47 protein-coding genes and 1 tRNA gene (2 of these 48 cut by a window edge) are annotated in these 57671 nt (G+C 71.8%); 9 read left to right on the forward strand and 39 right to left on the reverse strand.

Annotation, left to right across the window (positions count from 1 at the left end; translation table 11 throughout):
- Window positions 1-296: the 5' portion of a MarR family winged helix-turn-helix transcriptional regulator gene (locus P3T37_RS27725; RefSeq protein WP_280726634.1), read on the reverse strand. 541 nt of this gene lie to the left of the window's left edge; only the first 296 of its 837 coding nucleotides appear in the window; its start codon is at window positions 294-296; its stop codon lies off the left edge, out of view.
- 524 nt (window positions 297-820) lie between these two features.
- Here P3T37_RS27725 and fabG point away from each other — a divergent pair.
- Window positions 821-1594, forward strand: a complete 774-nt coding sequence (gene fabG, locus P3T37_RS27730; RefSeq protein WP_280726635.1) for a 3-oxoacyl-ACP reductase FabG — start codon at window positions 821-823, stop codon at window positions 1592-1594.
- A 228-nt stretch (window positions 1595-1822) separates the two neighbouring features.
- Here fabG and P3T37_RS27735 read toward each other — a convergent pair whose 3' ends face one another.
- Complete coding sequence (locus P3T37_RS27735) at window positions 1823-2026, reverse strand: hypothetical protein (RefSeq protein WP_035804446.1); 204 nt, start codon at window positions 2024-2026, stop codon at window positions 1823-1825.
- A 104-nt stretch (window positions 2027-2130) separates the two neighbouring features.
- Window positions 2131-2376, reverse strand: a complete 246-nt coding sequence (locus tag P3T37_RS27740; RefSeq protein ID WP_280726636.1) for a hypothetical protein — start codon at window positions 2374-2376, stop codon at window positions 2131-2133.
- Window positions 2377-2502: 126 nt separating this feature from the next.
- On the opposite strand from P3T37_RS27740, the gene P3T37_RS27745 reads away from it, so the two are divergent.
- Window positions 2503-2775, forward strand: a complete 273-nt coding sequence (locus P3T37_RS27745; RefSeq protein WP_280726637.1) for a DUF6343 family protein — start codon at window positions 2503-2505, stop codon at window positions 2773-2775.
- Window positions 2776-2778: 3 nt separating this feature from the next.
- On the opposite strand, the gene P3T37_RS27750 is transcribed toward P3T37_RS27745, so the two are convergent.
- The 16 genes from P3T37_RS27750 to P3T37_RS27825 all read right to left on the reverse strand — a co-directional run bounded on the left by P3T37_RS27750 (window position 2779) and on the right by P3T37_RS27825 (window position 21419).
- On the reverse strand, window positions 2779-4191 hold the full coding sequence (locus P3T37_RS27750) for an aspartate aminotransferase family protein (protein WP_280726638.1): 1413 nt from the start codon (window positions 4189-4191) through the stop codon (window positions 2779-2781).
- The gene (gene dxs / locus P3T37_RS27755; protein ID WP_280726639.1) at window positions 4181-6103 is read right to left on the reverse strand and encodes a 1-deoxy-D-xylulose-5-phosphate synthase; all 1923 of its coding nucleotides are present in this window, start codon (window positions 6101-6103) and stop codon (window positions 4181-4183) included. The genes P3T37_RS27750 and dxs overlap by 11 nt, the downstream gene beginning before the upstream one ends.
- A gap of 76 nt (window positions 6104-6179) precedes the next feature.
- Complete coding sequence (gene ispG / locus P3T37_RS27760; RefSeq protein ID WP_280726640.1) at window positions 6180-7340, reverse strand: flavodoxin-dependent (E)-4-hydroxy-3-methylbut-2-enyl-diphosphate synthase; 1161 nt, start codon at window positions 7338-7340, stop codon at window positions 6180-6182.
- Between the two features lie 99 nt (window positions 7341-7439).
- Window positions 7440-8468 (reverse strand): adenosyl-hopene transferase HpnH, encoded by a 1029-nt coding sequence (hpnH, locus tag P3T37_RS27765; RefSeq protein ID WP_280726641.1) that lies wholly within the window; start codon window positions 8466-8468, stop codon window positions 7440-7442.
- Window positions 8469-8470: 2 nt separating this feature from the next.
- A complete protein-coding gene (locus P3T37_RS27770; RefSeq protein WP_280726642.1) occupies window positions 8471-9169 on the reverse strand; it encodes a 1-hydroxy-2-methyl-2-butenyl 4-diphosphate reductase in 699 nt (232 codons plus the stop codon).
- Complete coding sequence (shc, locus tag P3T37_RS27775; RefSeq protein ID WP_280726689.1) at window positions 9166-11091, reverse strand: squalene--hopene cyclase; 1926 nt, start codon at window positions 11089-11091, stop codon at window positions 9166-9168. The genes P3T37_RS27770 and shc overlap by 4 nt, the downstream gene beginning before the upstream one ends.
- Window positions 11092-11281: 190 nt before the next feature.
- Complete coding sequence (locus P3T37_RS27780) at window positions 11282-12340, reverse strand: polyprenyl synthetase family protein (protein ID WP_280726690.1); 1059 nt, start codon at window positions 12338-12340, stop codon at window positions 11282-11284.
- 98 nt (window positions 12341-12438) lie between these two features.
- Window positions 12439-13857, reverse strand: a complete 1419-nt coding sequence (gene hpnE, locus P3T37_RS27785) for a hydroxysqualene dehydroxylase HpnE (RefSeq protein WP_280726643.1) — start codon at window positions 13855-13857, stop codon at window positions 12439-12441.
- A 103-nt stretch (window positions 13858-13960) separates the two neighbouring features.
- Window positions 13961-14818: a presqualene diphosphate synthase HpnD gene (hpnD, locus tag P3T37_RS27790; protein WP_280726691.1), complete on the reverse strand. Its 858-nt coding sequence runs from the start codon at window positions 14816-14818 to the stop codon at window positions 13961-13963.
- 41 nt (window positions 14819-14859) lie between these two features.
- Entirely contained in the window at window positions 14860-15795 is a 936-nt protein-coding gene (gene hpnC / locus P3T37_RS27795) for a squalene synthase HpnC (RefSeq protein WP_280726644.1), read from the reverse strand.
- A 196-nt stretch (window positions 15796-15991) separates the two neighbouring features.
- The gene (locus P3T37_RS27800; RefSeq protein ID WP_280726645.1) at window positions 15992-16813 is read right to left on the reverse strand and encodes an ABC transporter ATP-binding protein; all 822 of its coding nucleotides are present in this window, start codon (window positions 16811-16813) and stop codon (window positions 15992-15994) included.
- A complete protein-coding gene (locus P3T37_RS27805; RefSeq protein ID WP_280726646.1) occupies window positions 16806-17729 on the reverse strand; it encodes an ABC transporter permease in 924 nt (307 codons plus the stop codon). Before P3T37_RS27805 ends, P3T37_RS27800 begins: the two co-directional genes overlap by 8 nt.
- Before the next feature lie 133 nt (window positions 17730-17862).
- The gene (locus tag P3T37_RS27810; RefSeq protein WP_280726647.1) at window positions 17863-18789 is read right to left on the reverse strand and encodes a glycosyltransferase; all 927 of its coding nucleotides are present in this window, start codon (window positions 18787-18789) and stop codon (window positions 17863-17865) included.
- Complete coding sequence (locus P3T37_RS27815; RefSeq protein WP_280726692.1) at window positions 18786-19523, reverse strand: CDP-alcohol phosphatidyltransferase family protein; 738 nt, start codon at window positions 19521-19523, stop codon at window positions 18786-18788. The genes P3T37_RS27810 and P3T37_RS27815 overlap by 4 nt, the downstream gene beginning before the upstream one ends.
- Window positions 19524-19614: 91 nt before the next feature.
- On the reverse strand, window positions 19615-20676 hold the full coding sequence (locus P3T37_RS27820; RefSeq protein WP_280726648.1) for an iron-containing alcohol dehydrogenase family protein: 1062 nt from the start codon (window positions 20674-20676) through the stop codon (window positions 19615-19617).
- Complete coding sequence (locus tag P3T37_RS27825) at window positions 20664-21419, reverse strand: phosphocholine cytidylyltransferase family protein (RefSeq protein ID WP_280726649.1); 756 nt, start codon at window positions 21417-21419, stop codon at window positions 20664-20666. The genes P3T37_RS27820 and P3T37_RS27825 overlap by 13 nt, the downstream gene beginning before the upstream one ends.
- A gap of 601 nt (window positions 21420-22020) precedes the next feature.
- Between P3T37_RS27825 and idi the strand changes: the two genes are divergently transcribed.
- Window positions 22021-22620 (forward strand): isopentenyl-diphosphate Delta-isomerase, encoded by a 600-nt coding sequence (gene idi, locus P3T37_RS27830; protein WP_280726650.1) that lies wholly within the window; start codon window positions 22021-22023, stop codon window positions 22618-22620.
- On the opposite strand, the gene P3T37_RS27835 is transcribed toward idi, so the two are convergent.
- Together P3T37_RS27835 and P3T37_RS27840 are read right to left on the reverse strand one after the other, a co-directional pair.
- On the reverse strand, window positions 22592-23098 hold the full coding sequence (locus P3T37_RS27835) for an ATP-binding protein (protein WP_280726651.1): 507 nt from the start codon (window positions 23096-23098) through the stop codon (window positions 22592-22594). The two genes, idi and P3T37_RS27835, sit on opposite strands and share 29 nt — an antisense overlap.
- A gap of 229 nt (window positions 23099-23327) precedes the next feature.
- Window positions 23328-24044, reverse strand: a complete 717-nt coding sequence (locus tag P3T37_RS27840) for a DUF308 domain-containing protein (protein ID WP_280726652.1) — start codon at window positions 24042-24044, stop codon at window positions 23328-23330.
- 203 nt (window positions 24045-24247) lie between these two features.
- Here P3T37_RS27840 and P3T37_RS27845 point away from each other — a divergent pair.
- Window positions 24248-24332, forward strand: a tRNA-Leu gene (locus P3T37_RS27845).
- A 358-nt stretch (window positions 24333-24690) separates the two neighbouring features.
- Here P3T37_RS27845 and panD read toward each other — a convergent pair.
- The 9 genes from panD to P3T37_RS27890 form a co-directional block, all read right to left on the reverse strand.
- Window positions 24691-25104 (reverse strand): aspartate 1-decarboxylase, encoded by a 414-nt coding sequence (panD, locus tag P3T37_RS27850; protein ID WP_280726653.1) that lies wholly within the window; start codon window positions 25102-25104, stop codon window positions 24691-24693.
- Between the two features lie 42 nt (window positions 25105-25146).
- Complete coding sequence (locus tag P3T37_RS27855) at window positions 25147-26331, reverse strand: argininosuccinate synthase-related protein (RefSeq protein ID WP_280726654.1); 1185 nt, start codon at window positions 26329-26331, stop codon at window positions 25147-25149.
- Window positions 26328-26570: an acyl carrier protein gene (locus P3T37_RS27860; RefSeq protein WP_280726655.1), complete on the reverse strand. Its 243-nt coding sequence runs from the start codon at window positions 26568-26570 to the stop codon at window positions 26328-26330. Before P3T37_RS27860 ends, P3T37_RS27855 begins: the two co-directional genes overlap by 4 nt.
- The gene (locus P3T37_RS27865) at window positions 26567-28048 is read right to left on the reverse strand and encodes an amino acid adenylation domain-containing protein (protein WP_280726656.1); all 1482 of its coding nucleotides are present in this window, start codon (window positions 28046-28048) and stop codon (window positions 26567-26569) included. The genes P3T37_RS27860 and P3T37_RS27865 overlap by 4 nt, the downstream gene beginning before the upstream one ends.
- 58 nt (window positions 28049-28106) lie before the next feature.
- Complete coding sequence (locus tag P3T37_RS27870) at window positions 28107-28310, reverse strand: MbtH family protein (protein WP_280726657.1); 204 nt, start codon at window positions 28308-28310, stop codon at window positions 28107-28109.
- Complete coding sequence (locus P3T37_RS27875; protein WP_280726658.1) at window positions 28307-37225, reverse strand: non-ribosomal peptide synthetase; 8919 nt, start codon at window positions 37223-37225, stop codon at window positions 28307-28309. Before P3T37_RS27875 ends, P3T37_RS27870 begins: the two co-directional genes overlap by 4 nt.
- A gap of 100 nt (window positions 37226-37325) precedes the next feature.
- Window positions 37326-38861: an AMP-binding protein gene (locus tag P3T37_RS27880; protein WP_280726659.1), complete on the reverse strand. Its 1536-nt coding sequence runs from the start codon at window positions 38859-38861 to the stop codon at window positions 37326-37328.
- A gap of 17 nt (window positions 38862-38878) precedes the next feature.
- Complete coding sequence (locus tag P3T37_RS27885; protein ID WP_280726660.1) at window positions 38879-39109, reverse strand: acyl carrier protein; 231 nt, start codon at window positions 39107-39109, stop codon at window positions 38879-38881.
- 5 nt (window positions 39110-39114) lie between these two features.
- A complete protein-coding gene (locus P3T37_RS27890) occupies window positions 39115-39813 on the reverse strand; it encodes an alpha/beta fold hydrolase (protein WP_280726661.1) in 699 nt (232 codons plus the stop codon).
- Between the two features lie 163 nt (window positions 39814-39976).
- Here P3T37_RS27890 and P3T37_RS27895 point away from each other — a divergent pair, with 163 nt between their 5' ends.
- The 5 genes from P3T37_RS27895 to P3T37_RS27915 are packed head-to-tail and all read left to right on the forward strand — an operon-like array spanning window position 39977 to window position 46835.
- Entirely contained in the window at window positions 39977-41128 is a 1152-nt protein-coding gene (locus P3T37_RS27895) for an alanine--glyoxylate aminotransferase family protein (protein WP_280726662.1), read from the forward strand.
- On the forward strand, window positions 41125-44172 hold the full coding sequence (locus P3T37_RS27900) for an amino acid adenylation domain-containing protein (RefSeq protein ID WP_280726663.1): 3048 nt from the start codon (window positions 41125-41127) through the stop codon (window positions 44170-44172). Before P3T37_RS27895 ends, P3T37_RS27900 begins: the two co-directional genes overlap by 4 nt.
- 2 nt (window positions 44173-44174) lie before the next feature.
- On the forward strand, window positions 44175-45182 hold the full coding sequence (locus tag P3T37_RS27905) for an aromatic ring-hydroxylating dioxygenase subunit alpha (protein WP_280726664.1): 1008 nt from the start codon (window positions 44175-44177) through the stop codon (window positions 45180-45182).
- A complete protein-coding gene (locus P3T37_RS27910) occupies window positions 45179-45931 on the forward strand; it encodes a glucose 1-dehydrogenase (RefSeq protein ID WP_280726665.1) in 753 nt (250 codons plus the stop codon). Before P3T37_RS27905 ends, P3T37_RS27910 begins: the two co-directional genes overlap by 4 nt.
- A gap of 13 nt (window positions 45932-45944) precedes the next feature.
- Window positions 45945-46835 (forward strand): NAD(P)-dependent oxidoreductase, encoded by an 891-nt coding sequence (locus P3T37_RS27915; protein ID WP_280726666.1) that lies wholly within the window; start codon window positions 45945-45947, stop codon window positions 46833-46835.
- Window positions 46836-46873: 38 nt separating this feature from the next.
- On the opposite strand, the gene P3T37_RS27920 is transcribed toward P3T37_RS27915, so the two are convergent.
- The 9 genes from P3T37_RS27920 to P3T37_RS27960 form a co-directional block, all read right to left on the reverse strand.
- Window positions 46874-48094, reverse strand: a complete 1221-nt coding sequence (locus tag P3T37_RS27920; protein ID WP_280726667.1) for an MFS transporter — start codon at window positions 48092-48094, stop codon at window positions 46874-46876.
- Window positions 48091-49215, reverse strand: a complete 1125-nt coding sequence (gene vioD / locus P3T37_RS27925) for a capreomycidine synthase (RefSeq protein WP_280726668.1) — start codon at window positions 49213-49215, stop codon at window positions 48091-48093. The genes P3T37_RS27920 and vioD overlap by 4 nt, the downstream gene beginning before the upstream one ends.
- A 6-nt stretch (window positions 49216-49221) precedes the next feature.
- On the reverse strand, window positions 49222-50286 hold the full coding sequence (vioC, locus tag P3T37_RS27930; protein ID WP_280726669.1) for an arginine beta-hydroxylase, Fe(II)/alpha-ketoglutarate-dependent: 1065 nt from the start codon (window positions 50284-50286) through the stop codon (window positions 49222-49224).
- A 92-nt stretch (window positions 50287-50378) separates the two neighbouring features.
- Window positions 50379-52442 carry a BTAD domain-containing putative transcriptional regulator gene (locus tag P3T37_RS27935; protein WP_280726670.1) on the reverse strand — a complete coding sequence of 688 codons (2064 nt, stop codon included), beginning with the start codon at window positions 52440-52442 and terminating at the stop codon, window positions 50379-50381.
- Window positions 52443-53617: 1175 nt separating this feature from the next.
- A complete protein-coding gene (locus P3T37_RS27940) occupies window positions 53618-55144 on the reverse strand; it encodes an NAD(P)/FAD-dependent oxidoreductase (protein ID WP_280726671.1) in 1527 nt (508 codons plus the stop codon).
- 35 nt (window positions 55145-55179) lie between these two features.
- The gene (locus P3T37_RS27945) at window positions 55180-55578 is read right to left on the reverse strand and encodes a hypothetical protein (protein ID WP_280726672.1); all 399 of its coding nucleotides are present in this window, start codon (window positions 55576-55578) and stop codon (window positions 55180-55182) included.
- Window positions 55579-55760: 182 nt separating this feature from the next.
- Window positions 55761-56762 carry an HTTM domain-containing protein gene (locus P3T37_RS27950; RefSeq protein ID WP_280726673.1) on the reverse strand — a complete coding sequence of 334 codons (1002 nt, stop codon included), beginning with the start codon at window positions 56760-56762 and terminating at the stop codon, window positions 55761-55763.
- Window positions 56752-57486, reverse strand: a complete 735-nt coding sequence (locus tag P3T37_RS27955) for a DUF5819 family protein (protein ID WP_280726674.1) — start codon at window positions 57484-57486, stop codon at window positions 56752-56754. The genes P3T37_RS27950 and P3T37_RS27955 overlap by 11 nt, the downstream gene beginning before the upstream one ends.
- A 120-nt stretch (window positions 57487-57606) precedes the next feature.
- Window positions 57607-57671, reverse strand: the final stretch of a protein-coding gene (locus P3T37_RS27960) for an ice-binding family protein (RefSeq protein ID WP_280726675.1). The gene runs 1066 nt beyond the window's last position; only the last 65 of its 1131 coding nucleotides appear in the window; its start codon lies off the right edge, out of view; it ends in the stop codon at window positions 57607-57609.

Here is a 57671-nt window from a genome sequence, read left to right on the forward strand (position 1 = left end):
TGCACGCGCACCACACCTCCGGTGGCCTCACGGACCGCCTGGGCGCCGTTCTGCGAGAGTGCGAGCAGCTTGCGCCGGCCGTCCGCCGGATCGCGTCGGCGCAGCACGAGGCCGCGCCGCACCAGCCGAGCGACCATCTCGGCCATCGTCGCCTTGTCCAGCGACGCCCGCTCCCCCACCGTGCGCTGGTCGGCGCCGGGTTCGAGTGCGAGCGTGAGCAGGACAGCGAACTGAGGAGCCGTCAGTTCGGCTCCGACGTGTTCGGACCACAGCCGCGTGTGCACCTGCTGGGCCACGCGGATGAGGTGTCCGGGCGACTGCTGAAGTCGTCCGGGTACACGGGTCGTCGGGATCTCCCCCAGCACCATGAATCCGTCCTGATGTCACACCCGGCGTGCTGTGGGACACCCGGGCGGGGCAGTAGCGGCGTGCTGGTCTCCCCCGGTGGCAGATCGTCATCAACCGCAGTGATGTCGACCCGGATCGAGGGGAGCTCCGCCGTGCAGCCGACGGCTGCTGGCGCACACTATACAAACGCTTGCTGGGTTCCGGCAGGCAGGGGCGGATAGTAGACGGATGTTCGGTCGACTTGTGGTATTTCGTCCCGCGTCGACCCTGTGAGTACCCGCTCGCACGCACCCGATTGACCCTGCGTACGAACTCTTCGGCGCGGGGTCGGCGACACCCTGGATCTCCATCCTACCCGCCGGTAGGGTGACCGGGCAGCGCTCGCCGCACCGCCCCTGACGGCCACTTTCCGGCCCCCGCCGGCAGCCCTGCGCACGGCCCGGTTCACCACTGAGAGAGACGAGTTATTCGTATGACCGAGACCGATCAGACCAGCACTCCCCGGGTCGCCGTCGTCACCGGCGCAGCCCGCGGCATCGGTGCCGCGACCGCCCTGCGGCTGGCCGCGGACGGCTACGCCGTCGCCGTGGTCGACCTGGAGGAATCCGCCGGAAAGGACACCGTCGACCGGATCGTCGCCGCCGGCGGCCGGGCCCTGGCCGTGGGCGCGGACGTCTCGGACGCCACCCAGGTACAGGCCGCCGTGGACCGGATCGCCGCCGAACTCGGCGCCCCTGTCGTGCTGGTGAACAACGCCGGTGTGCTGCGCGACAACCTGCTCTTCAAGATGTCCGAGACCGACTGGGACACCGTGATGAACGTCCACCTGCGCGGCGCCTTCCTGATGACCCGCGCCGTGCAGAAGCACATGGTGGACGCGGGCTTCGGCCGGATCGTCAACCTCTCCTCGTCCTCCGCGCAGGGCAACCGCGGCCAGGCCAACTACTCCGCCGCCAAGGCCGGCCTGCAGGGCTTCACCAAGACGCTGGCCATCGAACTGGGCAAGTTCGGCATCACCGCCAACGCCGTCGCCCCCGGCTTCATCGCCACCGACATGACCGCGGCCACCGCGGCCCGCGTGGGCATGGAGTTCGAGGCCTTCAAGCAGGCCGCCGCCACCCAGATCCCGGTCAACCGCGTCGGCTACCCGGAGGACATCGCCCACACCATCTCGTTCCTCACCAGCGAGGGCGCGGGCTTCGTCTCGGGCCAGGTCATCTACGTCGCCGGTGGACCGCTCGACTAGTACAGACGACGTAGCCGCAGTGCTCCGCACGTCCCCCGGGACGGGAGCACTGCGGCCGCAGATTCACTCGGACCGGTCACAGTGGCTGAACGTCAGCACAGACTGCCGATCCCAGAAGCACGTTTTCCCGGCATATTCCCAGCTCATCCACAGTCAACTGTGACCCGGGCGGCAGACCGCCCAGCCGATCACAGGACTTATCGGCACGGAATCTCTACAACACTGGACCTACGACTGGGCGAGCGCGCGCAGCCGGGCCGCCTCGGCGACCATGGCGGCACGTTCGGCACGGCGGGCCTTGCGGGCCTCGTCGGCACCGACCGGTTCCACCACGTGGAAACAGGCCCCGCAGACGTACCCTCCCTCCGGTCCCTCGGAGACCGGGGCACCGCAGTGTGCGCAGTACCGGGAGTAGGTGACGGTGGCGACCATGACGACCTCGCATCGGGTACGAAGAGTTCCCTCAAGGTAGCGTCTTGATGCCACATCAGAAAGAGCGTCCCGACGGGTGGACCCGGCCGCCCCGCGCGACCCGGTCAGCTGTCGGCGCCGTGCCCGGCCATCGAGCCGGTGCCGTCGCAGGTCCGGCAGGGCTCCTCGCGGTAGGCCTGCTTGCTGCCGTCGGCCGAGACCCGGTAGCGGGTATAGGTGCCGGTGCCCTTGCAGAGGAAGCAGTTCCCCCCGCCGTCCCGCTCCGTCGTACCGGTCCCCTTGCACGTGCGGCACTGCAGACCGGCCAGCCGCCCGGTGCCGGTGCAGATGGTGCACACCGCGATGCTCACGCCGGTCCTGCCTTCCGTACGCCCCCACCGGGGGTCGATCCTCCCTATTAAAGGGCCGTCCCACGAGCCTAGCGCCCGACGTAGCCTGGAAATGTCCGAGTCACGACGGCGACGGAGGCGACCACCATGCGTGCCACCACACCGCGCCGCTGGCGCAGCGGCACCGAGCCGCGGTTCGCGCGCAGCGACCTGAAGCTGCGCTTCCTGCTCTCGGTGATCTTCACACCGTTCTTCGCGCTGATCACCGCCGCCTTCGCGGTCTTCGCCGCCCGCGCGAATCCGACCAGCGTCCCCAGCCGGGGCACCCTGGTCGGATTCGCGATCGCCTGCTTCGTGCTCACCGTGTTCGCCGCCATCGACCTCTGGGTGGTGATCCGCCGCCGCCAGGTCGAGCTGTGAGTCTCAGCGGCCGCCGACGGCCTGCTTGACCAGGGTGCGCCCGAAGTCCCACATCAGGCCGCTGCCGCGGTGCGCGTCGTCCATCACCTCGGTGAAAGCGTCGACGAAGCGGTCCACCTCGCGCTCGGTGATGATCAGCGGCGGGATCAGCTTGATCACTTCCAGGTGGTCGCCGGAGACCTGGGTCAGGATCCGGTGGCGCTGGAGCAGCGGGACCACCACCATCTGCGCGAACAGGCCCTTGCGGGCCGCCTGGAGCGCCGTCCAACCGGTGCGCAGCTTCAGCGACTTGGGCCTGCCGAACTCGATGCCGATCATCAGCCCGCGGCCGCGGACCTCGGCCAGCAGCTCGTACCGCTCGGTCAGCGCGGCCAGCCGCTCGCGGAACAGGTCGCCGACCCGGCGGGCGTTCTCGACCACCTTCTCGTCCTGCATGACGTGCAGCGTGGCGAGGCCGGCCGCCATCGCCTGCGCGTTGGAGCCGAAGCTGGCGGAGTGCACCAGCACCCGGTCCATCGAGGAGTAGACCTTCTCGAAGATCCAGTTCTTGCCGAGGGTGGCACCGATCGGCACATAGCCGCCGGAGAGCGCCTTGGCCGCGCAGACCAGGTCCGGCAGCACACCCTCCTCGTCCTGGTAGGCGAAGAACGCGCCCGTTCGCCCGATCCCGGTCTGCACCTCGTCGCAGATCAGCAGCGCCTTGTGCTCGTGCAGCAGCTCCTGCGCCGCGCGCAGCCAACCGGGCGGGGCGGCGTTCACGCCCTTGCCCTGGATCGGCTCGACGATCAGCGCGGCGACGTCCCCCTTGCGCAGCTCGCCCGTGAGCGCGTCGAGGTCGCCGAGCGGGATCGCGGTGTCCGGCAGCAGCGGGTCGAACCCCTTGCGGAACCCGCTCTCGCCGTTGACCGAGAGCGATCCGGTGGTGAGGCCGTGGAAGGCGTGGTCGCAGTAGAGGACCCGGCGCCGGCCGGTCGCGTACCGGGCGAACTTCAGCGCCGTCTCGACCGCCTCGGTACCGCTGTTGGAGAAGAACACCCGGTCCAGGCCCGGCGAGCGGGCGATCAGCTGCTCGGCGAGCAGGCCGGGCAGCGGCGGGCAGTCGAAGCGGGTCAGGTCCGGCAGGTCCAGGTCCATCACCTGCCGGATCGCGTCGCGGACCACCGGGTGGTGCCGGCCGAGCGCGAAGATGCCGAAGCCGGCCAGCATGTCGAGGTACTCGTTGCCCTGGTCGTCGTAGAAGTACGCGCCGCTGGCGCGGTCGTACGTCTTGTCGAAGCCGATGGTGTGCAGCATCCGCGGGAGCTGCGGATTGAGGTAGCGGCTGTGCAGCTCGTACCGCTCGCCGCCGCGCTCGGCGAGCAGGCGAGCGAGGTCGAGGCCGTCGGGGGTGGAGGGGCTCGGTGAGTCAGCTGGCACGGGGCTCGTTCACTCCTCGGGTAGGCAGCAGGTGCTTGGCGAAGACGGCCGTCTCGGCGGCGATGCCCGTCCCGGTCAGGCCGGCCTCCTCCATGATCTCCCCGCGGGAGGCGTGTGCGAGGAACTCCTGGGCAAGTCCCAGGTCCCGCAGCGGGGTGTCGACGTCGGCGTCGCGCAGCGCCTGGGCGATCGCCGCGCCGACGCCGCCGGTCCGGCCGTTGTCCTCGACGGTGACCACCAGGCGGTGCTGGGCGGCCAGCCGCGGCAGCGCCGGGTCGACCGGCTTGACCCAGCGCGGGTCCACGACCGTGGTGGCGAAGCCGTCCGCGGTGAGCAGCGCGGCGGCGTCCAGGCAGGCCGTCGCCATGGTGCCGACCGAGACCAGCAGGATGTCCTGACCGGTGCGCCCGGGGACGGTGGTGCGCTGCAGCACGTCCACGCCGCCGACCTGTTCGATGGCCGGGACGACCGGCCCGACCTCGCCCTTGGGGAAGCGCACCACGGTCGGCGCGCCGGCGACCTCGACCGCCTCGCGCAGCTGGGCGCGCAGCTGGTCGGCGTCGCGCGGGGCGGCCAGCCGCAGCCTGGGGACGACCTGGAGGATCGACATGTCCCACATGCCGTTGTGCGAGGCGCCGTCGTTGCCGGTCACCCCGGCCCGGTCGAGGACGAAGGTGACGCCCAGGCGGTGCAGCGCCACGTCCATCAGGACCTGGTCGAAGGCCCGGTTGAGGAAGGTCGCGTAGACCGCGACCACCGGGTGCAGACCGGCTGTCGCCAGGCCCGCGGCGCTGGCCACCGCGTGCTGCTCGGCGATGCCGACGTCGAAGGTCCGCTCCGGGTAGGCCTTGGAGAACGGTGCCAGACCCACCGGCTGGAGCATGGCGGCGGTGATCGCCACGATGTCCTTGCGCCGACCGCCGAGTTCGAGCAGCTCGTCGCCGAAGACCGACGTCCAGGAGGTGCCGCCGGCCGGCGAGATCGGCAGGCAGGTGTACGGGTCCATGGCGCCCACCGCGTGGAAGCGGTCGGCCTCGTCCAGCTCGGCGGGACGGTAGCCGCGGCCCTTGACGGTCAGGCAGTGCACGATGACCGGGCCGCCGAACCCGCGGGCCCGGCGCAGCGCCGACTCCACGGCGGCGATGTCGTGGCCGTCGATCGGGCCGACGTACTTGAGCCCGAGGTCCTCGAACATGCCCTGCGGGGCGAAGGAGTCCTTGAACCCCTTCTTCGCGCCGTGCAGCGCCTCGAAGATCGGCTGGCCGACCACCGGTGTGCGCTGCAGGGCCTCCTTGCCCCAGGCCAGGAAGCGCTCGTAGCCCTGGGTGGTGCGCAGCGTGGCGAGGTGGTTGGCCAGGCCGCCGATGGTCTTGGCGTAGGAGCGCTCGTTGTCGTTGACCACGATGACCAGCGGACGGTCCTGGGCCTCGGCGATGTTGTTCAGCGCCTCCCAGGCCAGCCCGCCGGTGAGCGCGCCGTCGCCGATCACCGCGACGGTCTGCCGGTCGGCGCGGCCCTGCAACTGGTGCGCCTTGGCGATCCCGTCGGCGTAGCCGAGCACCGTGGAGGCGTGCGAGTTCTCGATCACGTCGTGCTCGGACTCGGCCCGGGAGGGGTAGCCGGAGAGCCCGCCCTTGGAGCGCAGCCGGCTGAAGTCCTGACGTCCGGTGAGCAGCTTGTGCACGTAGGCCTGGTGCCCGGTGTCCCAGAGGATGCGGTCGTTCGGCGAGTCGAAGACCCGGTGCAACGCGATGGTGAGCTCCACGACCCCGAGGTTGGGCCCGAGGTGGCCGCCGGTCCGGGTGACCGAGTCGATCAGGAACTCCCGGATCTCCTGGGCCAGCTGCGGCAGCCGGCTGGCCGGCAGCCGCTTGAGATCGGCTGGTCCGTGGACGGACGACAGGAGTGACATGGCTCCACCTCTCGGATCGGTACGCGGATCGGTACGCTGACAGGTCGTCGGTGCTCGGCTGCCGTTCTGTCTCTGATCAGCCTCCCGCGATCACGGCGGGTGCGCCTGTCGGGCCGCCCTCGGCCTGCATCTGCTCGGCGAGCTTGAGCGCCTCCTCGATCAGCGTCTCGACGATCTTCGACTCCGGGACGGTCTTGATGACCTCGCCCTTCACGAAGATCTGGCCCTTGCCGTTGCCCGACGCCACACCCAGGTCCGCCTCACGTGCCTCACCCGGACCGTTCACCACACAGCCCATCACCGCCACCCGCAGCGGCACCTCCATGCCCTCAAGACCGGCGGTGACCTCCTCCGCCAGCTTGTACACATCCACCTGCGCCCGACCGCACGAGGGGCACGACACAATCTCCAGACCCCGCTGGCGCAGGTTCAGCGACTCCAGGATCTGGTTGCCGACCTTCACCTCCTCCACCGGAGGAGCCGACAGCGACACCCGGATCGTGTCCCCGATCCCCTCCGACAGCAGCGCACCGAACGCCACCGCCGACTTGATCGTCCCCTGGAACGCCGGACCCGCCTCCGTCACCCCCAGATGCAGCGGGTAGTCGCACGCCGCCGCCAACTGCCGGTACGCGTTGATCATCACCACCGGGTCGTTGTGCTTCACCGAGATCTTGATGTCACGGAAGCCGTGCTCCTCGAACAACGAGCACTCCCACAGCGCCGACTCCACCAAAGCCTCCGGCGTCGCCCGCCCGTACTTCTCCAGCAGCCGCCGGTCCAGCGACCCCGCGTTCACACCGATCCGGATCGGCGTCCCCGCCTCCGCCGCAGCCTTCGCGATCTCGCCGACCTTGTCGTCGAACTGCTTGATGTTCCCCGGGTTCACCCGAACCGCCGCACACCCCGCCTCGATCGCCGCGAACACGTACTTCGGCTGGAAGTGGATGTCCGCGATCACCGGGATCCCCGACTTCCGCGCGATGATCGGCAGCGCGTCCGCATCGTCCTGCGTCGGCACCGCCACCCGCACGATCTGGCAGCCCGACGCCGTCAGCTGCGCGATCTGCTGCAGCGTCGCATTGACATCGGCCGTCACCGTCGTGGTCATCGACTGCACCGACACCGGCGCGTCACCACCGACCGGAACGTTCCCGACCATGATCTGCCGGGAAACCCGACGAGTGGCAAGCGGCTTGAGCGGCAGGGACGGAATACCGAGCGAGATCGCGGTCATGGGAGCTCTTCCTCAGGGTGCTGTTCGTCTTGGTGCCATGGTCCGGCAGGGGCTTGCCCGGCGCGCGCGGTCGAGCGCGCGCCGAGCTTGGACTCCCCCTCAGTGCCCCCGGTTGCCGCCCACCGTCTCGCGGGCAGCGCGCAGCGACTCCTTGAGCGAGCCCATGGTGGCCAGTACGGCCGTCGGCTCGTACCCGCAGTGCGCCATGCAGTTCTCGCAGCGCGGGTCCCTGCCGCGGCCGTACTTGGCCCAGTCGGTCTTCTCGATCAGCTCGCGGTACGTCGGGACGTACCCGTCGGCCATCAGGTAGCACGGGCGCTGCCAGCCGAAGAGCGAGTAGTTGGGGATCCCCCAGGCGGTGCACTCGAAATCGACCTTGCCCTCCAGGAAGTCCAGGAAGAGCGGGCTGTGGTTGAGCCGCCACCGGCGACGGTTGCCACCGGCGAACGCCTTGCGGAACAGCTCCCTGGTCTGTTCGACCCCCAGGAAGTGCTCCTGGTCGGGGGCCTTCTCGTACGCGTAGGCCGGCGAGATCATCATCTCGTCGACCTTCAGCTCGTCGTTGAGGTAGTTGAGCACCTCGATGATGGTCTGCGGGGTGTCGGTGTTGAAGAACGTGCTGTTGGTGGTCACCCGGAACCCGCGGCGCTTGGCCTCCTTGATGGCCGCCACCGCCTCGTCGAAGGTGCCCTCCTTGGCGACCGACTCATCGTGCCGCTCGCGCAGCCCGTCGATGTGCACCGTGAAGGTGAAGTACGGCGAAGGGGTGAACTTGTCGAGCTTCTTGCGCATCAGCAGCGCGTTCGTGCATAGGAAGACGTACTTCTTCCGTTCCACCAACTGCCGCACGATCTCGTCGATCTGAGGGTGCATCAGCGGCTCGCCACCGGCGATGGAGACCATCGGGGCACCCGATTCCAGCACCGCCCCGACCGCCTGCGCGACCGGCATCCGCTGCTTCAGCACTCCTGCCGGGTGCTGGATCTTCCCGCAGCCCTCGCAGGCGAGGTTGCAGGCGAAGAGCGGTTCGAGCTCGACGATCAGCGGGAACTTCTCCCGCCGCTTGATCAGCTTCTGCTGCATGAGGTACGTACTGACCCGCACGGTCTGGCGCAGCGGCATGGCCATGACTAGCTCGCCTCCTGAGGGAGCGTCGGCAGTGAAGAGTGGGTCAAGGAGAGACGGTCGGACAGCTCGGATATCGCAGGGCGGGCGGGCGGGTCGGCGGCGACGGCACGGTGCCAGCCGATCAGGGCCGGCACAGCGGCGCGCAGGGTGCGCCAGGCCCGCAGGCCGTTCGGTACGGTGCCCGGGCGCAGCAGCTCCCGCTCGGGGGTGTCGACCACCACCCGCACCGCCGCCACCGGCAGCGCGACGGGCAGCCGGTGCAGCACCGCCGCGGACTCCATGTCCACCGCGAGCACCCCGGCCCGGTGCAGCTCGCGGCGCTGCGCACCGCGCACCACCCGGTCGGCCGAGTACAGCGGCCCGCAGTGCACGGTGTGGCCCAGCACCCGCAGCGCCTCGACCAGCGGCTGCGGGGAGTCGACGGCGAGTGAGCTGCCCGCGCCGTCGCGCACGCCGTCGGCGACGACCAGGTCGCCGGGCCGAAGACCCGGCGCCGCGGCGGCGCAGAAGCCGGTCACCAGCACCGCGCCGTAGTCCCGGCCGGAGGAACCGACCAGCGCGCCGGCCACCCGGCCGGCCCGCTGCGGCCCCAGGCCCGTGCGGACCAGCACCGGCGGGCCGCCGAGCGCGCCGGCCCAGTCCCCGCCGCGCAGCGCCCACTGCTCGGGGGCCAGCGCGCACAGCACCAGCAGCGGCTTCACGACGGCCTCCGGACGGTGCCGAGCACCGGGTTCCCGTACAGGTACCGGCCGAGCGCGGTGACCGGGAAGACCAGCCGGTAGAGGTGGTAGTTGATCGAGAAGTCCCACGGGAAACCCGTCCCGGTGAACTGCGGCTCGTCCCAACTGCCCTCCGGCAGCTGGGTGGCCGCCAGCCAGCGCACCCCTCGCTCGACGGCCGCGGTGCCCCCGCCGCCCTCCGGCGCGTACCGCCCGCCCGGGCCCTCGCCGGCCGCCAGCAGGGCCATCAGCGCCCAGGCGGTCTGCGAGGCGGTCGACTCGCCGCGGCCCGACCACTGCTCCGGATCGTCGTAGGAGCGCATGTCCTCGCCCCAACCGCCGTCCGGGTTCTGCCGCTCCTCCAGCCAGCGCACCGCCCGGCGGATCGACGGATCGGAGAGCGGGACGTGCGCCGCGACCAGGGCGGGCAGCACCGAGCCGGTGCCGTAGATGTAGTTGGTGCCCCAGCGGCCGAACCAGGAGCCCTCGGCCTCCTGGTTGCGCAGCAGCCAGTCCACCCCGCGGCGGGTGCGCGGGTCGTCGGCCCTGCCGACGTCGGCGAGCATCTCCACCACGTGGGCGGTGACGTCGGCCGAGGGCGGGTCGACCACCTCGCCGAAGTCGCAGAACGGCAGCTTGTTGGGGAGCGTGCTGGTGTTGTCGACGTCGAAAGCGCCCCAGGCGCCGTTCTTGGACTGCATGCCGAGGTTCCACTCGACGCCGCGCTGGACAGCCCCCTCGACCCGCTCCGGATCGGGGTGGGCGACCCGGCGCAGCGCCAGCACCACCTCGGCGGTGTCGTCGATGTCGGGGTAGGTGTCGTTCTCGAACTCGAAGGCCCAGCCGCCGGGGGCCAGGCCCGGGCGCTGGACGGACCAGTCCCCGCGCCGGGTGATCTCCTCCCCCAGCATCCAGTCGGTCGCCCGCACCAGCGCGGGGTGGTCGGCCGGCAGACCCGCGTCGGCGAGCGCGATGGTGGCCAGGCAGGTGTCCCAGACCGGGGACTGGCAGGCCTCCATCCAGCGCCTGCCGTCCTCGGTGTGCACGGTGAAGCGCTCGAAGGCGGCCAGCCCGGCCTGCATCACGGGGTGTTCCAGCTCGTAGCCGAGCAGGTTCAGGGCGATCAGCGAGTAGACGGCGGGCGGTTGGATACCGCCCCAGCACCCGTCGGCCTCCTGGCGCTCGACGATCCAGCGGCCGGCCTGACTGAGGGCCAGTCTGCGCAGCGGGCGCACCGCCCGCTTGTGGTAGGCGTGCAGCACCAGGTCCAGACGCTCGAAGAGGCCGTCCCAACTGGTGGGCGGCGCGAGCGGGCGCAGCGGAAAGGGGTTGTCCGGATCGGTGTGCAGCTCGGTGAGGGTGAAGGGAGCCGGGCGCACCGGGCGATGGGCCGAGACGACGGTGAGCGGCACGATGGTCTGCCGGGCCCAGCAGCCGAACGCGTAGATGTTCAGCGGCAGCCACTTGGGCAGGAACATGATCTCCGGCGGCATCTCCGGCAGCCGTTCCCACGGCCACCAGCCGAAGAGCGCGAGCCAGATCCGGGTGAACACCCTGGTGGCCGCGATGCCGCCGGACTCCCGGGCGAACCGGGCCGCGGCCAGCATGTGCGGCGCCTCGGGCGGATCCCCCGCCAGGCGCAGCGCGACATACGCCTCGACGGTGGTGGAGATCTCCGGCGGCCCGCCGTGGAAGGTTCCCCAGGTGCCGTCCTCACGCTGCTGGGAACGGATCCACTCGGCGGTCGCGCGGGTCTGGGCCTCCGTGCGGATGCCCAGGAACTGACGCAGTAAAAGGTCCTCGGCATCCATGGTGACGTTGGTCTCCAGGTTGCCCTTCCACCAGCCCTCTTCGTCCTGGAGGGACAGCAGGTGAGCGGTGGCGCGGTGGAGGGTGTCCTCGATCGCCGCACGGTCCGGGGGTGAATCCTCTCGTGGTCGGTTTGAATCCGACCCCGTGACTTCCCACGGGCCACCGCCGGGTGCCAGGACCACGCGGGTCAGGGCGTCCGCCGGTGGCCGCTCCTCCACCGCGACCGGCTCGGAATCGTACTCAGGGTCGAGCCGGCCGTCCGCGGTTGCTGTCAACTTGACGTCACCTCTCTCGTACCACCACGAATTCGGCGAGTGCGACGAAGTGCTGGCGCACCTCGCCGGTCATCGGCACCTCGTCCAGAGCGGCGAGGGCGGTCTTGTGTTGGCGGCGGGCCTCGTCCTGGGTCCAGGAGCGGCCGCCCGCCTGCTCGATGAGGGCGGCCCGGCCGGCCAGCACCTCCTCGGTCTCCTCGCCGCGCCCCTGCGGGTCGGCGAGCAACTCGGCCAGCCTGCGCGAGGCGGCACCGCCCTCGGCGAGGGCGGCGGCCACCGGCAGCGACTTCTTGCGCTGTCGCAGGTCGCCCCAGTGCGGCTTGCCGGTGACCTCGGTGGCGCCCCAGATGCCGAGCAGGTCGTCGACGGCCTGGAAGGCGAGGCCGAGGTGGTGGCCGTAGCGCTCCAGCGCGTCGGCCGTCCGGTCGTCCGCGCCGGCCAGCACGGCGCCGATCGCGGAGGCGGCGGCGAGCAGGGCGCCGGTCTTGTTGCCCTCCATCTCCAGGCACTCCTCGACGGTGACGACGTCTCGGTGCTCGAAGGAGAGATCCTGGGCCTGGCCGTCGATCAGCTTGCGGGTGGCGGTGGTGAGCAGACGCACGGCCCGGGCGGCGTCCGCCGGGGTGGCCGCACCGCTGACTCCCGCGTCGAGCAGGACCTCGGTGCCGAGGGTGGCCAGCGCGTCGCCGACCAGGATCGCCTGGGCCGGACCGAAGACGGTCCAGGCGGTGGCCCGGTGCCTGCGAGTCTCGTCACCGTCCATCAGATCATCATGCAACAGGGAGAAGTTGTGCACCAGTTCAACGGCCACCCCGCCGGCGACCCCCACCTGCGCGGGGGCGCCCGCGGCCTGCGCCGAGAGCAGCGCGAGCGCCGGGCGCACCGCCTTGCCGCTGTCGCCCGCGGTGGGCTTGCCCTCGCGGTCCGTCCAGCCGAAGTGGTAGGCCGCGACGGCGTCCATCGGCGGCGCCAGCCGGGCCACCGCCGCGCGCAACGGCGGGGTGCAGAGCGTGCGGCCGCGGGCCAGCAGCTCCGGTACCGCAGCGGGCCCGGCCGATTCGGTCAGTCCCGCGGCCGTGCTGAGGCGTGCCTCCACGTACGTTCCCTCTCCCTGATCTGTTCTGCGGGTTTCGGTTGGACGGTCGGCCCTGGGCCGTGTCTGCGTCACCGTGGCCACCGCCCGTCGCCGCGGTCCACCGGGACGCGGGCCCCGGTCTGCGCGAGGGCGGCGTCGGCGGCGGCGTGCCCGCTGCGCACGGCGCTCTCCATCGTCGCGGGCCAGCCGGTGGCCGTCCACGAACCGGCCAGTAGCAGGCCGGGGACCTTGGTGCGGGCCTGCGGACGCAGCGCCGCGGTGCCCGGCGCCGGGTCGAAGGTGGCGGTGCGCTCGCGGGTGACGAAGAAGTCGAGCACCTCGGCGCCGCGGGCGGCCGGCAGCAGCCGCTCCAGCTCCGGCAGGTAGCGGGCCCGCAGCTCGGCGACCGGCAGCTCGATCTCGTCCTGCACGGCGGACTGCGAGAGCGCCAGGTACTGCGCGCCCGGTCGGCTGTCGGCCAGGCCCGAGTGCGCGGTGCGGTCGAAGACCCACTGCACGGGCGAGCCGAGCGCGGCGAAGAACGGGCGGCGCAGCACCTGGCGGTCGTAGACCACGTGCACGTTGAGGATCGGCGCGGTGCCCAGCTCGGCCAGCCGCGCCTGCCCGTCGATCGCGTCGGCCGGCAGCAGCGCCGCGGCGGCGTCCTGGGCGCCGGCCAGCACCACCACGTCCGCCGTCAGCAGTTCGCCGCTCTCCAGCCGCACCACGTGCTGCTGGCCGCCCTCGGCGGAGATCGTCTTCAGCTCGACGGCCTTGGCCCGCAGCAGCACCTTGACGTCGGCCCGGGCCAGCTCGGCCAGCGCGGCGTCGTGGTGCACCGCGCCGAGCGGGACGGCGGCGATGCCGATGTCCGAGGCGCCGGGGTCGGAGAGCAGACCGGTCTTGAAGACCATGGCGGCCAGCGCCAGCGAGACCTGGTCGGCCCGGGCGTTCAGGGTGGCGATGCCCACCAGGTCCCAGAGGGCCTCGATGGTCTCGGCGTTCTGCCCGTGGGCGCGCAGCCAGTCGCCGAAGGAGATGGCGTCCAGGGCCGGATCGGCCAGGTCGAGGCGCTGCAGCGCCAGGGCGCCGCGGACCACCCGCAGCCGGCCCAGCGCCGACAGGTGCGGGTAGGTCGCCAGGCTCGCCGCCAGGTGCAGCGGCACCGGCAGCGCGGCACGGCGCAGCCGGCCGAGCCGGTGCCGGCCGTCCGCCACCGAGAGCACCGGGACGTCCAGCCGGGGCTGGATCGCCACCTGGGCACCGGCGCCGAGGCGCTCGATCAGACCGCGGTAGGCGGTGCAGCAGCGCAGGAAGACGTGCTGGCCGTTGTCGACCGTCAGCTCGCCGCGGCGGAACGAGAAGGCCAGGCCGCCCAGGCGCGGCCTGGTCTCCAGCAGCGTCACCCGCAGGCCGGCCTCGGCCAGCCGGAGGGCCGCCGTCAGGCCGGCCAGCCCGCCGCCGACCACCACCGCAGTACGGCTCTGAGCCGCTACCCGCCCGGTCATCGGCCCTCCCCGCAGCTCGTGGTGCACTCCGTCCCCAAGGGGAACACGACTGACCCCCCGAGTGATTCCCCGCTGACAGAAGGTGACGGGGTGTGCGCGAGAATCAAGAACGTCCTCCGGCCAGGCCGGAGAGCGCGACGTACGCCTTCTCCCAGCCGGGCAGCGAGACCCGGCCGCGCAGCACCGACTCCGGATCGGCGGCGATCCGGCCGAGCAGCCGGTGGTAGATGCCGGCCATCGCGGCGGTGCAGGCGCGGCTGCGCCGGTCCAGCATCGGGAGCAGCCGCAGGCCCTCCTCGAAGTAGCCCTGGGCGCGCTGCGCCTGGAAGGCCACCAGGCCGGTGAAGTCGGCGCCGGCCGGCGGGGTGGACAGCGCGAAGCCCTGCTCGCAGCCGAATCGGGCGAGGTCCTCGGCGGGCAGGTAGGTCCGGCCGTTCACGGCGTCCTCGCGCAGGTCGCGCAGGATGTTGGTGAGCTGGAGCGCCAGGCCCAGGGTGTCGGCGTACTCGGCCCCGCGCTTGGGGTCCTCGCAGCCGTACACGCCCAGCGACAGGCGCCCGATCGAGCCCGCCACGCACCGGCAGTAGACCTTGAGGTCGTCGAAGGTCCGGTACTCGGCGCCGCGCAGGTCCATCTCGACGCCGTCGATCAGCTCGTCGAAGGCGTCCAGCGGGATCGGGAAGCGGCGGGCCGCGTCGGCCAGCGCGACCTTGATCGGGTCGGTGTCCTCCTCGGTGACCGAGCCGTCCCGGATCTCGTCCAGCAGTGCCCGGGTGGCGCCCAGCTGCTCGGCCTTGCGCTCGGGGGACAACTCGCCGTCGCCGATGTCGTCGACCCGGCGGGCCAGGGCGTAGAGCGCGGACATGGCCAGCCGCTTGGGCTCCGGGAGCAGCCGGATGCCGTAGCTGAAATTGCGGGCCTGCAGGGCGGTGACCGCCTCGCAGTACCGGTACGCCGCCATGACCTGTGCCGACGCCAGTGGTGATGCCGCCACGCGGGCGCTCACCTTCCCTTCGCGAAGATGGCCGCCGCCTTCAACGCGAGGCGGCGCTTGTCGGGCTTCGGCTGCTGGGCCAGGACGTCGTACCCGGCGGCCTCGATGGCCGCCAGGGCCGCGTAGCCGCCCGCGGTGAATCCCGCCAGGAGCAGTCGGAGCCTTCCCCGAACCGTACCCACCAGCGGAGCGCCGTGGTCGAGCAGGGTCCGGGCCCGGGCCGCCTCGAAGGCCACCAGCTCGCGCACCCGGGGGCCGGCGGTGGGTGCGGCGAGGTCCTGCTCGGTGACGCCGAAACGCGCCAAGTCCTCGGCGGGCAGGTAGATCCGGCCGCGCGCCAGGTCCTCCGCGACGTCCTGCAGGTGCTCGATCACCTGGAGCGCGCTGCAGACCTGGTCGGAGTAGGCCACCCGGGCAGGGGTCGAGACGTCGGCGATGGCGAGCACCAGGCGGCCGACCGGGTCGGCGGAGAGCGTGCAGTAGCCGATCAGGTCGTCGAAGGTCGCGTAGCGGGCGGTGGCCTGGTCCACCCGGTTGGCCTCGATCAGGCGGCGGAACGGCTCCGAGGTGAGCGCGTGGCTGCCGACCAGCGGGACCAGCGCGCGCATCAGCGGATGGTGCGGCTGCTCGCCGGTGGAACCGGGCAGCGCGGCCTCGAAGGCGCGGTCCAGGTCGCGCTCCAGGCCGTCGAGCAGGCCCAGTCGGAAAGCCGTCTCATCAGACTGCTCCGAACGGGCGGCGGCGCCCAGCAGCAGCGCCGTCCCGGCGGGGTCGGCGAGGTCGCCGTCGCCCGCGTCGTCGACCAGCCGGGCGAAGCCGTAGACGGCCATCAGGTCGTCGCGCCAGGCCGCGGGCAGGAAGCCCGGGGCGACCGGGAAGTTCTCCCGGGCCGCCTTGTCCAGGGTGTCCCCCGCCGACCGGCGCTCCGAATGAGTCGAAGTCATTGGTACCGTCACTCCCCCGTTCTACACCGGTGTCGACCATGAATCCGCCTCGGACACGCAGCCTGCCAGCCGGGGCAGGCCGCGGAAAGACCGGCCCCCGGCGCGCCGGGGCCGCTCACCCGCGCGGCGCACACGGCGGAGCCGGTGCCCGGGACGCCTCGCGTCCGGACACCGGCCCTGTGCTGCCGCCCGCTTCTCAGGGGCGTTCGCCGCGTTCGTACATGCCGACGACCTCTTCGGTCGGGCCGTCCATGATGAGCTTGCCGGTCTCGATCCAGATGGTCCGCTCGCAGGTGTCCCGGATCGCGTTGTTGTTGTGGCTGACCAGGAAGACCGTGCCGGCCTCCTTGCGCAGCTCGCGGATCCGGGCCTCGCTGCGGCGCTGGAACGCCTGGTCGCCGGTGGACAGCGCCTCGTCGATCAGCAGCACGTCGTGGGTCTTGGCCGCGGCGATGGAGAACCGCAGGCGGGCCGCCATGCCGGACGAGTAGGTGCGCATCGGCAGGTTGATGAACTCGCCCTTCTCGTTGATGCCCGAGAAGTCGACGATCTCCTGGTAGCGCGCCTTGACCTCGGCGGGGGACATGCCCATCGCCAGGCAGCCCAGCACCACGTTGCGCTCACCGGTGAGGTCGTCCATCAGCGCCGCGTTCACGCCCAGCAGCGAGGGCTGGCCGTCGGTGTAGATGCCGCCGCGCTCGGTCGGCAGCAGGCCGGCGATCGCGGAGAGCATCGTGGACTTGCCCGAGCCGTTGGAGCCGATCAGGCCGACGGCCTCGCCCTTGTACGCCGTGAAGCTGATGCCGCGGACCGCGTGCACCTCGGTGATGGCGGGCGAGCGCTTCTTGGAGATCAGCCGGTTGAGCGCCGACGTGGCGCTGCCCTTGCCGGCCGCGGCGCCGTGCACCTTGTAGACGATGTGCACGTCGTCCACCACGACGGTGGGCGTGCGGGTCTTCTTCGCTGCGGCGACGGCCAGGGCGTCGCGCTCCGCCTTGTCGACGATGGTCTCAGCCACGGCCGTACTCCTCCTCGGACTTCCAGAAGTAGACATACCCCAGAACGAACAGACCGACGGCCCATCCGGCGGCGTAGAGCCAGAGGTGGTGCCCGAGCGTCTGGTGGTTCTTGGTGCTGACGGCGTAGACGGACGGCAGCAGCGCGTTCCGGACCAGCTCCATGTACACGGAGGCCGGGTTTATCGTCATGATCAGCTTGACGTACGACGGCCACTTGGCGCTGTTGCCGGAGATGCTGTACATCACGCCGGAGAGGTACATCCAGGTCCGCAGGATGAACGGCATCAGCTGGGACATGTCACTGGTCTTGGAGCCGATCCGGGCCATGATCAGCGACAGGCCGGTGTTGAAGGCGGCCTGCATGATCAGCACCGGGATGACCAGCAGCCAGCTGGCGCTGATCGGCATGCCGAAGCCGAGGACGATGGCGACCAGCACGACCATCGAGATCAGCAGCTGCTGGAGCTGGATCACGGTGAAGGCGATCGGCAGGCAGGCCCGCGGGAAGTGCAGCGCCCGGATCAGCCAGAGGTTGTCCGAGATGGCCCGGGTACCGGACTGCACGGCGCTCTGGGTGAACTGGAAGATGAACACACCGGTGCAGAGCCACGGAATGTAGTGCGGGACCTTGTTGCCCGACAGGATCAGGCCGAAGACCAGGTAGAACACCGCACAGTTGAGCAGCGGAGTGACGACCTGCCACACCTGGCCGAGCTTCGCCGTGGTGTACTGCGCGACCAGCCGGGCGGTCGCGAAGGCCACGATGAAATGCCGACGACCCCAGAGTTCCTTGGTGTAGGCGACGATCCCGGGACGGGCACCGCTGACCTTCAGGCCGTACTTGTCCGCGAGCTGCTTCTGGCTCAGTCCGGCATCAACACCTCCCGGGGCGGAGAGGTTGACTGTTTCACTCACTGTCGACACATTCGTCCTTCACGGATTCGGAAGTCCGGCTGCTGGCCGGGGGCAGTCGCCGGTCTTTCGACTGGAAGATCCCTGCGGATCACGGGGGGAGTTTGGCCGACGGGGGACTCATCGGCCGGTGCGATCAGATGACCGGCGGTCTGCCCAACCTGGTCAATCGCCATACAGTACGCCATCGCATGGGCCGCCGAGCACCGCAGGGTGTGCGCCAGCCCTCCCGGAAACCGGCCCACCAGGCCTTGAGCGCGGACCCGGAGGGACGCCGGGCCAGGGTGAGCAGCAACCAGGTGCACAGGTAGAGAGGTACCAGCAGCGCCGGAAGGTTCCGTCGTGCCAGCCACACCCGGTTCCGGGCCACGTTGTGGAAGTACGTGGCGTGCCGGGCGGGCGAGGTCGTCGGGTGGTGCAGCACGATGTCGGCGCGGTAGTCGATCGACCAGCCGGCGTCCAGCGCCCGCCAGGCCAGGTCGGTCTCCTCGTGCGCGTAGAAGAACTCCGCGGGGAGCTGGCCGGCCTGCTCGAACACCTCGCACCGGACGGCGCTGGCGCCGCCCAGGAAGGTGGTCACCCGGGACGAGTGCAGCGGCTCGCCCGCGCGCAGCCGCGGGACGTGCCGGCGCGCGGTCACGCCCGTGTCGGGGTCGGCGATCCGGAAGCTGACGATACCCAGGCCCGGGTCGGCTGTGAACGCCTCGCGCAGCAGCCGGGCCGAGTCGGTGTTCGGCAGCAGGCCGTCGTCGTCCAGGAAGAGCACCGCGTCGACGTCCCGGCCGTTCGGGCCGAACAGCTCGATGCCGACGTTGCGTCCGCCCGGGATACCGAGGTTCTCCGGCAGCTCGACGGTGCGCACGTCGGTGGGGAGCGGGGGCAGCGGGGCGCCGTTGCCGACCACGGCGAGCTCGACGTCCGGGCCCTCCTGGTCGATCACGGAGTCGATCAGGGCGTTCAGCTCGGCCGGCCGGTTGCCCATCGTGATGATGACCGCACCGAGGCGGAAGGCGTCCGGGCCGGTGGGAGCGGTCGTCTCCTCGGTGGCGGTCTGGTCGCTCATCGCAGCCTGCTGGAGAGGACGATGCTGAGCAGGTGGAGCACGGTCTGCAGCATGGCGATGGCAGCCAGCACGACGACCGCGAGGCGGGTGAAGAACAGCCCGCCGTGCACCGTGTCGGCGATCCCGGCGGCGAGCAGGAAGAGCGAGCACTCGACCGCGCCGACCAGCCGGTGGAACTTCAGGAAGGCCGCGGCCTTGCGGGCCCTGGCCACACCCGCGGCGCGCGGCACCGAGGCGCTGTCCTCGACGGCGGTCATCCCGCTGCGCGCCCGGGCGACGTCGACCAGGTCGGTCTCCGACTTGATCAGGATCGCGCCGAGGGCCGCCAGGGTGCCCAGGAAGGCCCACTCCCACTGCGAGGTCGGACCGTGCTTGTGGAAGAGGTCGGCGGCCCGCAGGCCGGCGCCGGTGAGCAGCGCGGCCTCGGACATGTAGTGGCCGACCCGGTCCAGGTAGACGCCGGTGAGCGAGGTCTGCCGGCGCCAGCGGGCCACCTCGCCGTCCACGCAGTCGAGCAGCAGGTAGACCTGGATCAGCAGCGCACCCGCGATGGCGCCCGCGATGCCCGGGATGACCAGGGCCGCCCCGGCCAGCACGCCGGTGAGCATCATCAGGTAGGTCAGGCCGTTCGGCGTGATCGCGGTGACCGTCGAGAGGACCCGGGTGATCCTCAGCGAGATCCGCCGCATGTAGAGCCGGCCCGCCCAGTGCTCGGCACTGCGGCGCTGGAGCATGCCCTCGGGGTGGATGACGGCCCGCAGCTCCTCGATCGAGGGGCGGACCGTGAGGTCGACCGCTGGGCGGTCGGCGGCAGCCCGATGGGGCTCAGCTGTTGACGGCTTGGACATAGTCGGCGTACGCGTCCCTGATCGCTGAAGGGGAGAGGTCGAGGTGCTCAAGGATGGTGAAGCGGCCTGGCCGGGTATTCGGAGCGTAGTGCACCGCATCGGTGAACTCCGCCTCGGTGAAACCGATCTGATCGGCGCTCACCGGCAGCCCGTGGGCGGCCAGGCGGTCGACGATCAGGCCGGCCAGTTCGTGCTCGCCCCGCAGGAAGCTCGCAAATGCGGCCCCGAGGCCGACCTGCTCACCGTGCTGGGCGGAGCGCTTGGGATACAGCACGTCCAAGGCGTGCGAGATCTCATGACAGGCGCCCGACGAAGGCCGGGTACTGCCTGCGATGTTCATCGCGATGCCGGACAGTACCAGTGCTTCCGCGAGCGCCGTAAGGAGGTCCGGATCTTCGAGCGTTCCGGGGTGCCGCAGCAGGTTCTCGCCGGCCGAGCGGGCCATCGCGATCGCCAGTCCGTCCACCGGTTCGCCGGTCTCCCGATGCGAGAGCTCCCAGTCGGCACAGGCCGAGATGTTGGAGATCACGTCACCGACGCCGGCCGCCACGAATCGCCTCGGGGCCTTCTGGATCACGTCCAGGTCGACCACGATGCCGATCGGTCCGGGCACGCCGTAGGAACCGCGCCCCGCGTCGTTGTCGAGCGTCGACACGGGGGAGCAGATGCCGTCGTGGGCCAGGTTGGTGGCGACGGCGACCACGGGCAGCCCGACGCGCGCGGCGGCGTACTTGGCGGCGTCGATGATCTTACCGCCACCCATGCCCACCAGGACGTCGTAGTGCCCGCCGCGCATCGCCTCCGCCAGGCTCACCGCGCAGTCCAGCGTCCCGTCCGCCACGTGGTACCAGTCGGCGCCCGGCAGCAGCGGCTCCAGGCGCTCGCGCAGTGCCGCTCCGGAGCCGTTGCTGATCGCCACCGCGATCCGGCCCGAGGCCGAGAGCCGCTGGTCGGCGAGCATGCTGGCCAGCGAGTCCAGGGCGCCGTGCCGGATCTCGACGAGGAGGGGTGAGGGGATCAGCCGGGTCAGTACTGGCACGCGATCTCCCGCGCCTTCGCCAGGTCCTCGTGGTTGTCGACCTCGACCCAGGAGACGTCGCCGATCGGCTGCACGTCGATCCGCAGACCGCGGTCGGCCATCTCCTGGTAGCCGTCCTCGTAGTAGAGCTGCGGGTCGCGCTCGAAGGTGGTGCGCAGCGCGTCCGAGAGGTCGTCGGCGGCGGACGGGTTGATCACGGTGAGGCCGATGTACTCGCCGGTCGCGTCCGCCGGCTCCATCAGCTTGGTGATCCGGCGCACGCCGGTGACCGGGTCGACGATGACCTTCATCTCCTCGTCGGCCAGCTTCTTGAGCGTGTCCAGGGCCAGCAGGATGCCCGGGGCGCGGCCCTCGGCGATCATCCGGTCGTTGCCGTCCAGCATGGTGCGCTGCACCGAGGCCGGGTGCACGGTGTCGCCGTTCGCGAGCAGCAGGCCCTCGCGGAACAGGTCGCGGGCGCACCAGAGGGAGTAGGCGTTGTTCCACTCCTCGGCCTTGTCGTTCTCGACCAGGGTGAGCTTGACGCCGTAGCGCTGCTCCAGCGCGTCCTTGCGGTCGTAGACGGCCTCCTTGCGGTAGCCGACCACGATCGCGGCCTCGCGCAGGCCGACCTCGGCGAAGTTGCCGAGCGTGAGGTCCAGCACGGTCTTCTCGCCGTCCACGGGCACCAACGCCTTGGGGAGGGTGTCGGTGTACGGGCGGAGCCGGCGGCCGGCTCCGGCCGCCAGAACGAGGCCGATCATGCGGGTCTCCTGTTTCGTCGAGGTCGGCGGGTTCGCCGCTTCGCCGATCGCCGATCGCTGGTCTGCCGATCGGCGGTCAGCCGGTCTGCCGTTCCGGCTCGGCGTGTGGTCCGCCGTTCCGGGCGGACGGGCTTCGGGCCCCCGTGCCACCCGCCGTCCGCGTCCCGGTCCCGCTGCGCGGGCGGTCTCCGTGTCCTAAGCGATGGTAGGCGACGGCCGCGACCAGCCCGAACGCCACCCGTGGCGCCACCCGTTCCGGTGGCCCCGGCCGGGACTGCGTTCGTCCCGCGTTCGTCCCGCGTTCGGACGGCGCTCGGACGGCGCTCGGACGGCGCTCGGCGCGTGCCGGGCCGGCCGTCGAGCGGGGCCCGCGGGCCCGAACAGGTGCCCGACCAGCGACGACTGCCGTCAGCCCGAACCGTCGTCTGTGCCGGGAATCCCTCCGACCGGACCGGGGATACGGCAGACTGGGGCCCCGACGCCCACCGGTGCCCGGAGCAGCTCGCACCGACGGGCGTCCTGCCGTCCGCTGGACCGGGGGGGCCGTCCCGGGTGGCGTACCCGGGTGGCGGCGCCGGTCCCCGTGCCTGAAAGAGGCCGCATGCCCGAGAGCCGACCGACCAGCCCGACCCAGCGCCTGGATGCCCCGGATACCGCTACTGCTGAAGAAATCCTGCTGGAGCTGGTGGACGACGCCGGCAACACCATCGGCACCGCGGAGAAGCTCTGGGCGCACCAGCAGCCCGGGCGGCTGCACCGGGCGTTCTCGGTCTTCCTCTTCGACCAGCAGGGACGCCTGCTGCTCCAGCGCCGGGCGCTGAGCAAGTACCACTCCCCCGGCGTCTGGTCCAACACCTGCTGCGGCCACCCGTACCCCGACGAGACGCCGTTCGCGGCCGCCGCACGGCGGACGGCCGAGGAGCTGGGCGCCGCCCCCGCGCTGCTCTGCGAGGCGGGCACGGTCCGCTACGACCTCCCGGACGAGGCCTCCGGGCTGATCGAGCGCGAGTGGAACCACCTCTTCGTCGGGCTGGTCACCGCCGAGCTGAACCCGGACCCGGCGGAGGTCGACGACACCCGCTTCGTGACCGCCCAGGAGCTCAAGGAGCTGCGGGCCGAGCGGCCGGTCTCGGTCTGGTTCAGCACCGTCTTCGAGGCCGCGCTGCCGGGGATCAGGGAGATCGCGGGCCGGGACTGGTAGCTGGTTCGTGATGGCCGGCGGGGGGCGGGAGCGGGAGGGGCAGCGAGGCCCAGATGACCTTGCCGCCGTCACCGGTCCGCTCGACGTCGCATGCCCCGCCGGCCTCCAGCGCGATGCTCTTCACCAGCATCAGGCCGCGACCGCCGGTCTGCGCGTGGTCGCTCTGCACGGCCTTGGGCCGGTACGGGTGCCCGTCCTCCACCGCGACCCGGATCTGGCCGTCGCGGATCGCCACCTCGGTGGTGACCTGCGGAGAGAGCAGGGCGGCGTGCGTGACCGCGTTGGTGACCAGCTCGGAGACGATCAGCAGCAGGCCGTCGGTCACGTCCTGGTAGTCCGGGCCGCCGAGGCCCTGCTCGCGGAGCAGGTCCCGGACCGCGTGTCTGACCTGCGGCACCGAGGACTCGTGCGCGGCTGCGACGATCCGCCACCGGCCGGCCGACGCCTCTCCCGTCCCCCTCCCCGAGGTTGCCGACATTGTCGGCGCAGGCCGCGCCCCGCTGCTCTGATCCACGTCGTGCCGCCCTTCGTGCAAGGACTCGGGAGGCGTCGCCGGCACCGGCCGGCCTTTCGGGAACGGGGCGTTCCGTTCAGGGCTCCCCTTGGTCTCCCAGAGGCTAGGAGAGCCACCGGAACCACCGCGTGGGGAAGAGGAACCTTGCCCCTGGCGGATCGATTCCGACGGACTTTGGCGTTCTTCGGTCAATCTAGTCACGGAATTCTTTCGTCGGCTCGGCAGGATCGTCCAAGCCGCCCGCCACCGCCCCACCAGCACCGGCCTCCGCCGCCCGGGCCTCCCCTACCATCCCGATCACCCGGCGCGCGGCCACCCCGGTGCCGATCAGCGCCAGCCCGTCGAAGAGCAGCGAGAGCGAGAAGTACAACCCCAGCGTGTAGCGCGAGCTGCTCGGCCAGTTCCCCAGCACCAGGATCCCGATCACCAGGTCCAGCGCCCCCAGCAGCAGCGTCCACCCCAGCTGCGGCCCGCGCACCACCACCCCGCCCACCAGCCGGAACGCACCCGCGCTGAGGAACAGCAGGGCCGCGAACAGCGTCAGCCCCTCCGCCGCCGCCTCCGGGCGGACCACCATGACCGCGCCCGCCGCGATGTTCAGCGCGGCGACCGACGTCCCCAACCAGAAGAAGTTCCCGTCCCGCGCCAGCACCGCGTGCGCCAGCCCGACCGAGCCACCGATCAGCAGCAGCCAGCCGAACAGCAGCACACTCGTCAGCGTCGCGAACGCCGTGTACAGCAACCCGAACACCGCCGCCCCCACCAGCACCACCCCCAGCAGCGCCAGCACCCCGAACCCCCGCCTCAGCCGCCTCTCCGGCGCCGTAGCCGCACCGACATCGACGGCCACCCCTTCGGCCCCACCAGCCTGCTCCCGCTCCCCGCGCCGCCGCCGTCCGCCCACAGCCATGGCCGCCTCCGCTCTCACACCCCCGCTCCCCCACACCCTCACCTCCCTGCGATCGTCCGCCACCCCGACCGCCCCCGCACCTCGACCCGCGCCGCCCCGCCGACCCCACCAGCACAAACACCGGTGAAGAGCACCCCGAACGCCTGGTAATGTTCTCTCTGTCGCCAAGGGGACAGCACGAAAAACCCCGAGGCACACACCCTGTCCGGGTGGCGGAATGGCAGACGCGCTAGCTTGAGGTGCTAGTGCCCTTTATCGGGCGTGGGGGTTCAAGTCCCCCCTCGGACACGACCCATTGGCCAACATCGTTGGCCAGGGAATGCAGGTCAGGAGCAATCCTGACCTGCATTTTGCGTTGCGCGTGGTTGTACCGGCAGCGCAGGCCGAGGGCGCTGAGCTGGACGTTTCCTCCGGGCCGCAGGGAGGCCTGAGCGGGGTGGCGTGGTATTCGTTGATGAGTCCGCCGAGTAGGCGACCTCGTGGCGCAGAGCCAGGATCTCGGCATTCTTCACGGCGGAGGAACGACCCAACACCAGCCTGCGGGCCACCTTGTACAGCAGCGAGACGATCACGCGGACGTGGTGCCGGCCGACATCGGCCTACCGCTGCCACCTGCAGCGATGACTTTCCCGAGCCCGACAGGGTGTCAGCCGGAAGCCGGCTCGCGGCGGTCGCCGCGGCGGAGGCCGGAGTTCGGCGGCACCTCGGCCGGGTCCGAGCCGTAGCCGGTGATCCGGTTCTTCTCGTCGACGAAGACCACCCTGGGCCGCAGGTTCCGGGCCTCCTCCTCGCCGACGGTCGCGTACGCGATGATGATCACGAGATCGCCCGGCTGGATCAGCCTGGCCGCCGCGCCGTTGATGCTGATCATGCCGCTGTCGGCGGGGCCCTCGATGACGTAGGTACTGAGCCGGGCCCCGTTGTCGACGTCCACAATGTCGACGCGCTCGCCCGGCAGCAGGTCGGCCTGCTCCATGAGGTCCGAGGCGATCGTCAGCGACCCCACGTAGTGCAGGTCGGCCTGGGTCACCGTGGCCCGGTGGATCTTGGATTTCAGCATGGTGCGCAAGAGTGCACATTCCTCTGGTCGTGTCAGGGGTGTTCAGCGATGGGGTGCGGCTTCGGCCGCGATGGACTCCAGCTCCCAGTCCTCCCGGAAGCGTAGGTACCTCGGGCGCTCCGCGATGATCGACCGGGTCTGCGCCACGCCGCCGGACAGCTGCCAGCGGACGGTTCCGGTGATCTGCCGCGCGCAGACGTTTACGAACGCCTGGATGCCGAGCCGCAGTTCGCCGTACCAGCGGCCCTCCAGCGCCTCGCGGACCCACAACTGCTCCAGGTGCAGTTTCTCCCGGATGGTCTCGGAGCCCAGGACGGCGGTCTCCAGGTGCCGGTAGCTGCGCAGCAGCAGCCAGGCCGCGGGCATCTCGCGGATCTCCAGCACCTTCTCGCCGTGTTCCAGGTGTTCCAGGCCGCTGTAGCGGCCGATGCCGTGGGCGCCGACCCGCCGGTTGAGCACGTCGATGAGGTCGAGCAGCGCCAGCGGCCGGCCATCGACTGAAACCGGGACGCCCTCGGTGAAGCCCACCTCGACGGTGTCGGTTCCCGCGTGGTGGACGGTGCTCCACCGGTACAGGTGCTCGGGGACGGCGTGGTCCTCCGGGTCGTCCAGGATGCCCGACTCGAACTCCCGGCACCACAGGTTGGAGTCGCCGCTGACGATCCGCTGACCCATCTCGTCCAGGCCGGCCTCCTTCAGCTCCTGGATCTTCTCGCCGCGGTGGACCGGGTCGAGGTCGTAGGGGCTGCCGTAACGCCCCTCGAACCCCAGCAGCCCGAGCGCGCCGTTGAGCCGGCGCAGGGTGTTCTGCGAGCGGTTGGCGGTGTGCAGGACGGTCTCTGCGCCCAACTCCCGCGCCAGTCGCAGCGCCTCACGGGCGATCAGCGGACGGCTCAGCGAGGAGCTGACCGGGTGCGTGTCGAGGTAGACGGCCTGGGCGGCGATGGCCGGGAGCACGAACTCCTCGGCGAAGGCCTGCCGGGCGTCGATCACGTGCAGCCGGACGCCGAGGCGGTCGGCGATCCGCTGCTTGTGCTCGGTGGACTCGTCCTCGCCGAGGTCGACGCTGACCGCGTGCACATTGCGAGCGCCGGCGCTGCGCAGGCGATGGAGCAGGTACGTGCTGTCCAGCCCGCCGCTGAAGAGCGTGACCACGGGACGGTCGCCGTCCGGGCCGTCGACGTCGGCGAGGTCCCGGAAGGAGCGGACAAGGTGCTGGGGGCTCACCGGGCGGCCTCGGTCGTGGGCCGGCGCTCCAGGTACTCGGAGGTCAGCACGACGGTCGGACGATCGAACAGCTCATCGATCGGGACCTCCACGCCGAGCTCGTCCATGATGGCCGCCTGGATGCGCACCATGAGCAGGGAATGCCCGCCGAGGGCGAAGAAGTCGTCCTCGGCGGAGAATCCGTCCGGCTCCAGCCCGAGTTCACGGGCCCAGATCTGGTGTATCTGCGTGGTGATCACGGTGACTTCCTCGTGTCTGCCGCCCTGGTGAGGGCTGCGCGGTCGACTTTGCCGTTCGGGCTGAGGGGGAATGCCGGTACCGGGACGAAGCGCTGCGGAACCATCTGCGCGGGCAACACCGCGGACAGCCTCGCCCACAGCGCGCGCTCGTCCGGCTCCGCGCCCGCCCGGGGGACGATGTACGCGACCAGCCCGTCCTTCGGGCCGGTCACGACCGCAGCGTCCGTGACGCCGTCGAGCGCCCGGACAGCACTCTCCACGTCGCCCAGGTCGATCCGCATGCCGCGCACCTTGACCTGGGAGTCCGCGCGTCCGACGAAGAGAAGCTCGCCCGCCTCGATCCGGCCCAGGTCACCCGTCCGGTAGAGCAGGACGCCATCCACGACCGGGTACCGCTCCTGGTTCAGCCGGTCGGCGTTCAGGTAGCCCGCACCCAGGCCGCGGCCCGCGATGCAGATCTCGCCCGTCTCCCCGGGGGCGAGAGGCGCGAGGTCCGGGCTCAGCAGGTGGATCTCGGTGTTGTGGATGGCCGTCCCGGCCGGCACGCCCTGCGCCGCGTACCGGGGGTAGTCCCGCAGGACGTGGGCGGTGGAGACATCGCTGCACTCGGCGACACCGTACAGGTTGACGATCCGGCAGTGGTCCGCGACCGAGGTCGCCCACTGCGCCACCCGGCCGACCACCAGCGGCTCGCCGCCCACGAACACCGTTTCCAGCGAGCCCAGGGCGGCGGTGTCGCGCTCCAGCAGCAGGTACAGGGTGCTCGGCGCGCAGTGGACGGTACGGATCGAGAGCTCGCCCAGCAGCCGGTGGGCGAGCATGGCGTCGAACCGCCGGCTGGGCAGCAGGTGGAGCGTCGCACCGGTGAACAGCGGTATCAGCAGGCTGCGTTGGGTGATGTCGAAGCCGAACGAGCTGATCACCAGGTTGCTGGACCGGTAGTCCAGCGCGAACTCCTCGGCCAGCCAGCTCAGCAGGTTGAACCAGCCCTCGTGGGTGACGGCCGCCGCCTTGGGCGTCCCGGTCGAGCCGGAGGTGAAGACCACATAGCAGGGGCTCAGCGGGTCGATGGCGGTGTCCGGATCGGCCGACGGACGGCCGGCCGAACGGGCCGCGATCTCCTCTGTGTCGAGGACGTCGACGCCGTCCTGCTCCACCAGCCCACGGGTCCTCGGCGAGGCGACCACCAACTTCAGCATCGGCAGCTGGGCGACGCTCCCATGCAGCCGCGCGGCCGGGTAGGTCGGGTCCAGCGGCACGTACGCCGCACCGGACTTGAGGATGCCGAGGATCGACACCAGCAGTTCGGGCGACCGGTCCAGGCACACGCCGACCAGCGCGCCCGCGCCCACCCCCTCGGAGGCGAGCAGGTGGGCGAAGCGATTGGCCGCGGCGTTCAGCTCCCCGTACGTGAGCGAGGTCCGTCCGCAGGTGAGGGCGGGCGCCGCCGGGTTCCGTCCGGCCTGCTCCTCAAACACGCGGTGGACGAACGGCCGGGCCGCCCGGGGGGTCCGCAGTCCGCACAGTTGCACCGGATCACTTCCCCGCTCGGGCCAGGGAGGCCGGACGCAGGTCGGTCCAGTGCGCCTCGATGTGGTCCAGGCACTCCTGCCGGGAGCCCGGCCCGAGCGTCACCGTCCACCCCTCGGGTACGGCGGCGAAGGCCGGCCAGAGCGAGTGCTGGCCCTCGTGGTTGACGAGTACCAGGAACTCCCCGTCCGGGTTGTCGAATGGATTCATGCCGAGGTCCCCTTGCTGAGTCGGCCTGCCAGGATGCGCGCGACCGCCGCCAGCGGCTGCGGATCGGCCATCCCGAGGTGCGTGCTTTCGATGTCGTGGATCTCGATGTCCCCGCCGATGAACGGCCGCCAGGCAGCCGCCGGTCCCGGCGCCTGGGGGCCGCGCGGCTCCAGGGCCGCGCGCAGGAACAGCAGGTCGCCGTCGAAGACGGTGGGCGTGTGACGCTCCATCAGCTCGACGTGGTGGACGGCGGAGTCCGCCACGGCGGCGATCTGCTGCGGCCCGAGCGAGGCCAGTACCGGGTTCTCCCGACCCACCAGCTCCGCGAGCGCCTCGGGCTCCTCGGGGCGGACCGGCAGCTCGGCCAGCGCGGCGTCGATGTCCGAGCCGTCGCCGAGCAGGGCCTCCAGCACCTCCGCCCAGGTGTGCAGGGGAGGCCCGCCCGCGCTGGGCGCGGGGACCGGGAAGGAGTCCATCAACGCGAGCAGCGCCACCTCCTCGCCGAGCTCCCGCAGCCGGGCGGCGAGCGCCTGTGCGACGAGGCCGCCGAACGACCAGCCCAGCAGGTGGTAGGGGCCGGACGGCTGGACGGTGCGGATCTGGGCCAGGTAGTCCTCGGCCAGCTCCGCCACGCTCGCCGCCCGGTGGCCCGGGTCGAGGAGAGCGGCGGACTGCAGCCCGTACACCGGCCGCTCCGGGCCGACCCTGCCGGTCAGGCCCGCGAAGCCCCAGCTCAGGCCCAGCACCGGGTGGACGCAGAACAGCGGTGGCTGCTGTCCCCTGGCGCGCAGCGGCAGCAGCACGCCCAGCGACCGCTCCCGGGCGTCCTCGCCGGTGCCCTCGGACAGGCCGGCCACCGTGGGGTGGCCGTAGAGGTCCCGGACGCTCAGCTCCGTGCCGAGCTCCTCGCGCAGCCGCCCGATCAGGCGGGCCGCGAGCAGGGAGTGCCCACCCAGCTCGAAGAAGCTCTCGTCGATGCCGACCTGATCCAGGCCCAGCAGTTCGGCGAACACCCGGCAGGCGGCTTCCTCGCGCGGGTCGCGCGGGCCGCGCAGCGGCGGCCTGCCGGTGTGCTCGGGGGCCGGGAGCGCCTTCCGGTTCAGCTTCCCGTTCGGCAGCAACGGCAACGCGTCCATCACCACGAAGGCGCTCGGCACCATGTACTCGGGCAGCGCCGAGGCCACGCGTGTGCGCAGCTCGGCGATGTCGAGCTCGCCGGCGGCCGGCACGACGTACGCGACCAGCCGCCGGTCGCCGGGCCGGTCCTCGCGTACCGTGACGACGGCCTGGCCCACCTGAGGGTCCCGGCCGACGACGGCCGCGACCTCGGCCGGCTCGATCCGGAAGCCCCGGATCTTGACCTGGTCGTCCGCCCGCCCGAGGAAGACCAGGTTGCCGTCCGTCCGCCACCGCACCACGTCCCCGGTGCGGTACATCCTCTCGCCAGCAGCGCCGTACGGGTCGGCGACGAACCGCTCGGCCGTCAGGGCGGGCCGGTTCAGGTACCCGCGGGCGACCCCGTTGCCGGCCAGGTACAGCTCGCCCGCGACGCCCGGCGGCACCGGCCGCAGCCGGTCGTCCAGCACGTACGCCCGGGTGTTGGTCATGGGCCCGCCGATCGGGGTGACGACATCGGCGGTCCCCTCGGCGTCGCGGCGCGCGTCGTCGTACCACGCGGTGGCGTAGACCGTGCACTCGGTGGGGCCGTAGATGTTGGCGATCCTGGCCTTCGGCATGGCCTCGCGCAGAGCGCGGACCAACTCCGCCGACACCGCCTCGCCGCACAGGGCCACCTCGTCGACCTCGAACCGGGCGCCGCCGTGCGCCAGCACGGCCGCGAAGACCGAGGGGACGCCGCTGATCAGCGTGCCCGACCAGCCGCCCTGCTCTGCCACCTCCAGCAGGTTCTCGACCACCTCGATGCAGCCGCCCAGGCAGAGCGGCACCAGCCACTCGAAGACCGACACGTCGAAGCCGAGCGAGGTCGAGAAGAGGGTGCGGGCCAGCCGCTCGGGGCCGTATTCGCGGGCCGCCCAGGCCACGAAGTCGACCACATTGCCCTGGGTGACCACGACACCCTTGGGGCGTCCGGTCGAGCCGGAGGTGTGGATCACGTACGCGGGGTGGGCCGGCGCGAGGGCGGGACGGACCGGATCGGCCGTCGCCGGGCGCTCGTCGTGGGACAGGTCCACCCGCAGGGTGCCCGACGGCAGGGCGAGTTCGGCTCCGGCGGTGGTGATGGCGCAGGCCGGGGTGACGTCCGCGAGGACGGCGGCGACGCGATCGGCCGGGTAGTTGAGGTCCAGCGACTGGTAGGCGGCACCCGACTTGAGCACCGCGAGCGCGGCCACGATCAGCTCGGGCGACCTGGGCAGCGCCAGCGCGACGAAGTCCTCGGGGCCCACGCCCAGGCCGGTCAGCCGGTGCGCGAGCCGGTTCGCCTCCTCGTTCAGCTCGGCGTAGCTCAGCTCAACGCCCTTGTGGCGCAGTGCGATCGCGCCGGGTGTCCGGGCCGCCTGGGCCTCGAAGAGGTCCGCGACGCCGACCGACGGAACCTCGGCGGCGGTGGCGTTGAACTCGTGCAGCAGCAGGTGCCGCTCGGCCTCGGTCAGCAGCTCGATGTCGGCGACCGGGACCTGCGGATCGGCCAGCACGCGCTCCGCCAGGGTGAGCAGACGCCGTACCAGCGACTCAGCCGTGGACCGGTCGAACACGTCGGTTGCGTAGTCCAGGCCTCCGGTCAGGCCCGCCGGGCGTCCGTGCGCGTCGAACCGCTCCGAGAGCCCGAGGGCGAGATCGAACGTGACGGAGGTGAGGGCGGGGTGCTCCACCGCGGCCCGCAGCCCGCCGAAGTCGGGCCGGCCGGCCGCGTCGGCGAAGTTCAGGGCGAGCATGACCTGGAACAGCGGGTGCCGAGCGGCGGAACGGCCCGGGTTCACCGTCTCGACCACGCGGTCGAACGGCACCTCAGCGTGGGCGAACGCCGCCAGATCGCTCTCCCGTACGCGCGCCAGCAGGTCCGCGAAGGAGGGCCGGCCCGCAAGGTCCGTGCGCAGCACCAGCGTGTTGACGAAGAACCCGACGGCGTCGTCCAGGGCCTCGTCGCCCCGGCCGGCCACGTTGGTGCCCAGCGGGATGTCCTCTCCGGACCCGAGCCGGTGCAGCAGCGCCACCACCAGCGCGTGCAGGACCATGAACACCGTCACGTCATGGGTCCGCGCCAACTCGACGATCCGCGCGTGCACATCGGCACTCAACGCGAAGTCGACCGACTCGCCCCGGTGCGAGGGGACCATCGGCCGGGGACGGTCCCGGAGCAGCTCGACCTCCTCCGGGAGATCCAGCAACGCCTCGGCCCAGTAGGAGAGTTGCTCCTCCTCGACCAGGTTCAGCAGCTCCTGCTGCCACAGCGTGTAGTCCGCGTACTGCACCGGCAGCGGCCGCCACTGGGGCGCCGAGCCCGCCAGCCGCGCCCGGTAGGCGGTCGCCAGATCCCGTACCAGCGGGCCCGATGACCAGCCGTCAGTGGCGATGTGGTGCACGTTCAACAGCAGTCGGTACTCGCCGTCGGCGGTGAACAGCGTCGCCTTCAGCGGCAGGTCGACGGAGAGGTCGAACGGCACGTTGACGGCCCGGGAGATCTCGGCGTCCAGCTCGTCCACAGTGCACTCGCGCCGCACCAGCGCCGCCTCCACGGCCGGCCGCACCTGCTGGTACGGCTCGCCCTTGTCCTGGCGCAGGACCGTCCGCAGCACCTCGTGCCGCTCCAGCAGGTCGGCCAGCGCGCCGGACAGCGCACCGACGTCCAGCGGACCGTCGGGGCGCAGCAGCAACGGGACGTTGTACGTGCTGTTCGGGCCCTCCAGCTCCGCGAGGAACCACAGCCGGCGCTGCTGGTAGGAGAGCGGTACGCGCTCCGGTCGGGCCAGCGGTACCAGTGGCGACCGCACCGCGCCCGCCCGGGCGTCCGCGACCCGGGCCGCCAGCCCGGCGGGGGTCGGCGCCTCGAACACGTCCCGGATCCCAAGTTCCGCGCCCAGCTCGGCGCGGATCCGGGCCACCAGCCGGGTCGCGAGCAGGGAGTGGCCGCCGACGTCGAAGAAACCGTCGTCGATCCCCACCCGCTCCAGGCCGAGCAGGTCCGCGAAAAGCCGGCAGAGCAGCTCCTCGCCGGCCTCGCGCGGGGCACGGAAGCGGGTGCGCGCCAGGTAGTCGGGGGCGGGCAGAGCCCTGCGGTCCAGCTTGCCGTTGGGCATCAGCGGGAGGGTGTCCACGGCCACGAAGGCGGCCGGGACCAGGTAGTCGGGCAGCACGGCCGCGACCCGCTCGCGCAGCTGCTCGACGTCCAGTCCGGCGGCCGGGTCGCGCGGGACGACGTAGGCCACCAGGGCCTTCCCACCCGGCCCGTCCTCGCGCACGGTGACGGCCGCCCGGCTCACCTCGAAGTCGCGGCCCACCACGGCGGCGACCTCGGCCGGCTCGACCCGGAAGCCGCGGATCTTGACCTGGTCGTCCGAGCGGTTGAGGAAGACGAGGTTGCCGTCGGCCCGCCGGCGGACCACGTCGCCGGTGCGGTACATCCGCTCGCCGGGGGCGCCGAACAGGTCGGCGACGAAACGCTCGGCGGTCAGGCCGGGCTTGTTGGCGTAGCCGCGCGACACACCCGCGCCGGCGAGGTACAGCTCGCCCGGGACACCCGGCGGGACCAGGCGCAGCCGGTCGTCCAGCACGTATGCCCGGGTGTTGGACATCAGCCGGCCAATCGGGGCGATCCCCTCGGAGTTACCGTCGTCGTACCAGGCGGTGGCGTAGACGGTGCACTCGGTGGGGCCGTAGATGTTGGCGATCCTGGCGTCCGGCATGGCGGCGCGCAGGGCGCGGATGAGCTCCGCCGACGCGGCCTCGCCGCAGAGCATGACCTCGGTGGCGTCCAGGCTCACCCCCTCGTGGGCGAGGACGGCCGCGAAGACCGAGGGCACGCCGCTGATCAGGGTGCCGGCCCAGCCGCCGCGCTCGGCCACCTCCAGCAGGTTGCGGACGATCTCGATCGAGCCGCCGAGGGTCAGCGGCACCATCCACTCGAACACCGAGACGTCGAAGCTCAGCGAGGTGGAGAGCAGCGTACGGGCCGTCCGCTCCAGGCCGTAGTCGCGCGCAGCCCAGGTGAGGAAGTCGACGGCTCCGGAGTGCGTCACCACCACGCCCTTGGGGCGTCCGGTCGAGCCGGAGGTGTGGATGACGTACGCGGGGTGCCCGCCCAGCAGCGGACGGGCCCGGTCTGCGTCCCCGGGGTCCGTGGCCGGGGGGCCGTCGAGGGGCAGCCGGTCGATGAGGACTCGCGGGGTTCCGGGCGGCAGCGAAGCCCCGGCCTCGGAGGCGGTGATGACGCACGAGGGGGCGACGTCGGCGAGGACGTCGGCGATCCGCTCGGCCGGGTAGGCCAGGTCGAGCGACTGGTACGCCGCACCGGACTTGAGCACCGCGAGGGCGGCCACGATCAGCTCGGGCGACCTCGGCAGCGCCAGGGCCACGAAGTCCTCGGAGCCCACGCCCAGGCCGATCAGGTGATGCGCGAGGCGGTTGGCCCGCTCGTGCAACTGTGCATACGTCAGCTCAACGCCCTCGTGCCGCACGGCGACCGCGTGCGGGGTGCGGGCGGCCTGGGCCTGGAAGAGCTCCGGCAGGGTCACCGGGGGCACGTCGGCGGCGGTCGCGTTGAACTCGTGCAGCAGCAGGTGCCGCTCGTCCTCGGTGAGCAGGTCGATGTCGGCGACCGGGAGCCCTGGGTCGGCGAGCACGCTCTCCAACAGCCGGACCAGACGGTGCGCCAGCGCCGTTGCCGTGGCGCGGTCGAAGACGTCGGTGGCGTACTCGATCCGGCCGGCCAGTCCGTCGAGCCTCTCGGCGAGTCCGATGCCGAGGTCGTACTTGACCGCGGCGAGCCCGCCCTCGGGCTCCACGGAGACCTGCAGGGCGTCCGGGCTGTCGGTGGCGCCAGGCAGGCCGTCGTGGGTGTCGAACCAGACGGCGACCTGGAAGAGCGGATGGCGCGCCGCGGACCGGCTCGGGTTGACCGCCTCGACCACGCGGTCGAACGGCACGTCGGCGTTGGCGAACGCGCCCAGATCGGTCTCCCGCACCCGGGCCAGCAACTCGGCGAAGGTGGGCCGGCCCGACAGGTCCGTGCGCAGCACCAGGGTGTTGACGAAGAACCCGACGGCCTCGTCCAGGGCCTCGTCCCCACGCCCGGCCACGTTGGCGCCCAGCGGGATGTCCTCCCCCGCCCCGAGCCGGTGCAGCAGGGCCGCCACCAGCGCGTGCACCACCATGAACGCCGTCACGTCGTGCGCCCGCGCCAGCTCGACGACGCGCCCGTACGCGCCCGCGCCCAGTGCGAAGTCGACCCACTCGCCCCGGTGCGAGGCCAACGCCGGACGGGTGCGATCCCAGGGGAGCTCCAGCTCCTCCGGAAGGTCCGTCAGCGTCTGCTTCCAGTAGGAGAGTTGATCGTCCTCGACCAGCTCCAGCAGCTCCCTCTGCCACAACGTGTAGTCCGCGTACTGCACCGGCAGCGGCCGCCAGTCGGGCGCCGAACCCGCCACCCGTGCCCGGTAGGCGGTCGCCAGGTCACGCGCCAGCGGGCCCACCGATGAGCCGTCAACAACGCTGTGGTGCATGTTCAGCAGCAGGAGCCGCTCGTCCCCGACGGTGAACAGGGTGGCCTTCAGAGGAAGTTCGAAACCGAACTCGAAGTCCTCGTTGGCGGCGGCGGCGATCTCCCCGTCCAGCTCCTCCTTCCGGCACTCCCGCCGAGTCAGCCCCGCGCGCCCGGCCGGGAGCACCAGTTGGTACGGCTCGCCCTCGTGCAGCCGGAAGACGGTCCGCAGCGCCTCGTGCCGCTCCAGCACGTCGGTGAGCGCGCCCGACAGGCAGTCCATGTCGAACGGCCCGTCCAGCCGCAGCAGTACCGGCACGTTGTACGTGCTGTTCGGGCCCTCCAGCTCCGCCAGGAACCACAGCCGCCGCTGCTGGTACGACAGCGGTACACGCTCCGGACGGGCCGTCGGCAGCAGCGCCGGACGCACCGCCCGGGCGCGTGCCTCCTCCACCCGGGCGGCCAGCCGGGCCGGGGTCGACGCCTCGAACACGTCGCGGATGCCGAGCTCCGCGCCCAGCTCGGCGCGGATCCGGCCGATCAGCTGGACGACGAGCAGGGAGTAGCCGCCGGCCTCGAAGAAGCTCTCGTCGACCCCCACCGCCTCGACGTCGAGCAGGTCGGCGAAGAGTTCGCGGAGCCGCTGCGCGAGCTCGCCGTCGTAGCCGACCGCGGGCGACTCGGCAGCCGGCTCACCGGCCCGGTCGAGGTACTCCAGCTCGCCGCGCGCGTTCCAACGGACGAGGTCGCCGGTCGCGCGGAGCCGGGCGCCGGGCTCACCGTACGGGTCGTCGGCCGTGCCGCCGATGTCCGGCACGTACAGCCGACCCGCCATGCCCGGCGGTACGAGCCGCATCCGCCCGTCCAGCACGCGGTCCGGCCGCTCCATCACCGACTGCCGCTCCTGAGCGGTGAGCAGATCGACGGCTCCGACGGCGAGGTCCGGGTCGGCGACCAGCGCGTCGAGCAGCCGGCGGTAGCGGTCGGCCAGCAGCTCGACCGTGGCGCGGTCGAACAGGGCGGTGGCGTACTCGATCCGGATCGCGGGCGCGTCGTCATCGGTGAGGACGGTCAGGCCCAGGTCGAACTTGGCGGTGCCGGTCCACAACTCCTGCAGCGCCGCCGAGCAGAGCGGCCCGCCGTCGGCGTCGGCGCCGGACAGACCGCGGTCCTCGGCGGAGAAGACCAGCTGGAAGAGCGGGTTGCGGCTCAGGTCGCGGGTCGGCTGGACGCGCTCGACCAGCAGGTCCAGGGGCACGTCCTGGTGCGAGAACGCGGCCAGGGCGGCGGAGCGTACGCGGCGCAGCAGCTCGCGGAAGGGCGCGTCGCCGGACAGGTCGGTGTGCAGGGGCAGGGTGTTGACGAAGAGCCCGATCACGTCCATGACCTCGGGTCGGGTGCGGCCCGCGACCGGGATGCCGACGGTCACCGCCTCGTCGCCGGTGGCGCGGTGCAGCAGGGCGGCGTAAGCCGCGTACAGGACCATGAACGGGCTGCACCGCTCGGCCCGGGCCAGTTCGCGGACCCGCCGGTTGAGGTCGGCGGGGAAGGGCACGGTCAGCACGGCGCCCCGGTGGTCGAGGTGAGCCGGACGCGGCCGGTCTCCCGCCAGCTCGGTGGGCCGGCCGGCTCCGGCCAGGCGCTGCTCCCAGTGGGCGAGGGAGCGGTCCAGGCCGCCGTCCGCGAGCCGCTCGCGCACGGAGCGGGCGTACGCGCCGTACTGAACGGCGACCGGCGACAGCCGGTCGCCCCGGTAGTGCGCGTCGATCTCGCGGTGCAGCAGTCCGCGCGACCAGCCGTCGAAAACGATGTGGTGGGCCGAGAAGACCACCGCGTGCCGCTCGGCCGCCAGCCGAACCGCGTGGACGCGCAGCAGCTCGCCGCGCTCCAGGTCGAACGGGTGCTCTGCCGCAGATTCCTGAATGACAGTCAGCTGAGCGACACGCTCGTCGTCGGGCAGCCGCGAGAGGTCGCTCTCGCGCCACTGGGGCAGCAGGGTGTCGTCCACCAGCTGCCGGGGCGTGTCGTCCACCAGGGTGAAGCGCGAGCGCAGCACACCGTGCCGGAACGCGGTCGCCTCGACAGCGGCGCGCAGGGCCCGGATGTCCAGCAGTCCGGCGACGTGCAGCGTCCACGGGATGCTGTACAGGGTCCGGCCGGGCATCAGGCGGTCGAGGAACCAGACGCCGTGCTGCGAGGGGGAGAGCGGGTCGCTCGCCGCCGCGTCTGCGCCTCGCGGCGTCTGCTCGTTGCCTGCCATGGACGGACCTCCCCTTCGTCTGAGCCGCAAGTCTCCGCGCGGCTTTATCGTCCGTGTTTCGCCGGGCTATCTGGTGGTGCGGACTTCTGAGAGTGCGAAGTCAGGCGAGCAGCTCGGCGAGCCGCCGGCGGTCGATCTTGCCGTTGTCGTTGAGCGGCAGCGCCTCCATATGGCGGATCCTGAGGGGGACCATGTAGAGGGGGAGCCGTGCCCGCAGCCAGTGACTGAACTCGGCGGATGGCATCGCGCTGCCGGAGTACGCGGCCAGCAGTCTGGTGACGCCGTTGACGGGTGCCGCGACCACGGCGGCCTCGACCACGCCAGGCCGCTCGCGCAACGCGGCCTCGACCTCGCCGATCTCGACCCGGTGGCCGAGGATCTTGACCTGGTTGTCGAGCCGGCCGCGGTGCACCAGCAGCCCGTTCTCGTGCCGGACGCGGTCGCCGGTGCGGTACCAGTGCCGGTCGGTGAGCCCGCCGCCGTCGTACAGGACAGCCGGTCCAACGCCGGGTTCGAAGGCCAGGAACCGTCCTTCGTCGTCCGCCGGGTCGAGGTAGCCGTCGAAGCGCTGCGGGCCCCGGACGCACAGTTCGCCGTCGTCCGCCGGCAGGCCGTCCTCGTCCAGCAGGATCGCCTCCAGGTGGGGGTACACCCGTCCGATCGGCACCGTTCCGTTGGAACTCGCGGCCCACTGCGAGCGGTCGGCGGGCAGGAGGTAGTCGCTGCAGTTGACCGTGGTCTCGGTCGGCCCGTAGAGGTTGTGGATCTCGGAGTTGGGGGCCACCTGCCGCCAGAGGTCGACGTGCTGGACCGTGACGGGCTCGGCACCGAAGATGCTGTGGCGCAGCGCGGTGGCGCGGCCCAGCGGCAGCGTCCCCATCAGCTGGGCCATGGTGACCACGGAGGGCACCGAGTTCCAGTGGGTGATCCCGCGGTCGACGATGAAGTCCACGAGCCGTTGAAGCTCGGCCGGGCTCGGGACCACCAGGGTGGCCCCGGCTCCCCAGGCCAGGAACATGTTGAACACCGAGACGTCGAAGGTGAGTCCGTAGACCTGGGAGACCCGGCTGCCCGGGCCGGTCCCGAAGCGGGCGGTGTTGTACGCCAGCATGGGGTCGACGTTGCGGTGGCGGACGGGGACGCCCTTGGGGCGGCCGGTGCTGCCGGAGGTGAAAATGAGGTACGCCATCCGGTCCGTGTCGGTCGGCACCGGCGGCAGCACGCCCGGCCCGGGGGGCTCCGACGGCAGGCCGAACGGCGGCACGGTGACCAGGACCATGGGGCCGTCCGGCAGCGCGGCGCCGCAGCCCTCCTCCACCAGGACGGCTCTCACCCCGGCGCGCCGGACGGTCTCGGCGTTGCGCACGGCCGGGTAGTCGGGACCGAGCGGGACCGCCGTCGCGCCCAGGCGCTGGATCGCCAGGTAGCCCGCGTACGCCGCGAGCGAGCGCGAGGCCAGCAGGCCGATGCGGTCCGGTACTCCGCCGCACTCGGCCGCGATCCGGGCCGCCAGGGCCAGGGCGGTGCGGTGGAGTTCGTCGTAGCAGACGACGAGTCCGTCCACCTCCAGCGCGGGCTCGTCGGCGTGGCGCAGGGCGGCGCTCTCGAACCAACGGAACAGGGTCCGGCCGGTCAAGTTCTCTCCCGGCTGGGTCAGTTGGTGAGCAGGTGGGCTTGGTCCAAGACCGTGTTGGCGCGGTACAGCTCCGCCAGCTCCAGCCTGCGACCCGCGAGTTGCGACAGCTCGTCCTGGAGCATGGCCAGCAGCAGCGAGTTGCCGCCGGACTCGAAGAAGCTGGTCTCCAGCGGCACGTCGGCGGTGCCCAGCACGTCCTGCCAGGCCTGGCGCACTCGGGTGAGAAGGTTGTCGGTCGGTTCCGGCACGTAAGTCACTCCAGGTGGTCGGCGGTCCATTGCAGCAGGTCGCGGGCGGAGTCCACCAGGTACATGTGGCCTCCCGGGAGCTCCGCGGTGCGGAAGGTTCCCGTGGTCACCGCGGACCACTGCTCGAGCTGCGCGCGGCCGACCAGGTGGTCGTCCGCGCCCCGCAGCGCGGTGACGGGGAGCGCGAGCGGGCGGCCGGCGGGGTCGGGGCGATAGGTCTGGTGCATCGCCACGTCGGCGCGCAGCGCCGGCAGCAGCATCGCCCGCAGCTCGGGGTTGTCGAAAGCCGGGTGACGGTAGCCGGCGATCTCCTCGATCCCCGCCGCGAAGGTGTCGTCGTCCAGGTCCGGCACCCACTGCCCACGCTGTTCCGGCACCAGCGGCGCGCCGCTGACGAACAGGTGACGCAGCCGGGAGAAGCCCCGTGCCTGAAGCTCCCTGGCCGTCTCGTGGGCGAGCATCGCGCCGAAGCTGTGCCCGAACAGCGCGACCGGGTCGTCCCCCGTCGCCAGCCGCTGCGTCTCGTCCGCCAGGTGTGCCGCGGCCTTGCCGACCTCCGTGAACGGCTCGTCGGCGAAGCGCTCCTCACGCCCCGGCAGCTGGGGCGCGAGGACGCGCACCCCCTCGACCCCGAGCCGGTTCCAGGTCCGGTAGAAGCTCGCACCGCCTCCCGCGAAGGGCAGGCACACCAATGAGAAGGACATCTGTCAGCACCTCGTTCCTGTCGCCCAACCGTCGCCGAGCGCCGTTTCGCACGTGTTTCGCGCGGCCGGTGGCGGCGCCGCCGGCAAGAAACCCTGCGGATATAGGGCGCGCCCAGACTCCGCTGTGCCGTAGCACCACGCTGCGCGGACAGGAGAGCACCGCGTGACCGCCAAGTACCGCCTGATGGTTCCCGGGCCGACCCCGATGTCGCCGGAGGTGACCGCCGCCGCCGTGCGCCCCCTCGTGGACGAGCGCACTCCGGAGTACTCCGCCGTCTTCACCCGCATCCTGGACAACCTGCGGCAGGTGCTGCTCACCGAGAACACGGTGCTGCTCTTCACCTCCAGCATGACCGGCGCCTTCGAGGGCGCGGTGCAGAACCTGCTGTCGCCGGGCGACCACGTGCTGGTGGCGACCAACGGCGTGTACGGCGAGCGCTGGGTGGAGCTCTGCCGCGCGTTCGGCCTGCGGGTCACCGAGGTCAGCGCGCCGTGGGGCCAGGCCGTCGACATGGCCGAGGTCGGCCGGGCGCTGGCCGAGCACAGCGACATCACGGCCGCCATCGCGGTGCACTGCGAGACGTCCACCGGCGTGGTCAACGACATCCGCGCCTTCGCGCGGGTGGCCGCCGGCGTGCTGACCATCGTGGACTCCGCGTCCGGCCTCGGCGCCTGCGAGCTGCGTACGGACGAGTGGGGCTTGGACGTCGTGGTGGCCGGTGGCCAGAAGGCGCTGATGACCCCGCCCGGCGTCGCCTTCGCCAGCGTCAGCGGACGCGCCTGGCAGTACCACGAGAAGGCCACCCTGCCGCGCTTCTACTTCGACTGGACGCAGACCCGCGAGGCGCACGAGCGCGACGTCGCGCACACCCCGTGGACACCGGCGATCACCCTGCTGAACCAGCTGGACGCGGCGCTGGTGCAGCTGCTCGACGAGGGGCTGGAGCGGGTGCTGCGCCGCCACGTCCGGCTGGGCCGGATGACCAGGGCCGGGGTCCGCGCCATGGGCCTGGAGATCTTCGGCAGCAACGACGACCGGGCGGCCTCCGTCACGGCCGTCCGCGTCCCCGCGGAGTTGGACGGCGAGGCGCTGATCCGACGGATCTTCACCGAGCACGGGGTGCAGCTGGTCGGCGGGCCGGGCCTGCTTGCCGGACAGGTGCTGAGGATCGGTCACTGCGGCTACGTCGACGCGTTCGACGTGCTGAGCGCGCTCGCGGCCCTAGAGCTCTCGCTTGCGGCGACCGGGTATCCGGTCGCGGTCGGCGAAGGGGTGGCCGCAGCGCTGCGCAGCTTCCACGAGGGGCAAGCGTGATCCGCCCGCTGCCCGAGCTGTTCGCCCGTCAGGCCGCCCGCACCCCGGATGCGGTCGCCGCCGTCGGCGACACCGGTGAGCTGACGTACCGCGACCTCTCCGAGGCCGCCGACGACCTGGCGGGCCGCCTGGCCGGGCTCGGGGTCCGTCCCGGCGACCGGGTGGGCGTGTCCGTCGGTCACTCGGTGGAGCTGCTCGTCGCACTGCTCGGCATCCTCACGGCGGGCGCGGTGTACGTACCGCTGGACGCCGACTACCCGGCGCAGCGGTTGGAGTACATCGCCGCCGACTCGGGCCTGCGGCTGGTGGTCGGCGACGATGTTCCGGTACAAGGCACCGGGCCCCGGGGCGGGCTGCCGGCCCTCGATCCGGAGCAGCCGGCCTGCCTCATCTACACCTCGGGCTCGACCGGACGGCCCAAGGGCTGCCTGATCCCGCAGCGCGCCCTGACCAACCTCGCCTTCGCCGCCGGGCAGGAGTTCGGGCTGGCGCCCGGCGACCGGTTCCTGGCGCTGGCCTCGGCCGGCTTCTCGGCCTCGCTGGAGGAGCTGTTCCCGCCGCTGCTGCACGGCGCGACGGTCGTCCTGCCGTCCAACCGGTCGGCGCTCTCCTCGGTGGACGAGCTGCTGGAGACGGTCGCACGGCTCGGCGTCACCGCCCTGATCGTGCAGACCGCGCTGTGGCACGTGCTGGTCCAGGAGCTCACCGACTCCGGGCGGCGGCTGCCCGGGTGCGTCCGGCTGGTCGGGATGAGCGGCGAGCGCTGCCGGCCGGAGCTGCTGGCGCAGTGGCTGCGCCTCGGCGTGTCACTGGTGCACATCTACGGCCCGACCGAGTACACCGCGACGGTCACGTACTACACCGTGCCCGCGACCGGGGCCGACAGCCTGCCGATCGGGCGGGCCATCGCGCGCACCCGGGTGCACATCCTGGGCCCCGACCTGCGGTCGGTCCCGCCCGGCGGGACAGGCGAACTCTACGTCGGCGGTGCCTCGCTAGCCCTGGGCTACCTCGGCCGCTCCGGACTGACCGCCGGCCGGTTCGTCGCCGACCCGTTCGACGGCCCGCCCGGCTCACGCCTCTACCGCACCGGCGACCGGGTACGCCAACTCCCCGACGGTAACCTGGAGTTCCTCGGCCGGATCGACGATCAGCTGAAGATCCGCGGCTACCGCTTCGAACCCGGCGAGATCGAGACGGCGCTGGAGCGCCACCCGTCGGTGCGCCAGGCCGTGGTGACCATCCACGAGAGCCCCACCGGCCACCGCCGACTGGTCGCCTACGTCGTCCCGGGGCACGATCCCGCCGGCGACACCGAGCTGCGCGCCTTCCTCACCGAGGAACTGCCCGCCCATCTGGTGCCCGCCGCCTTCGTCCGCATCCCCGCCGTCCCGCTCACCGCCCACCGCAAGATCGACCGCGCCGCGCTGCCCGAGCCCCCCGCGGAGCGACCCGACCTCGCGACGGCGTACGTCGCGCCCGACGGCCCGTCGCAGACGTACCTGTGCGAGCTGTGGGGAGAACTGCTCGGCCTGGACCGGATCGGCGTGCTCGACGGATTCCTCGAACTCGGCGGCGACTCGCTGCTCGCTCAGCAGGTGCTCGGGCGGATCCGCCGAGACCTGGGCATCAGCCCCCGGGCCCGGGACGTGCTCGCCGCGGCCACCGTACGGACGCTGGCCGCCGTCCTGGACGGGGCCGACGAGGCCGCTCCCCCGCCGGCGACCGAGGACCCGGCCGCCGTACTCCGCGAGCGCAGCGGGCTGCCGGTGCTCGGCCCGCTCGCCGAGAGCCAGCGCGGGGTGTGGTTCCACAGCCTGCTCGCACCGCGCAGCGTGCTGTACCACACACCCTGGCAGGTCCGGCTGTCCGGAGAGCTCGATCTCCCGGCCCTCCGCCGGGCCTTCAAGGCCCTCGTCACCCGGCACCAGGCCCTGCGGACGGCCTTCGCCAACGTCTACGGCGAGCCGGCGCAGATCGCGGGCGCGCCCGCCGAACTGCGCGTCGAGGACCTGCGGGCGCACCCGGACCCCGGCCGCGCGGCGGCGCTCGCGGTGGAGCCGCTGGACACGACCGCCGGGCCGCTGCTGCGGCTGACCCTGCTACGCACCGCGGACACCGAGCACCTGCTGGTCTGCTCGGCGCACCACCTGGTCTTCGACGGACGCTCCCATCAGGTGCTGCTGCGCGAACTGGGCGAGCTGTACGGCGGCGCGCAGCCAAAGGGGCAACCCCGCTTCGGGCCGGTCGACTTCGCGGTTCGGCAACGGCAGTTCCTGGAGAGCTCCGAGGGGATCGAGCAACTCGACTGGTGGGCCTCGCAGTTGGACGGCGCTTCCCCGGCAGCGCTGCCGGGTGCGAAGGATCCGCACGGGCGCCCGGACGAGAGGGGCGCCTGCCTCTCCTTCGACCTGCCCGACCCCGAGCAGGTGCGCCGGCTCGCCCTCGCCGAGGCGGTGACACCGTTCACGGTGCTCGCCGCCGCCCTCTTCGCCCTGCTGCACCTGGAGAGCGGGCAGCGCGACCTCACCGTCGGCACACCCGTCTTGGGCCGCTCACTGCCGCAGACCCACGACCTGATCGGCATGTTCGTCAACACCGTCGTGCTGCGCACCGAGTGCTCGGGAAAACTGACCTTCCGTCAACTGATCAAGGAAATGGGCGTGGTGACGGTGGACGCGTTCGCCCGTCAGGACGTGCCGCTGGACCGGATCGTCGAGCGGGCCCGGACCCGGACGGCCCGGCGGGTCGGCGACAACCCCTTCTTCAACGTCCTGTTCAACCTCGAACGCGACGCAGCCCTGGGCGCCCGGTGGCCGGGCCTCACCCTCGGCCCGGCCACCGACATCGCGACCGGGACCGCCAAGACCGATCTCACGCTGGTCGTCACCGAGACGGCCCAGGGCCTCACCGGGCGGTTCGACTACCGCTCGGCCCGCCTCGACGCGGCGAGTGTCGCGCGCTTCGCCGAGGGCTACCGCACCCTGCTCGACGCCGGGTTGGAGCACCCCGGCACCACCCTGACCGACCTGTGGAGGAGATGACCGTGGACCAGGCCGAACACCAACTGCTGCGCCACACCTGGTTCCCCGTGGCGCGGATCGAGGACGTCGCCGATCGTCCGGTCTCCGCGAACATCCTCGGCACTCGGCTCGTGGTCTACCGGATCGGCGACAGCATCACCGTCGCCCAGGCCGATTGCCCGCACCGCGGCGTCGACCTGGCCATGGGTGCGGTGCGCGAGGACGGCCTCGAATGTCCTTACCACGGCTGGATCTTCGAGGCGGGCACCGGCCGGTGCACCCTGGTGCCGTCGCTGCCGCCGGGCTCCTCGCCGGTGCGCACCACGCTGCGCACCTACCGGGTGGCCCAGGCGTACGGGCATGTGTGGAGCTGCCTGGAGGAGCCCTACCTGCCCATTGCGGGCCTGGCGGACGTGGGCCGCACCAGCTGGCACCTGGCCTACGGCAAGCCCGTCGACCTGAACTGCGGCATGCGGCAACTGACCGAGAACTTCCGGGACATGGGCCACTTCCCGTTCGTCCACCAGGGCAGCATGGGCCCGGACGTGCGCCGGGTGGTGGACCCGTACCAGGTCCACCGGGACGGCTGGGAGCTGGAGTGGGAGCTCTCCACCGACCTGGGTGGGACGGCGCTGGAGGGCAACCAGGCGCTCGGCACCAGGCAGACACTGACGTACCACCTCTCGCTGCCGATGTTCGCCTGGATCCGCACCGTCTTCCCCGACGGCGGCCGCCGGCTGGTCGCCCAGTTCGCCACCCCGATCACCGCGGACGGGCTGCGGGTGCGCCAGTTCTGGGTGGTCGGCATCGACGACATCGTGATCGAGCAGCACGGGGTGTCGCTCGAGGAGATGTGGAAGTACGAGCGGGTCATCTTCGAGGAGGACTACCCGATCGTGGAGAACCAGTACCCGAAGGAGGCCCCGCTCGATGTCCGCAGCCAGGCCCACGCCCCCTCGGACCGGTACTCCGTCGCCTACCGCCGCGCGTACACCGAGCTGCTGGAGACCTTCGCCAAGGAGAGCCGGTGACGCGCTCCCGGTTCACCGGCCAGGTCGCCCTTGTCACCGGCGCCGCGACCGGCATCGGCGCCGCCACCGCCCGCGCGCTGGCGGCCGAGGGCGCGGCCGTGCTGGTCAACCACTGGCGCACCCCTGAGGCGGCCCGCGCGGTCGTGGACGAGATCACGGCGGGCGGCGGCCGGGCGCTGGCCATCGAGGCGAACGTCGCGGACGCGGACGCCGTCACCGCGATGGTGCGCAGTGCCGAGGAGTCCTTCGGCCCGGTCTCCATCCTGGTCAACAACGCGGGCATCATCTCCCGCGCCGAGCTGACGGAGCTCACCGAGGACGAGTGGGACCGGGTGCTGAACGTCAATCTCAAGGGCGTGTACCTGTGCTGCCGGGCCGTCGCCCCGGGCATGATCGCCCGTGGGGCCGGCCGGATCGTCAACATCTCCTCCGACCTGGCGCTCACCGGCGAGGCCCGGCTGATCCACTACTGCGCGGCCAAGGGCGGCGTCATCTCGCTCACCCGGGCGCTTGCCCGGGAGCTGATCCCGCACGGCGTCAACGTCAACGCGATCGCCCCGGGCATGACCGAGACCCCGATGCTGACCGCCAACCCGATCACCTACAACCCGGAGCGCGAGCGCTCCATCCCGGCGGGGCGCTGGGGCACACCGCAGGACATCGCCGCCAGCGTCTGCTTCCTGGCCTCGGCCGAGGCGGACTACTACGTCGGGGCGCTGCTCAGCCCCAACGGCGGCATCGTGATGTGAGAGGAGTCAAAAGATGACCGGGATCGCAGTACTGCCCGAGCCCGTACCGGAGGCCGTACGCGCCGCCGTCGGGACGCAGCCGGCGCCCGAACAGGCGCAGGCTCTGGTCTGGCTGGGCGAGCCGGAAGGGCTGGCCGGGGCACTCCAGTGGATGCCCGCCGTCCGCTGGGTGCAACTGCCCTGGGCAGGGGTCGAGGAGTTCCTGCCACTGATGCGGGCCGGCGTCACCTGGACCTCGGCCGCCGGTGTGCTCGCGGAGCCCGTGGCGGAGCACGCGCTGATGCTGGCCATGGTGGCACTGCGGTCGGCCGACCGCTCGGTGCGCGCAGGCCGCTGGCTGCCGCAGCCGCCGCGCAGCCTGTACGACGCCGAGGTGCTGATCGTGGGCGGCGGCGCGGTGACCCGGGCGCTGCTGCGGCTGCTGACGCCGCTTCGGGCCAGGGTCACGGTCGTGCGCCGCAGCCCGGTGCCCGTGGAGGGCGCGTACCGGGTGCTCGGGACCGACGAACTCGCCGACGCTGCGGCCGAGGCCGATGTCGTGGTGCTGACGGCCGCGCTGACGCCGCAGACCCGGGGAATGATCGCCGAACCGGTGCTCCGGCGGATGAGGCCCGGGGCGTGCCTGGTCAACGTGGCCCGCGGCGGCCTGGTGAACACCGCCGACCTGGTCCGGGCACTGACCGAGGGGTGGATCGCCGCCGCCGCGCTCGACGTCACTGAGCCGGCGCCGCTGCCCGGGAGCCACCCGCTGTGGTCGCTGGAGAACTGCTTCCTCACCGCCCACTGCGCGGGCGAACTCCCGTACGCCTGGCCTGCCTTCGCCGAGCTGGTCCGCGAGAACGCCGGGCGCTTCCGACAGGGGCTCCCGCTGCGCAACACCGTCGCCCCGGCCCTGGGGTACTGACGCCTGTTCGGGAGGGCCCGACGGCCCTCCCGAACAGGTCATCGGCCACGCGGCCGGGAGACGGTCAGCAGGACGATGGTGATCAGGCAGCCGACCGCGGGCAGCGCAAGGGCGAACCGGAGTGGAAGCGCGGAGAGCGCGAGACCGCTGACAGCGAAGCCCGTACCGCCACCGCTGAACAGCCAGCCGAACCCCTCCGCGCGGCGGCTCTCGGGGATGACCTTCTCCACCGCGTGGGACTGGATGGTGTTGAGCGGCGCCGTGCACACACCGGCCACGATCAGTGCCGCCACTAGGGCCCCCCAGGACCCAACCTGGCCGATCAGGACCGTCATCGCGCCCAGCACCGCGACCAGCAGAGAGGCCCTCAGGTACGGGCCGCCCCGCAGACGGTCGGCCGCCGCGGCGTACGCGAGGCCGGCCAGCGCGCTCGAGACCGCCAGCAGCGCGACGATACCGCCGCCGCCGAACGCGCCGCCGTGCAGGTCCTGGGAGAGCGGCAGCGCCGCCGTCTCGATCGCGCCCAGGGTGTTGCTGAAGACGAAGCCCACCGCGATCCAGGCGACGAACGCCGGGGACCACAGTCGCTCCCGGCCCGCCGCGGCCGCCGTACTGTCCGCGGCGGCCGCCTTGGGAGCAGGCCGCGCGGTGCCGCGGCCGAAGGCCAGCATCAGCACCAGCACGGCGCCGGCCGCCACCTGGACCGCGATGCCGCCGCTCCAGCCGAACAGGAAGAGCGCGGCACTGGCGATCAGCGGAGCCGTGATCACCAGCAGCTCCACCATCGTCGACCTGACCGCCAACGCCTGCTCCACCAGCCGCTCGGGCACCGCCCTGTTGAGCAGCGTCCGGGTCAGTCCGGTCAGGCCGGCGTAGCCGGACCCGGCGACTGCGCAGAGCACGCAGAGCACCGGCAGCGGCGCGTGGGCGAGCGCCCCCGCCAGGACGCCGGCGAGGCCGAGCGCGATGAGCGAGGCCGAGAGCACCGGGACCCTGCGGCCGCTGGTCCGGTCCGCGTAGCGGCCGGCGAGCCCGGAGGCCACCACGTTGGACAGCGACAGCGAGGCGACCAGCACGCCGCCGTCCTTGGCCGCCCCGGCGACGCCGCCGGCCAGACCGGCGAACGCGATCGGGGCCATCATCACGGGCAGGTTGAGCAGTTGGACCAGCAGCGTCCAGGACCAGTACGGGCGGTGCGTCAGCAGCTCCCGCAGCGGCCGTGCGACCGGCGCCTGCGCGGTCGACGTGTCAGCGGTCATCGTCCCCACCTCTCCACGCGCGCGCCCAGCCTGTCCAGACCCTGCGTCAGCTCGGCGGACGGGCCGCCGAAGCCGATCCTGATCCGGTCCGGATGGCCGAAGGCGCCGCCGGGCACGACCAGCACCCCGTCCTGCGCCTCCAGTTCGTGGCAGAAGGCCGTGGTGTCCGGGATGCCCGCCAGGCCCGGAAAGCCCGTCACTCCTCCCAGCGGCGCCGGCAGCTCCACCAGCCCGGGGTGCTCGGCCGCCCAGTCCAGCAGCAGCCGCCGGTTGGCGGTGGCCAGTTGGCGGCGCGGGGCGAGTACCTTGTCCGCCTGCTCCAGCACCGCCGAGCCCAGGTGCTCGGAGAGCGGCGAGGTGCTGATGGTCACGTAGTCGCGCAGCCGCACCATCTCCGGGATCAGCGCGGGCGGGGCGACACACCAGCCGACCCGCAGGCCCGGCAGGCCGTACGCCTTGGAGAGCGTGGAGAAGGACAGCGCCCGCTCCAGCCGCCCGGACGGCTCGGGCAGCGCCTCGCCCTCGTACGCCAGCTCCGCGAACGAGCCGTCCCAGAGCAGGTGGCACCCGTGCCGGTCGACCAGGGCCAGCAGTTCCTCGTACTGCTCCCGGGTGAGCGTCGTGCCGGTCGGGTTGTGCGGGAAGTTGACCACGATGGCCCGGGTACGGGGCGTCAGGACGGCCCGCAGCAGGTCAAGGTCGGGGCGGAACCCGTCCTCGGCGCGCAGTTCCCAGGTACGCAGGCGGGCGCCCAGCGCCTCGGCGATGGAGGAGAGCGACTGGTAGACCGGCCGGAGCGTCACCACCTCGTCCCCGGGGCGCAGCAGGGCCGCCAGAACCAGGAAGAGGCTCTCGCTGGCTCCGTGCGTACACACGACCTGGTCCGCCAGCCCCGGCGCGTACCGGGCGGCGACCGCCGCGCGCAGCCGGTCGCTGCCCACCGACGGGCTGTCGCGGAAGGCGATCTCGTCCAGTTCGGCGGTCCCGATGCCCAGTTCCGCGCGCAGGTCACCGAGGGTGCCCGGGGCCAGGCCGGAGCTGGAGATGTCGTACTGAGCCGAGAAGTACCGGTGGCGCAGCCAGTCCTCGAGCAGTGCCGGGGCGATGTCGTGAAGTGCCACCCGGGTTCAGCCGATCACTCGGGTGCCGGCGTCGGCGCGGTCCGGCCGGGTGCGACGGAGGTCGCCGACCACGTTGACGCGCTTGAGCCAGCGGTCCTGACCGTCGTAGCGGGGGCGGAAGGACCGGCGGCCGTGCACCACGTTGCGGTTGTCGACGAAGCCGACGTCGCCCGGGTCCAGGACCAGCTCGTACAGCTGCCCGTCGAGGTGGGCGATGATCCAGCGCAGCGCGTCGGCAGCCTCGGCGTCGTCGTCCTGGGCGATGGTGAAGTCGCGGTCCAACCGGAGTACGGGGGCCTGGGGGTGGCCTGCGAGCACGGCCACCCGCTGGGGGTCCTTCAGCCGCTCGGCGAGGCGCTCGAAGGCGTCCGCGTTGCCCTGGCCCTGGTCGGTGTTGTTGGCGGGGTCGTGCGAGGAGTCGGGCAGGATGATGAAGCGGGGCTGGACCAGCACCCGGGCCACCGCGTCGGGCACCTGCGCGAGGTCCACTCCGGCGACGGTGGTGGGGATGCGCTCGGGCGCGCTCAGGCAGTACAGGCCGACGTAGTCGGCCCGGGAGGGCGAGAAGGCGTCCTCGGTGTGCCAGCCCAGCTCCTGCTCGCTGCAGGAGCTGACCAGGCTGTCCTCGTACCCCGGGATGGGCAGCACGTCGGTGACCAGGCGGCCGTCCTGCTGGGTGGCCCAGGCGATCAGGTCACCGAGCAACACGGCGTACAGCGCGAGCAGGATGCCGTGCACCCGGCTGCCGGGCGTGTCGGCGACCCGCCAGTGCATCGGGGTGGGTTCGAGGGCGCCGCCGTCCACCCGGTTGCCAGTGATGACGAGGGCGTGCAGCCGGTCGTCCAGCCGGGCACGGTTCACGGCCTCGCGCAGCCCTCGGGGCAGCTCGGCGGCGATGACCGGCGCGTCCCGCACGAAGGCGGGGTCCTCCGCGCTGCCGTACCGCGCCAGGCACTGCTCAGCCAGCGCAAGGGCCTGCGCCGCTTCCTCGGCGGAGAGCGCGTAGGAGAACACAGGCGTCGTGTTGGTGCCGGCCGTTGCGCGCGGTATCTCGGAAACACTGCTGGTCATCGCTGCCTGTCCTCGTCCCGGTGTGCTGTGCGGGGCGCGGGTCACTCGACCCGCGCCGACGTTTCGTCCATGCGGCACCGTGCCCCACGGGACTATCGGCGGCGTGTCGCGTGTATATCGCCGTCGATCCGGACGGGTTCCCGGCCGTCCCGCGCCGGGCGCGGTCGTGACGCGATGACAGGACGTGGCAGCCGTTCGCCCGGCCGCTGGTGCGCGAGGATCAGGCTGTCGGCGGCCCGCGGGCCCCCCACACGGCAGAGGCGGCTGACGGCCTCCACTCTGGCCAGGATCTCGGCACGGTTGTCCGCGGGCTCCTCCGCCAGCGCCCGTTCCCGGGCGAACAGCCAGGCCAGGCGGTGCATCCGGTGGGAGCAGGCGACTCCGCGGCTGCGTACCGGCTCCAGCAGGTGGGCGTCAACCAGCTGGGTCAGCGGGGCCTCCGCCTCCTCGGGCTCGATGCCGAGCAGGGCAGCGGCGGTCCACAACGGCCGGTCCCCCGCTTCCAGCAGGCCGAGCCGGCGGAAGAGTTTCGCCGCCAGGGAGGGCAGTCGGCGGTACGTGGGCATCAGCGCGCCCGCCAGACTCGACTCCCCGGCGCTGAGCTCCCTCAGCCGCCGCGGCTCCTCGGCCAGCCGTCCGATCAGGGCGTCAGGGCTCAGCCCTCCGGTGCGCAGCCGCGCCGCGGCGATGCTGAGCGCAAGGGGATGTCCGCCGCACAGGTCGGCAATCCGGGCCAGATCGGCCCGGGCCGGACCCGTCGCGCCCGAGCCGAGGAGGGCGCCCAGCATCGTGGTCGCACCGTCGCCGTCCAGGGGCCGGAGCCCGAGCACTCCCGCACCGTCGACCAGCAGGCCGTGCAGCGGGTATCGGCTGGTGACCAGGGTGCGGCAGGTCGGGGAGCCGGGGAGCAGGGGCCGCACCTGCTCCGAGCCCTCCGCGTTGTCCAGGACGAGGAGCACGCGCCAGTTGGCGATCACGCTGCGGAAGAGCGCCGACCGCTCCTGCAGCTGGCCCGGAATCCGTTCGGGCGGAACACCGAGCGCCCGCAGGAAGCCTCCGAGGACCGTCGAGGCGGTCATCTCCCGGCCGCCGGCCCGGTCGTGCCCCAGCAGGTCGACGTAGAGCTGGCCGTCCGGGAAATCCCCTGCGGCGTGCTGGGCCCAGTGCACGGCCAACGCCGTCTTGCCCACCCCCGCGAGGCCGGTGACGACCAGACAGGACGGGCCGTCCAACGCCGTCATCGAGCGGGTCAGCCAGCCGAGTTCGGCCTCACGCCCCGCCAGGTCCGGCGGGGCGGCAGGCAGCTGACGCGGCACCGGGGTGTGCGCGCCCGGTGCCGGGCGGTCGGCCGGACCTGGCCGCAGGGCGGACAGGCGCTCGGGGGCGACCGCCGGGGCGTCGCAGCGGGGCGGCGCCACCGGACGCTCCTCGAGGATCATCTTGTTGAGCTCGCGAAGCCTGGGGCTGGTGCCGGTGCCGAGCTCCCGGGAGAGGAGCTCGTCGGTCTCCATGTAGACGCGCAGCGCGTCCGATTGACGGCCCATGCCGTAGAGCGCGAGCATGTGCAGCCCGCGCAGCTCCTCGTCGTTCGGCTTGGCACCAATCCTCGCGGGCAGTTCGTCGAGCAGATCCTGATAGAGCCCTAGCCCGGCCCGCAGCCGGCCGGCCTCGACGAAGACCGACCGCTGCCACTCCTCCAGGTACTCGGCCTCGCCGCGCAGGGCGTGCTCGTGCACGTTGCTGAGCGGCGCACCGCGGAAGAGCCCGAGCCCGGAGACGTAGGCGTCCACCGCCTCCTCGTGCCGCCCCTGGGCACGGGCCGCCCGTGCCTGCGCGACCCGTGCCTCCGCCACCGAGAGATCGGTGTCGCACGCCTCCGGCAGCAGGACGTGGTACCCCGAACCCGAGCGGAGGACATCGGCCCTGCCGGCGCCCAGATAGGCCCGCAGGTTGTACATGACGATGAGGACCTGGTTGTTGACCGTGCTGGGGAGGTCATCCCCCCAGATGGCTTGCAGCATCCGTTCCCTGCTGACATGCCGTCCCCGGTTGAACGCGAGCAAAGCGAGCGCGGTCCGCTCGCGCTGCTTGGTGAGCGGCACATCGATACCGTCGACCACCAGCTCCACCGGCCCGAGCAGGTCGACACGGCGCATCGTCACGATGGTTGGGCTCCCGTCTTGGACATTGGGCATTCGAGAAACGGATCCGGACCTAATGACGGGCCAGCCACTCCAGCTTTGTGGTCACGATCAGGATTTCTCAGCCGGCAGCCAAACATCGTGGGCGACTTGATGTCAACCAGTGCGGTCCGCAATGGACCATGCCTCAGCGCAGGGATGCTGCCGAATTCCGAGCACTGTGTGATCACACAGTATCAGGAGGGAACAGATTCCTGAGCGACCGTCAAATCACTCAGTGCGGACTTCCGTTGCCTGTCGTACCGTCCGGCAGCCAAGAGAACCGTGGGGGCCGATCAACAGAGGCCGCCCACGAGAGTCCGCCCTGCACATACGACCACAGAGCCGTACCCGACAGCCAGGAGACGATCACTTTTCATTCGCGGATCCGACACTTCTTCACCTCCGGCCACAGGGACACGAATTTCCGAACGAAAACCACCCCGCGCATCCCGGAGCCCTGCGGAGCAAGTGCGTCAGCCCTTCGCGAAAGGCCATTGATCGAGAGAAATACACGGAGATATGTGAAGTCTCATCAATAACGCATTGCCCAAAACACGGACGTTGAAGTTCAGCCTCGGTCAGGCCCCAGGGGCGTTTCAAAGTCGCGGTGATCATGTGAGTCTGCAGGTACGACAGACGGCCGCGGGAGTGCAGTACCGGCAGAAGGGCCGCCGCGCTGGCGACACGATGCCGGGCTCCCCGCTGCTGGCTCGCGCACTCGCGGCGGCAGCCCAGCCGGACGCTCCGTCCCGTAACTGATCAGCGGCGGTCGACTCCGACATGCATCATCACTCCCCTGCTGGCCATGTGACTTGACGTCAGCTCGCACAGTAGCCACGTCGGCCGCTCGGTGATCCTCAGTCGGGGAAAGGATCAGGCCACAGTGGTGCTCTCTTCAGCATCGGCGAACCGGCGACCTGCTCGGCCTCGGATCTTGCGCCGGTAGAAGCTCCGGTACGTGCGGACCGAGGGGCCGTCAGCCGCTGACCACAGGTCCTTGGCCACAGGCCGCCTCCACCGCAGGACAGCCACGTCGGATGCGGCGTTGCGCCGCACCAGGCGCCGCAGGAATGCCGGATCGCGGACGACGCCTGGGGGCAGGTGCTCATGGAGTTCCCGGTCGTAGGACTGCGTTTTCGGGCGCCGCGTCATGGCTGCTGCCCTTTCGCGGGGACCGAACGGTCGTCGTGCTGCGGCACTGCCGGGGCGGGCAGGGGAACACGTTCGGCCGGTGGGTGGCAGGTGTAGGAATCAGGGTCGAATCGGCTCAGCCGGCGGACGAGTTGCCCGGTGGACCAGGGCCAGGCGAAGGTGTTCCGCCCGCTGGGGCTGAAGTAGTAGCTGGTGCAGCCGCCGGAGTTGTACACCGTGCGCTGCAACGCCTCCTGCACAGCCGTGTTGTGCGCGGCCTGGGCGGCCGGCCGGACGTCCACGGCGTGGTGGCCGCCGACCTGGTCGAGGTGGGCCATGGCGGCGGTGAGATAGGCCAGTTGGGCTTCGAGAACGGTGATCGCGGAGGTGGAGCCGCCGAGCAGGTTGGGGCCGAGGAGCAGGAAGAGGTTGGGGAAGCCGCTGACGGTGGTACCCAGATACGCCTGGGCTTCGCCGTCCCAGGCCTCGTGCAGTGTCCGGCCGTCTCTGCCATGCAGGTTCTGGGCCAGCGGCGGCTCGCCGATGCGGAAGCCGGTGGCGGTGATGAGGACGTCGGCCTGGGCCGCGGTGCCGTCGGCGCCGACGACCTCGTTCCCGCGGACGGCCGTCACGGCGGTGGGATGGAGGTGGACGTGCGGCTGGGTCAGGGCGCGGTAGAAGGTGCTGGAGGTCAGGAGGCGCTTGCAGCCCAGCCGGTAGTCCGGTGTGAGTGCCTGGCGCAGCTGCCGGTCACGGACGGCGAGTCGCAGGTGGGCACGGGCGCCCGCTTCGAGGAGGCGGGCGAGCCGCGGGTGGCGGAAGGCGTAGTTGAAGCCCTCTTGCAGCGTGTACTGACCGGCGCGCAGGCCGCTGCGGGCGCCGGGCAGGCGGTCCAGGTACCGGTTGACGGCTGCGGGTACCGGCAGGGCGGGCTTGGGCAGGACCCACTGGGCGGTGCGCTGGAAGAGGTGCACGGCCGCTGCCCGGTCCGCGATGGCCGGGACGAGTTGGACGGCGGAGGCGCCGGTGCCCACGACGGCGACGCGGCGCCCGGCCAGGTCGACGCCGTGGTCCCACTGCGCGGTGTGGATCACGGGCCCGGTGAACTCCTCGATCCCGGGGACGTCGAGGTGGCGCGGGACGTGCCACGGCCCGGTGGCCAGGACCAGGACAGCGGCGCTGTACGGTCCGTCGCTGGTGTCCAGCAGCCAGCGCCCGGCCGCCGGATCCCACCGGGCTCCGCGTACGTGCACTCCGCACCGGAGGACATCACCGAGGCCGTACTGCTCGGCCGTCGTCCGCAGATAGGCGTGGATCTCCCGCTGTCCGGCGAAGACCCTGCTCCACGCGGTGTCCGGGGTGAACGAGTAGCTGTAGAGCGTCGAGGGCACGTCACAGGCGCAGCCCGGGTAGGTGTTCTCCCTCCACGTGCCGCCGAGTTGCGGCGCCTTCTCCAGAAGCACCACGTCGCGGAACCCCGCCTGGCGCAGCCGGATGGCGGCGCCGATCCCGGAGAACCCCGCCCCGACGACCACGACGCGCACATCCCTGCTCCCGGGCCGCGTGGCCTGCGCCGGGATCACAGCACTGGTCCAGCCAGGCCGGCGGCGGTGTGCACGGCCTGCACGGCCTGCTCGGCCGGAATGCCCAGCGACGCGGGCATGGTTCGACCTGTTGCGTTCACTGCGGTTAAGGGGGCCTCGTGCAGCATCAGCGCCTTCTTCTTTCCATTGCTTCCGGTAGTTGCCGCTGCTCGGCGAGTCACCCTGCCCGGCCGCCGGCTACCGGGACGTTCGGGTCCAACCGGGCCTACCCCGGCCCCAGCTCCTTGCACGGATCCGGCCCATGCCGACTCCAGGCCCTGTTTCACCGTCAGGTAGCCCACCCCGTCGTTGCGCCGCAAAGCGCGGTGGGACAGGCCCGAACGGGCATCACGGCGGATCCCCGCATACAGATCGACATCGGACTTCGGCAGCACCCAGGACCCCTCGTCGTGCACAGCACAACCAGAATCCCGAACCAAGCACCTGGATGCTCTCGAAACTCGGCGACATCACTCTTCCGTGGCGCGGGGTGCTCTCGCGCCGAGCAAGAGGTGTTCTCGGTACTGACCTACGAACCAACACCGGCATCGACAACTGGCGGGCAGTCGTGGCGCACTCAGCCCACCAGACCTACAGTGCGCCGTCGCCGGCCGTCTTCCAGAAGAGCGCCAGCAAGGCGGAGGAGGAGGCGATCCGGCAGGAAGACGGCGTCGGCGATGATCATGGCGCCGGAGAAGACCGGCAGCCCCAGGAGGATCGCGATCCCCAGGTGCATGCTGAGCAGGAGGGCCAAGGTGACGTACTTGAGCCTGCTGAACAGGGCGAACGGGAAGGCCACCTGAACAAGCACGGTCAGGTAGGCGCTGACCGCGAGGATGAGACTGTGGTCGTCGGCCAGTTGGGAGAGTTCCGGCCAGGGCCGGAAGAGGTCGAGGTGCAGGACGTAGTGCAGCGCGGTGCCGTCGCGCCATAGGCCGCCCTGCACCTTGTAGAGGCCGGCGGAGCCGTAGAGCAGGCAGACCTGGGCCGCGATGACGAACATGCCGCAGTTGTGGACGAGCGTGGCCAGCCGGCTGCGGACGAGGGCGGCCTGCTGCCGCCACTCGGACAGTGCCCCGGGGTGGGTCGCACCCCTGCGCAGCCGTGCCCGACGGGCGTCGAGGGACCAGTGGCGTCCGCAGGCCGTGAGCGTGAGGTAGAGGGCCATCAGCACGATGAGGTTGTCCCCGCCGTCCATCATGAAGACGGCCCGGCCGTCGAACGAGGTCACCACGACGGCGAACAGCACGGAGACCGCCCTGGTGTGCCACCCGAGCGCGAACAACGCGGACGTCAGGACGGCCAACGCGTAGCAGGCCTCGAACCAGGTGCCGCTGTCCGAGAGCGTGAGAAGACTGAACTCTCCCGTCTGGCCGAGGAGTTCGCGCGCCAGGTCGGGAGTCCACGGTGAGCCCGGGCCCCAGATCTCCTCGCGGTGGGTGAACTCACGCAGCAGGAAAGCGAGATAGAGCAACCCATAGCCCATCCGCAGCACAGCTGCCGCGTGGAGCGAGACGGCCCGCTCGGTGAGGAAGGCGAGCGCCCTGGTGACCGGGTCGGGCCTGCGGTCAGTGGTCATGGGACTTCACCTGCCACCACGGGAGATACCTGGTGTCGGAGGAAGCGCCACTGGGGGTCGGGGCGGCGGGTGCTGTCGATGCCGGGGGTGTGATCGGCGTACTGACGACGCGCAACTGGACTGCGCCGAAGGCGGGGTGCGCGCCGGCGGCAAGGCGTTGGGCCGCGATGTTCGCCACGTACTCCTGGAGCATCAGCGCCCGCTCCGACACTGGAGTCCGGCCGGTTCCCTGGGTGTCGAGGTAGGCGGACAACGCCCGGCGCAGCATGTTCTGCGCCGTGTGGCTGGGGAAGGGCGAGTGCAGGACGGCGGCGTCGTCGATCGCTGTCAGGTCGAGCCACTCGCCGACCCGCCGCGAGCCGTCGGGAGCCGTCGTAGCCGTCCGGGCCGAGATCTGCCAGCGCACCGACTCCGGATTCGGGGCGAAGAGCTGCCAGTTCTGCTCGAAGTAGGGGTAGATCCAGGCGTCGGTCTGCCGTTGGTACCGCTGGGAGACCGCGTTGGACGGTGCGACGTGCAGGAACACCAGGCAGACATGGCCGATGACCGCCAGGACGCAGAGGACGGTCGCGAAGGCCACGGTCAGCGCGGCCGGAAGCGACAGGGCCGGAGGCGCTGCTCCCGTGCCGCCCACCTGCTCCGGCATCCTCCGGGCCTGGGGAGCGGTGAGGCTGCTCACCGGCGGACGTCCGTTCTCCGCGCAGTCCTGGTCGACGTCGGTCATCGTTTTCTCTTGGTCAGCTCGCACCTCGTGCCATCCCGTCTGCTTTCTCACCGTGCCGAACGACTGATGTCCCCGCGCCAACCGCCCACGCGGGGACATCAGTCCAGGTGTGCCGTGCGGTCAGGATCCGGTCAGCGCGCGTCGGCGGACGACGAGGAAGCCGATACCGGTCAACGAGAGTCCGA

Origin of the sequence: Kitasatospora sp. MAA4 (assembly GCF_029893355.1) — a bacterium.
In the GTDB taxonomy this organism is placed as follows: Bacteria; Actinomycetota; Actinomycetes; order Streptomycetales; family Streptomycetaceae; genus Kitasatospora.

Coding starts and splice junctions, on each gene's coding strand:
- P3T37_RS27950 (WP_280726673.1), bottom strand. CDS start 56,762: ATGACCACTGACCGCAGGCCCGACCCGGTCACCAGGGCGCTCGCCTTC.
- panD (WP_280726653.1), bottom strand. CDS start 25,104: ATGCTGAAATCCAAGATCCACCGGGCCACGGTGACCCAGGCCGACCTG.
- P3T37_RS27840 (WP_280726652.1), bottom strand. CDS start 24,044: ATGGCTGTGGGCGGACGGCGGCGGCGCGGGGAGCGGGAGCAGGCTGGT.
- hpnH (WP_280726641.1), bottom strand. CDS start 8,468: ATGGCCATGCCGCTGCGCCAGACCGTGCGGGTCAGTACGTACCTCATG.
- P3T37_RS27890 (WP_280726661.1), bottom strand. CDS start 39,813: ATGTCCTTCTCATTGGTGTGCCTGCCCTTCGCGGGAGGCGGTGCGAGC.
- vioC (WP_280726669.1), bottom strand. CDS start 50,286: ATGACCAGCAGTGTTTCCGAGATACCGCGCGCAACGGCCGGCACCAAC.
- P3T37_RS27870 (WP_280726657.1), bottom strand. CDS start 28,310: ATGAATCCATTCGACAACCCGGACGGGGAGTTCCTGGTACTCGTCAAC.
- P3T37_RS27955 (WP_280726674.1), bottom strand. CDS start 57,486: ATGACCGACGTCGACCAGGACTGCGCGGAGAACGGACGTCCGCCGGTG.
- dxs (WP_280726639.1), bottom strand. CDS start 6,103: ATGTCACTCCTGTCGTCCGTCCACGGACCAGCCGATCTCAAGCGGCTG.
- P3T37_RS27810 (WP_280726647.1), bottom strand. CDS start 18,789: ATGAGCGACCAGACCGCCACCGAGGAGACGACCGCTCCCACCGGCCCG.
- idi (WP_280726650.1), top strand. CDS start 22,021: ATGCCCGAGAGCCGACCGACCAGCCCGACCCAGCGCCTGGATGCCCCG.
- P3T37_RS27935 (WP_280726670.1), bottom strand. CDS start 52,442: ATGCGCCGTGTCGACCTGCTCGGGCCGGTGGAGCTGGTGGTCGACGGT.
- P3T37_RS27745 (WP_280726637.1), top strand. CDS start 2,503: ATGCGTGCCACCACACCGCGCCGCTGGCGCAGCGGCACCGAGCCGCGG.
- hpnC (WP_280726644.1), bottom strand. CDS start 15,795: ATGACTTCGACTCATTCGGAGCGCCGGTCGGCGGGGGACACCCTGGAC.
- P3T37_RS27835 (WP_280726651.1), bottom strand. CDS start 23,098: ATGTCGGCAACCTCGGGGAGGGGGACGGGAGAGGCGTCGGCCGGCCGG.
- P3T37_RS27815 (WP_280726692.1), bottom strand. CDS start 19,523: ATGCTCCAGCGCCGCAGTGCCGAGCACTGGGCGGGCCGGCTCTACATG.
- P3T37_RS27920 (WP_280726667.1), bottom strand. CDS start 48,094: ATGACCGCTGACACGTCGACCGCGCAGGCGCCGGTCGCACGGCCGCTG.
- P3T37_RS27735 (WP_035804446.1), bottom strand. CDS start 2,026: ATGGTCGCCACCGTCACCTACTCCCGGTACTGCGCACACTGCGGTGCC.
- ispG (WP_280726640.1), bottom strand. CDS start 7,340: ATGACCGCGATCTCGCTCGGTATTCCGTCCCTGCCGCTCAAGCCGCTT.
- P3T37_RS27825 (WP_280726649.1), bottom strand. CDS start 21,419: ATGATCGGCCTCGTTCTGGCGGCCGGAGCCGGCCGCCGGCTCCGCCCG.
- hpnE (WP_280726643.1), bottom strand. CDS start 13,857: ATGACCGGGCGGGTAGCGGCTCAGAGCCGTACTGCGGTGGTGGTCGGC.
- P3T37_RS27875 (WP_280726658.1), bottom strand. CDS start 37,225: ATGGCAGGCAACGAGCAGACGCCGCGAGGCGCAGACGCGGCGGCGAGC.
- hpnD (WP_280726691.1), bottom strand. CDS start 14,818: ATGGCGGCGTACCGGTACTGCGAGGCGGTCACCGCCCTGCAGGCCCGC.
- P3T37_RS27915 (WP_280726666.1), top strand. CDS start 45,945: ATGACCGGGATCGCAGTACTGCCCGAGCCCGTACCGGAGGCCGTACGC.
- fabG (WP_280726635.1), top strand. CDS start 821: ATGACCGAGACCGATCAGACCAGCACTCCCCGGGTCGCCGTCGTCACC.